We start from the raw sequence: 57,671 nt of genomic DNA, 5'->3' as shown, positions 1-57,671 counted from the left end.
TATATAGAAGAGTACGTTATAAAACTGATGAAAGAACACGGCGCCACTGCTGAACAAAAAGGGTACCAGGGTTACGAGTACTCTACATGCGTCAGTATCAATGATGAAATTTGTCACGGATTCCCGCGTAAACAAAGTTTAAAGCAGGGTGACCTGATTAAAGTGGACATGGTCATCAACTTGAATGGTGCGCTTGCAGATTCATGCTGGAGTTACAGTGTTGGTGAAGCTTCTGACACTGTTCAGAAACTGATGGATGTGACCAAAGAAGCATTGTATAAAGGCATTGAAGCGGCAAAATTAGGCAACCGCATTGGAGATATTGGCCATGCTATCCAGACTTACGTTGAAGCAGAAGGCTTTTCAGTTGTGCGCGAGTTTATCGGTCACGGCATTGGACCGACCCTGCATGAAGCACCAAGTGTCCCGCACTTTGGCGAAGCAGGAAAAGGGACTCGTTTGAAAGAAGGCCTGGTTATAACGATTGAACCCATGGTCAATACAGGCACGTGGCGTTCTAAAATGGATGATAACGGATGGACAGCGCGAACGCAGGATGGCGGGCTCAGCTGTCAGTACGAGCACACCATAGCCATTACAAAACAGGGTCCACAGATTTTGACTAAACAAACAGGTGAATAAACTCCCGAATAAGAGGAGGTGATAATCATGGCTAAAAAAGAATTTCACTATCAAAAAGGTGAGCACGAGGTAGATGTCAGCATTGAATACCGCATGCCGACGAAGCAGGAGTTTCTTGGAATCGCAGGAATCATCAGTATTGTATCCGGCGTTTGTCTTCTCGTAAAAGCCTTTGTACTAAAGGATGATTAATGTGACCACATATACTGTAGGTATTTTGTTATTTGACGATGTAGAAGTCCTGGATTTTGCCGGCCCTTATGAAGTGTTGTCGGTGACCGAAGATGAGAATACTGACAAGCTATTCAATGTCGTGACGATTTCTGAAAAAGGCCAGCTGATTAGAGCGCGAAATGGACTCAAAGTCGAGCCGGATTATCACTTCGATAATCATCCGGAACTGGATATTGTAGTTGTTCCCGGCGGGTATGGAGCGCGTGAAGTCGAAAGTAAGAATCCTGTCGTTGTTGAGTGGGTCAAGCAGCAGAATGACCGTGTTCAAAAGATGACATCTGTCTGTACTGGCTCATTTATATTAGGAGAAGCAGGACTGTTGGACGGAAAGAGTGCTACAACCCATTGGACTGCTCTGGACCGGATGGAGAAGGCTTTTCCAAACGTTACAGTTAAACGAGACGTCAAGTTCGTGGATCAGGGTCACCTTATAACGTCAGCAGGTATTTCTGCTGGAATCGAAATGGCGCTGCATCTAGTGGCCGTCCTTTATGGAAAAGAAACAGCAGCAAACACGGCTAAACATATGGAATATGACTGGCAGACCCAATTTTAAAACAGACTGAGCACGACACCACTCATTAAAACGAGGTGTCGTGTTTTTAGTTTACATATAAAGTGACCTGAAAGAGAGTTGCTGTAGAGTCAAACAAGGTTAACTATTCAGTGTCCAGAATAAACAAAAAGATCAAGGAGGCAGTCGATGGAGCAGTTAAGTCAACAGACCAGAATGTGGGTGGAATTTCAGCTGGATGGCGTTATTTTAAGTGCAACCCCACTAAAAGGAGGCATGTCCTCTCAGATGACGCTTCTTGAAATCGAATTACGCAGCGGGAAAACAGACGTGGTCCTTAGGGAATACACGGACACCGAGTGGCTCGGGCTAGAACCGGATATTGCTTTTCAGGAAGCGAAAAATTTGAATCAGGCTGAACAATTGTCTGTTACAACTCCTGTACTGATAGCCTTCGATCACAAAGGAGAAAGCACCACTTACCCCAGTTTGCTGATGAGTAAGGTTGAAGGGGAAGTCGTACTGAAGCCATTAAATGTCCAGAAATGGACCGAGCAGTTGGCACTCTCTCTAGTGAAAATCCATCAGTTTGAGGGCCCAACTATTACGCACCAGTACTTTCGCTATTTTAATCCTGATCAGTCAGTCACAGCTGAGTGGTCATCCAGGCCAGAAAAATGGAAAAGAGCCTTCACCTATTTAAGTCAAAGGCCGCATCCGGCAGATGAAAACACATTTATCCACCGGGACTATCATCCGACTAATGTTCTGTTCAATAATGAAGAGGTTTCCGCTGTAGTGGACTGGACTAATGCCTGTATAGGGCCAAAGCAGATCGATATTGCGCACTGCCGCTGGAATCTGGCTATGATGTATGGTCAGAAATCAGCTGATTTGTTTTTAGAAGCTTACAAAAAGGCATCACCTGTGCTTGACTATACGCCATACTGGGACTTAGAGGCTTTAGGAAATGTCTTTAGTGAAGACGCCCCCGAAGTCTATGGCGGGTGGAGTGCTTTTGGCCTAAAAGAACTGACCGAGGAGAGTATGATTCAACGCATGGATGATTTTTTATCTCAGGCTCTTAAACAGATTGAAACGACCCAATAAAGAAAACGGACTGGTCCTGGCCAGTCCATTTATTATGTCTAAACAGATAATAGATAATGCTTAGCTATCAGAGAACATCACTGACTGTCGAGATACCTCATTATGTTCTCCAGTGCTGTATCGTTTGCCCCAAGGGATGTCATAGTGTCTTTCATATCAGCACTGGCAGATTTCACCTGTTCATCATTAAGCAAGGCCATTGTTTTATCATAAATCACCTCAGGATCACTTTTTCTCAAATTCAACTGCTCTGCAACCTTCAAATCAGTGAGACGGGAAGCAATGAGCGGTTCATCGTTGACAAAGGGATGGACGAGCATGGGCACGCCACAGCTCAATCCTTCGTTAGCGGAATTCATGCCGCCATGCGTGATAAACACATCGGATTGATTCAAGACATCGATCTGAGGAACTTTTGAATAGAGATAGATATTATCACTAACATGCCTAAAATCATCTTTACTCAACTCATCTCCAACCGATAGGATTAAAGAAGCTTCTTTGCCTGAAAAAGCGTCTATGCAGTTCTGATAGACTTTTTTTGCAAAACGGGGCAGCAAGGATCCCATAGCCAGATAGATGACAGGACGAGACAATTCATCAAATGGAACGGACGGCATATCGTCAGAATAGTTGTCTTCTATTGAAGGCCCGACGAAGATAAAGCGGTCCTGTGAAAATGAGTCTGACTGCGGCTGAAACGCTCTGGCAGTATAGACGATGTTCAGATCCTGAACACCTTCAGCAATTTCATCGAAGAAATCATCCGTGATCATCATGTCCTGCTTCCCTTCATAATACTTTACAAAAAGGGAATACAGAGGATTTTTTGAAGTCATGAATGACAGATGAGGTCCACCAGATTCTCTGATTTTTTCCAGAATCGAATGATTAAAGGCAAAAGTCGAAAACAATCTTACAGTAGGTAGAGCCAGGTCTTTAGACAGCTTGTAGCCGAAGATGAAATACGCTTCGTATATCAGACAGTCGTACTCAGACTCACTACTAACCCGCTTAGCAGTTGAATAGGCCTGTTCGAAGGCTTTCATGTAACGATGCACGTCGGACCAGCTGGAATCGTAATCATCGTAAGGAATCAACTGAGCCCCTGCGCCTTCAACAATTTCCTTGAAAGAAGGATCCAGTACATAATCAACAGAGTGTCCCACATCAACTAAACGCTTGACTAATGGGATAGTAGGGTTGATGTGACCACTATACGGTAAATTGACAAACAGGAATCGATACTGCTTATTAGTCATTGTTTTTAAACTCCTTTAATTAGCTTTTTTATGATAGTTTACAAGCGTACGCTATAACCTAATGGTATCACTATATGAAGAAAGTTTGAAAGATTTACCCCCTAATGGCGCAGCTAAAGGATCTGACAGTATTAGCTATAGCATATAAGGGGTTATTTTGGTAAGCTTGTCGATGGAGAAATGCATGAAACACGTTTAGACCATACAATTAGGAATCAGAGAAGGGATATTGCAATGAATCTCGAACCACTAATAAAACATATTCCAAAGATGGACTGGGTTAATGATATCTCAGGCCGAATAAGAAAAGGTGAAATCTGGCAATATTCGACATTTGTCACCTATTATGTCCTGCTGACTGTTTTTCCTCTGATCGTTGGGATTATCAACTGGCTGCAGCAGCTTAGTCAGGGACTGACTCCACTTGCCTGGTTTGTCATGCGTATTGCGCCACAACCACTCGCCGAGCAGATCATCCAAGACATGATTCAAATATATGAAAGTTCCAACGTAGGCGTTTTGCTGGTCGCAACGATTTCGACCATCTGGACAGTCAGCTGGACTATGGCGTCGACCTTAATGGGACTCAACAGGGCATATGGCGTCAGCAGCAGGAAAAACATCGTTGTCCTGAGAGTTTTAGCATTCTTATTGACGTTCTTATTCGCAGCATGGATCACGTTAGTGGTCGTTATTATTCAAAACATGAGTAATTCAAGTTTGGGTAGATGGACATTATTCGTGCCACTTGCATTCCTGACATTCAGCTTTTTGTACTATATGGTTCCCAATGTCGTTCAGCGGTTCAGAAACGTCCTGCCGGGTGCATTGTTTTCAACGGCTTCACTGCTTATAGCTATTATTGGATACCGATTGTTTATTAATCAGCTGCTGGAAGACTCCACCTTTTTTACAATGACAGGAAGTTTCATGGTGCTGCTGGCACTGCTTCAGAAACTGTCTCTGGCTATATTGGCAGGAGGCGCAATAAATGCTACCATCATGCAAATGAGGGAAGGAAACATTATCCCCAAAGGAGAGAACAGCAAATTTGTCAGATTCCTTAAAAAGATTAAGTTGAACAAATTACTGGAAATTGAAAAGCAGTAGTAAAATGGACTAGTTCTGTTAGCTTTTCAAGGGAAAAATGACATTTAATTGAAAGAGAGGCAACCCTATGGAAAATGAATCGCAGCACTCGACTAGCATAGTCATGTCGATTCTGGAATGGGTCGTGACACTGGCCTATCTGAACTTGTTATGGATAGGCTTCAGTTTAGTCGTAGGCAATAGTGCGAGCTTGCTTGAAAGCTTCATATCGTAAACGAAAATACCAGTTCATACTAAACAGCAGTCCAGTGTATAGACGCCGGGCTGCTGTTTTAATGGACAGTCTTTTATTTATAAAAAACCTATTTGGTGATAGATAGTGTATAATAAACGTTTGAGGTGAAAATCAATTAAACGAACAGTGATCCCTGCTCCAGTAAAAATAAAGGCGAAAGAAAGAGGAACGTCATGACTAAACGCAACTACACGATTGATTTTATAAAGGCATTAGCCATTATATCGGTCGTTTTGATTCACGCATTATCAGATGATGCACTATACATGATACGCGCTCCGTACTATATATGGCAGACCGTTCCGGTATTCATGATCCTGATTGGGTTTAACGCTGCAAACTCATTTAAGCGAAAAGAGTTTGAAACAGTTCAAGAAATCTTCAGTCAGCATTACCTGAAGAAGAAAGTGAAACGGATCCTACTGCCTTTTACTTTTATTTGGCTAATACAAATAATTTTCCAAGTCCTTTTTTTCGATGAGAGGCACCTAAGTGAACTCTTGCTGTCCTACATTCAAGGCGGCTTTGGACCGGGTAGCTACTTTGTTCCATTTATCATACAAGCGACGATCTTGACACCGTTTATTTACGTCGTATTAAAGAAGAACCCGACTAAAGGACTGATTCTCTTATTTGCGGTGAGTCTCTTAATCGATGCAGCATCTTACTGGATCCATACGCCCGAGGAGGTATACCGTGTACTGATGATCCGCCATATCTTTTCAGTTACGTTAGGCGTGTGGTACGCTCTGGTAAAAGACACGTTAAAAATCAGGTGGCTGCTCATTCCGGCAGTCCTCAGCGGTATTTACATCACAGGTGTCTATTACTATGACTGGGAGTTTATCATTGAAGAATACTGGCGCAGTCAGCATGCACCATCCTATTTTTATGCACTGCTTCTGGTTGTTGTATGCATAAACTATTTGAATGTATCGAAACAGTCATGGATAGGAAACTGCCTGGTTACGATAGGGCAAGCCTCATTTCATATCTTTCTGACTCAGATGGTCTACTTCTGGCTGACTGACAGCCTGTTTCCAGAGTGGGACGGGCCCGTTTATCTTCTGATGTCTCTTTCAGCAGCTATTCTATCGGGAATTAGTTTTCATTATCTGGACCGTTATTTGTCAAACAAGAAAGCTTTGACTCACACGAATTAAAGACAAAAAAAGTCCTCTGAGTGTGAACGGCTCTGTCTCTACTTGACAGGGGGGCCGTTCACATATCTTCTCAGAGGACTTTTCTTTATTGATTAAGCTTCGTATCCATTCGGGTTCGACTTCTGCCAGTTCCATGAATCGCGGCACATATCTTCGATGCTGAAGGTGGCTTCCCAGCCTAATGTGTTTTTAGCTTTAGATACATCGGCGAAACTGGTCCCGATATCACCAGGGCGACGGTTCACCAGTTCATATGGAATCTCAACACCGTTGGCTTTTTCAAATGCAGTGACCACATCTAAAACTGAATACCCGACACCCGTTCCCAGGTTGTAGGCTTCCAGACCAGTTGTCTCAAGCACTTTTTCCAGAGCCTTAATGTGCCCTTTAGCCAGGTCGACCACGTGGATATAGTCTCTGACGCCTGTTCCATCCGGCGTATCATAGTCAGAACCGAAAACAGATAAGGCATCGCGTTTGCCGACAGCTACTTGAGTAATATAGGGCATTAAGTTATTTGGAATGTCATTGGGGTCTTCACCAATTCGACCAGACTCATGCGCACCAATCGGATTAAAGTAACGCAGTAAAGCGGCACTCCAAGTTTCGTCTGCAACATACTGATCCTGGATAAACTGTTCGATAAACATTTTAGTCGTGCCATATGGATTAGTAGTAGACAAAGGCATATCTTCAGTAAACGGTGCCTTGTTGTTCATGCCGTAGACAGTTGCGCTGGAACTGAAGACGATTTTCTTCACATTAAATTCGTTCATGAGTTCCATCAGGACAATGGTTCCCTGCAGGTTGTTATGGTAATACTTCAAGGGTTGCGCAACGGATTCGCCGACTGCCTTATACCCCGCAAAATGAATCACTGCTTCTAACTCATGCGCTTCGAAAACCTCTTTCAGCGCGTCTTTATTCGTAATGTTAACTTCATGAAAATCTGGACGCTTACCAGCCAGTTCTTCTATGCGATCGATAACGGTTGGTTTGGAATTGGAGAAATCGTCCACGATCACAACGTCATAGTCTGCTTTCAGTAATTCAATCACTGTATGACTGCCGATATACCCGGCGCCACCTGTTACTAGAATTGCCATTTGATCCGCTCCTTTTTTAATACCTTAGTAGTCGTTTACTAAATTTTACTTATAAGTTTACTCATGTCTATTGTACCATAATCATATTAGGAGTTGCACTGCTTTATTCGATAAGCTGATGGACCATAAACGAAATTGAAACCGCCGAATTGTAGATTCTGAAGTCATAACCTGATGACCATTATTAACCAGATGTACAGCACTTTTTCACTGCTGAAATGGGTTGGCGTTAACCATAGAAATTGAAAGGGACGTATACCACCCGAAACAAAAAAGATTGCCTACTTTGTATAAAGACTGTAATATTAGTCATATCATGCAATATTTGAGAGGAGAATATAATGAATACCAATATGAAAAGAGTGACAGTATTCGGTTTGCTTCTATTAACCGCTATGCTGTTTACGAGTACAATGAGTCCATTAAAAGGGCATGCGGAGGAAGATACATACCTCATAGCCACTGATGTGACCTTTGCCCCTTTTGAGTTTCAAAATGAAGACGGTGACTATGTCGGCATCGATATTGAGTTGCTGGCAGCCATTGCAGAAGATCAAGGATTTGAATATGAATTAGCACCAATGAACTTCAGTGCAGGACTTCAGGCACTGGAAGCGAATCAAGTCGATGGAATGATTGCCGCAATGGGGATTACGCCTGAACGGGAAGAATCTTTTGACTTTTCAAATCCATATTTTGAATCCGGACCAGTCATGGCTGTTCGGGATGATGATGAAGACATTTCGTCTTATGAAGATTTAGATGGAAAAACACTCGCTGTTAAAGTAGGGACGACAGGAGCTGAATTTGCCGCTGAACTGGCTGAGGAATATGATATTGAAATTAGTCAGTTCGAGGATTCAGCGACGATGTATGAAGATGTGCTGGCCGGTCATTCTGACGGCGCTATTGAAGATTACCCCGTTATGGCCTATGCCATTCAGCAGGGATTGGACTTGCGTTTCCCAGAAGAACCTGAATTGGGAGATGAGTATGGATTTGCAGTGAACCTTGGGCAAAACCAGGAACTGCTTGAGATGTTCAATGCGGGTCTGGCTAATGTGCTGGAAGACGGCACGTATGAAGAAATCGTTGAACGATACCTGGGAGACAGTTCTGAAGTCGCACCGCGCGCAGGCTTTTTCGGACTGCTGCAGGCCAACTTTGGACCCTTAATGACTGGGCTTGGACGGACACTTGTACTGACACTCGTTTCATTTGCCATTGCTTTGGTAGCAGGGACCGTTATTGGGCTATTCAGTGCGACACCAAGTAAAGTGTTAAATGTGATTGCCGATATTTACGTAACGATTTTAAGAGGGATACCATTGATTGTGTTGGCTTTCTTCATGTACTTCACGGTTCCACAATTATTTGGCATTCAAATAACGGCGTTCACAGCTGGTATCATTACACTCAGCTTGAACACCACTGCCTATATTGCTGAACAGGTAAGAGGAGGACTGGCAGCTGTTGACAAAGGTCAACTCGAAGCAGCCAGAAGTCTAGGCTTACCGTATGGGGTTTCAATGCAGAAAGTTGTCTTGCCTCAAGCAGTAAAAATTATGATTCCCTCTCTTATTAACCAGTTTGTTATCACATTGAAAGACACCTCCATACTTTCAGTTATTGGAATAGTGGAACTCACTCAGACAGGACGCATCATTATTGCCCGTTCTTACCAGTCAGGTGCTATGTGGATCATCGTTGGACTTATGTATCTGGTCATTATTACGTTACTGACCAAACTGTCTAATATGATTGAAAGGAGATTGATTGCAAATGACTAAATTAAAAACAGAAGCATTAAGAAAGAGTTTTGGAGAATTAGAAGTCTTGAAAGGGCTGGATCTGGAAGTGAAAGAGGGGGAAGTGGTCGTAATTATTGGCCCTTCTGGTTCGGGGAAAAGTACCTTCCTCAGATGCATGAACCTGCTTGAAGAAGTCAGTGATGGTCGCGTCATTGTTGATGACTTCGATTTGACCGATCCTAAACAGGACATCAATAAAATTCGTCAGAATGTCGGAATGGTATTTCAGCAGTTCAATCTGTTTCCGCATTTGAGTGTGATGGACAATATCACGATGGCGCCTAAGCAATTAAAAGACCTGTCAGGAGAAGATGCTCGCACACTAGCCATGCGTCTGCTGGATAGTGTTGGGATGTCTGATAAGGCGGATGCCTATCCAAGTTCGCTCTCTGGCGGACAGAAACAGCGTGTGGCCATTGCCCGTGCTTTAGCTATGGAGCCTGATATCATGCTCTTTGATGAACCAACCAGTGCTCTGGATCCGGAAATGGTCGGAGAAGTACTGGCTGTCATGAAAAAACTTGCTGAAGATGGCATGACAATGGTGGTCGTCACACACGAGATGGGCTTTGCCCGTGAAATGGCTGACCGGGTCATCTTTATGGATGAAGGAAATATCGTTGAAGAAGGCAGACCTGAACAACTCTTCGGTAACCCCCAAAATGAACGGACCCGAGACTTTTTGGATAAAATTTTATAATGGTAAAGAACCCAGTTGCTGGAGCAGCTGGGTTCTTTGTCGAATGTCTAAGTTTTAATGGAATTTGTTTTTAGCGCATTCTCAGGTATTCTGAGAATGTGGGCTGAATCTAAAATGAGTTTAAGGCAAATCTCAAAGCAACAGATTAGCCGAGTTTAATTTAATCTCTGACACCGTCTTAAACTCAAATGGCTAACTCGAACGAGTTTGAGTTAGTCGGCCTCACTAACACAAACTCGTTCAAAAAGAAAAATGGAGTTGAGGGTAGTCACTGCCACTAAGTCACTCTCCAAGCCAATCTGTTTTGAGTTACGCCCTAAATGACAATTAGCCCCATCTTAGTCAGGTTCCTAGCTTGAGTTAACTCTAATAACCATTAAACTCATGATAATTCATTAAACCCATAATGCCATCAAAGTTCTTCTGATTATCGAGCATAGTTGTCCTCAGACAACTATGAACCTGTCAAAATAAAATAACGGACTTGTTGCGGTCCTCCGTAATTTCTAGGCTGACACAATATGACAAGTTATGTACAAGTGAGAGATTCTTTATTAAGAAATAATGAAAAGTGTTTGAAAGCTTAATCTATGTGGTATAATATCTCATGATTGCACGAAGAATATAAAGAAGGAAGGGCGCTTTTTATGTTTGATGTTTCTATAATCATGCCGGTGTATAATGTGAAAGAGCATTTACCCCGCGCAATCGAATCCGCTTTGGCACAGAAAAAAGTCATCGGTGAAATTATATTAGTGAATGACGGGTCAACAGACGGGTCTAAAGACGTTTGCGAAGCATATGCAGAAAAAGAGCCGCTTCTCATTACCGTTATTAATCAGGAAAACCAGGGGTCTGGACCTGCTCGCAATGCCGGACTCAAAGCAGCGAGCGGGAAATTTATTTATTTCGCAGATCCGGACGACTATTTTAACGAGCGCCTGCTGGCAGATAACATAGCCCTGGCAAAAAAACGCGAGACAGATTTGGTCGTCTTTGGCTACACTCAGGAAAAAGCAGGCAACCCGGCTAGTCGTGAAATGAGATTGCCGAACCTGCCTCAAATGGACACGCAAAAAGCTTTCAGAGAACACTTTAGAAATATGTATCATTTTTCACCGTATGCACTCTGGAATAAAATGTACCGTAAAGCGTTTCTCACAAAACACAACATTACTTTTGGGTCGCAGAAGCAGGGTCAGGATGCACTGTTCAATATTGAAGTATACAAGCACCTGGATTCCTTGACGGTCAACCGTAAACCCTACTATCATTATGTAACGCATGAAGGATCAGCCGTCAACCGTTACAGAGCTGACCGTTTCAAACTGGAACTGGCGATTGCTCAGTCCTTTGAGAACTTAATGGAAACATGGGAAGAAGAGGACACCTTCAGTGATCTGATTGCAGAAGAGTATTTCAATGTGGTCTACCTTGAAACAGCAAATTTAGTACATCCGGATTGTCCTTTTACGACAGATGAAAAAATAGACCGATTAACCAGCCTCTGGACAGAAATCGGTCAGACCAAAATCAGTCCGTATAAGAAAGAAGAAAAGAATCCGTTCCGTTTTGCACTACTGTATGAATTAAAGGCAGGTCATTCAAGAAACGCTTTGTTCCTGATGAAAACACGCAATCAGGCCGCGAAGCAGTATACTAAGCCTTTTACAAAAATCAAAACCTTTTTTAATAATTAATCGGCACAGATAGGAGTTAACGCACTATGTATGAACAATTTAAAAGAGGAATCATCTATTCAGCAATGGGTAAATACTCTATTGTATTAGTGCAGCTTTTAGTCACAGCAGTCATCTCACGGATATTGACCCCAGCGGAATACGGCATCGTATCTGCGGTCAATATCTTTTTAGTGTTCTTTCAGCTCCTGGCAGATTTCGGAATTGGGCCCGCCATTATTCAAAATAAACAGCTGACCAGAAAAGAAGTGGACTCGATCTTTTCGTTCAGCCTGTACATAGCAGTTGGACTGTCAATCCTGTTTGTCTTCCTGGGCTATCCCATGAGTCTGTTTTACGGGAACGAAGTATTCATAAGAATCAGCATGATCTTAGCCATCGCGGTTTTCTTCTATGGCATTCTAGTTGTCCCGCAGTCGTTATTATTAAAGGAACAAAATTTCAAGCTGGTTAACTTGACGACGATAGCCGGTGCAATAGTGTCCGGAATCGTCTCGATTATTCTCGCCTTTTTAGGCTTCAGTTATTATGCCATCATTATCGGAAATACGGCAAAAGCCTTCACGATGTTTATGGTCTTTTACCTTAAAACAGACACCAGAATTAAGCTGAAGTTCTCTTGGGCCCCGCTTAGAAAGATATACGCGTTTTCCAGAAACCAGTTCTTATTTAATTTTATCAATTACTTTTCACGAAACCTGGACAATTTACTGATCGGACGGTACCTCTCATCAAGTGCTTTAGCCTACTATGATCAAGCTTACCGGATGTCTCTCTACCCGAATCAAGTCCTGACAAGTGTCGTTACCTCAGTGATCCATCCGATTTTATCCGATTATGTCGACGAAAAAGAACGCATCAAGAGAGTGTACCTGAGAATGTCCAACTTACTTGCGACTCTGGGAATGCCACTGTCTGTCTTTTTGTTCTTCACAGCTGAAGAAATTATCCTGTTCATATTCGGCCTTCAATGGGACGGCAGTATCCTGACGTTCCAAATATTAGCCTTGTCTGTCTGGATCCAGATGATCGTCTCAAGCACGGGTGGTATCTTCCAGTCAGGTAACCGGACAGATTTACTCTTGTTATCCGGTATATTATCGACTATCTTTAATGTATCGGGTATTGTAAGTGGAATCTTAATGGGGCAGATTGAATTTGTCGCGTTGTTCCTCGTTATCGCTTTTGCATTGAACTTCCTGCAGGTCAATTATCTGCTGATGATTAAAATGTTTAATGACAGCTTACTGCCCTTCTTTAAAGTACTGATCAAGCCACTTATTCTTGCGCTGATTCAAGTAGGCGCTTTTCTGCTGTTGCCGGATCTGCCATTCAATCTGTTTATCAATCTGGTCATTAAAGGCCTTGTATTCGTAGTCATGTGGATCGGTGGACTGCTTATCACGGGAGAATTCAAACGCCTGTTGAATGAAGTCAGAACCGCCAAAGATTAACGCTAAACCAATCGAAAGGAGCAAGTCTACTATGTCACATCCATTAGTCTCCATCATTGTGCCGTCTTATAATGTCGAACGGTACATTGAAGAGTGTATCGAGTCATTACTCAATCAGACCTACACGCATACTGAAATCATCGTAATCGATGACGGATCAAAAGACGCGACAGTCTACTTGCTCAAACAATACAAAGATAAAATCAAAGTAATTGCCCACGACAACAATAAAGGACAGGGCGCGAGACGGAATGAAGGCATAAAAGAAGCAAAAGGGAAATACCTTTACTTTGTCGATTCTGATGACTGGATCGAACCGGAGACGATTGAAGAATCAGTTAAGCAACTGGAACAGACAGAGGCGGATCTGGTTCGCTTTAACGGCAGAAGTTTTCACGACGGAAACGCAGGGCCAGAGAATGAAGGGGATTACACATTCAGTCACCAGCTGGAAGACCGAAAAGTGTATCAGCAGGAAGAAGCGCTGCAGAAAAACCGAAAGACATTCAGTGCGTCGCCATGCCTGTACTTAGTGAAAAAAGAATTGATTGTCACTCACAACCTTTATTTTCTAGAAGGTGTGCTTCACGAAGATGAGTATTTCACCACGCGTCTTTTTACTGTACTGGAAACAATGACCTATCTTAACAAGGCATTTTACCATAGACGGTACCGAGCGGCTTCTACCATGACAGAGAACACGCGGATCCATAAAGTAAAATCCTTCGATTCTTACCTAGAGGTGTTTAAGGGACTGGAAGACGTGTACAGAAGTCCAGAGCTTACTGAAAATCAAAAAGTGTTTGTTAAGCGTCAGCTTTTATCCATATACCATGGGTTAATGAAGGCTCAGACGTATAACCTGAATAATAAGAAAATTGATCCTTCAGGAATGATTACCTTTAAAGATAAACTGTTTCTAACAGCTGCCAGGCTAAAGCAATTACTGAACTAAAAGTGACAGTCAGTCTCATTAATAAAATCTTTAGACAGCTTAAAGACTTACTATAGAAAGTGAGGGCCCTTTATTGCCGAAACTAATTACCACAAAATTGTACGATTTAGCACCTGGATTCTGGACGGTTACATTGTTCTCTTTGATCTCTATTGCTTTTTTAGTCAGTGACTGGATCATCTTTTACTCTTCATTCGGTGATTTTGTGCTGGCATTAACCGCTTTTCTATTTTTAATATTAGGGCAGGTGACTCTATCAAAGAAACAGATGATTGCTGGATCTATTCCCTTATTTTTTCTGGGATTGAATTATATCTTAAATGTTAATTTTAATGATTACTGGTTCGACACTACAAGGGCTTTTTTATCAGCACTCAAAATCGGTCTATATTTAAGTGTCCTGTTGATGGTGTACAGTTTTGTTAAAAGAAAGAATTTATATAAACAGTTTTTAAAAACCAGTAATGTATTTGCAGTAGCATCTATTATTATTGGTATAGTTATAACACTGCTCATCTATTTAAATAGAGATGATATATACTTAGTCCTTTGGACATTTACCCGCACGGACACAACTAGTTATTTATTTAATGAGAATGAGAATATCGTTCGAATGCGGAGCTTGTTTTCTGAACCGGCTCATTTAGGTTATTATCTTAATACTGTATTTTTTGCAAATGTCTTTTCAGGATTTAAAAAAAATAAATGGGTTTTAGCTATACTTATTTTCGGCATACTGTTTACTCTGAGTTACAGTATGATCATTATATTATGTGCCACTGGATCGACCTATCTGATTACCCGTTTGATAAAAAAAGATATTAAATGGCAACAGTGGTATTGGATTGTCATACTTCCCTTTATTGTAGGAGTTGGTTTCTTCTGGGACTTTATTCAAGTGACGATTATCCAGCGGACATTAGACATCGTAACAGGAGCAGATGGTTCGGCTTACAGTAGGATCGTTCAAAGTTGGATTTATCTGGAAAATGAACGGATCATATTTGGAAATGGAGTGGCTCATTCGCCTCCTATCACCAATATTTACGCCTACCTGCTGACTGATTTTGGTTTGGTTGGATTGATTCCATATGTGCTCTTCACACTTTATTTACTTATCTCTAATGTATCTATATTTATGTTATTTTTTTTAATGAACAGTGCCAAGGGAGGCTATTTAAATCCCGCTTTCTGGCTGTTTTTACTTTATATGTTCGTATTCTGCATTAGAAAAAAAGGAAATCAGAATGTTGGCTAGACAGTCCGTACACTTAATTAGAGTGGAGTGATAATTGGGGTTTAAATTCAAATTGTTTATGACAAATGAAGAAACACCACAATTGAACAGTCAATGTATGGTAATATGATGCCTGATTGTTTGATCATTAGCTGTATAATAATTATTCTCAGGATGGAGCCTTAATGACATGGACAAGAAAAAAATTGCTATAGTATTTGGTACACGACCGGAAGCCATTAAAATGGCACCTGTTATTCTTGAATTGAATAAACAGTCAAAAGAATACACCACACTAGTCATTGTTTCTGCCCAGCACCGCGAAATGCTGGATCAGGTTCTGGATGTATTTTCAATTAGACCAGACTTTGATATGGATATAATGAAAAAAAATCAGACTTTGTCGGATATCACGTCAGATATTCTAAAAGGGATTGAATCAATATTCTTGGATGAAAAACCGGATATGGTGCTGGTGCATGGGGACACGACAACCAGTTTTGCAGCTGCTCTAGCTGCTTACTACCATCAGATACCAATAGGGCACGTGGAAGCAGGATTGAGGACATACGATAAATATTTTCCATTCCCTGAAGAAGCGAACAGACAGCTGATCGATACGCTGACCGATTTGTTTTTTGTCCCAACTGAAATGACCAAAGCAAACTTACTTAATGAAGGAAAAGATGAACACAAAATAAGTGTCACGGGTAATACGGTGATTGATGCGATACACTATACAAAAGAATCTAATACTCGTCATTCTTCGCTTGACCTCATGAACGACTCTCCTGATCAAAAGTGGATACTTCTCACCATGCACCGTAGGGAAAACCATGGACAACCTATGCAGCACGTATTTGAAGCGATAAATGCCATTACTGAGAAGCACAAGAATGTATCTGTACTAATGCCAGTTCATTTAAGCCCAATCGTCCAGGCAATGGCGAACGAGTTACTTGGAGACCGCGATCGAATCCACTTGGTAGAACCCCTTGAGGTTGACGTATTTCATCAGGTTATCAGTAAGGCCTATATGGTGCTGACTGATTCCGGGGGGCTTCAGGAAGAAGCACCGGCGCTGGATGTACCTGTTCTGGTCCTTCGTGACAAAACGGAACGTCCTGAAGGGCTTGAAGCTGGCACCCTTAAAGTGATTGGGACTGAAAAAGATAATGTAATTTATGCCGTAAACGAGCTTTTGGTTGATACAGAATTATATCTTAAAATGTCCAAAGCAGTAAATCCATATGGAGACGGCTTAGCCAGTAGTCGTATAATTAAAGAGATAACAAAATACTTTGAAGAGTAGCGCTAGGAGGAATTAATAGATGCAAAGTGGTCCAATTAGTCAATTGTACAGTGCACGATCAAAGATGCAGTCAATTGTATCATATGCTTTATTAATTCTGTTAAGCCTTGCGTTTGTGTTGAGTGACTGGATTTACAAACAGATTACATTTGCTGAATACATTTTACTATTTATACTTATCTTACTGATTCTGACAGTAAATTTTAAACTAAAAAGGGAACAGCTAGTCGTCATAACAGGCTTAGTAGGCTTTTTGGCTGCGCACGTGATGCTTCAATATGCTTTTAATGATGCATTTGTCATTAGAACAGCCGTGATGGGCATACTTAAACTTCTTTTTTATTCCGTTATGGTAACGGTTGTGATTAATTACTTGAGAGAACACAAGCTGACACGTTCATTTTTGATAATCAATAATGTTTTAGCTGTACTGGTTATTTTGATTGGTGTTTACATTACGTTTGAACTTTACCGCGAAACTAGAGTACCTCAGGAGATATTTTGGCGCTTTACCCGCAGAGATATTTACAGCTATTATTTCGAATCGAATCCTGCCATTATCAGAACTAGAAGTATATTTTCAGAACCGGCACATTTAGGCTTTTATCTCAATACATTGATTGCCGTCAATTTATTTTCTAAAGTAAAGTCAAAAGGACTGTTCCTATTTTCGGTGGTGCTGTCTCTAGGAATCTTAAGCACCTTTTCTTATAGCATGATTGGTATATTGATCGTTATAGTATTGATTAAAATCGCCTTATTGTTTTACACCAAAAGTTTTAAATGGTCCAACTGGTTACTTCTTATTCCACTCTCACTAGTTCTATTTTCCATTTTCTACTGGGATATTATTGAGACTACACTAATACAGCGAACTGTTTCCGTATTTACAGGACAGGATACATCTGCTCGTATGAGACTATTTGATAGCTGGCAGTATGTTGACCGCAGCACGATTTTACTGGGTAATGGACTCGGGCAGACACCAGTAGTAACGAATGTTTATGCTTACGCTGTATCTGATTTTGGCATAGCGGGACTCCTTGTTTTAAGTGGATTCACAATATGGATCCTTCGAGAAAACTGGGCATTGGGACTTATTTTCATTCTGCTGAATAGTGCTAAGGGCGGATATTTATCATCAGGGTACTGGCTTATGATTTTACTGATTGTATTATATACTGTGGATGAAAGAGTTTGAACGAGTGATATAACCAAAAACAGTTTTTATTAAAAAAAGAAGGGAGGAACAGCATGGGAATTTATTTTGCCATACTGCTGATCGTTTTGTCCTTGGCACTAACTGAACTGATACTGGACAAAAGATGGATCGGATGGCTGACCGGCGCTACTTTGGCCATATTTGCCGGATTAAGGTACTATATGGGATATGATTTTGTATCCTATGGTGTCTACTATAATAGAGCAGATTCCCTCAGGGTTCTGTTTGATGGATCAGTCCGTTTGGAATCCGGGTTTCTATTTTTTAGCTCGCTATTCTCTACTCTTGGACTGAACTACTATACATTCGTCTTGTTCTTTGCGATTCTCACACTAGCATCACTAACGTATTTCCTCTATAAATATGTCCCGTATCCATCCATGGTTCTGGCTTATTATTATGGTCGATTCTTTATGGCGAGAGATATGGGACAAGTAAGAGGATCACTTGCTGCAATTATTCTACTGTTTACCATCCCGTATATCATAAATAAACAGCCGGTTAAATTCTTGCTGATTGTATTTCTGGCATCATTATTTCATGTTACAGCCTACGCATTCATTGCGGGTTACATTTTTAATTTGATAATAAAAAAGGTGACCGTGAAAAATGCAGTGGGCTACTTATTACTGGCGACATTTGCAGGCTACCTGATGCAGAATCCTGCATTGTACTTGTGGGCAGTTCCTTCTGGATACGGTTCGTATTTTACCAATCCGTACTATATTAGTGGACCATGGATCAGGTATCCTATCTTATGGATGCAAATACTGCTCATTTTTGGAATGATTATATTTTTCAAGCAACTCAAGATAGATGAAGATAAATGGGTTAAGGTCATGATGAAGTTGTATTTACTTTCACCAATATTTTTACTGGCATTTGGAACTCTTGAAACAGTAGGGGGAAGAATCAGTACGCTTTTTGCTACTATGGAAATACTACTTGTCCCTTACTTTTTTATGTCCTTAACTAAATACAAAGTATTAAATATAATGTGTTACATCGGCTTTTCAGTCGTTGTCTTTCTGCTGATATTTGTTATCTCCGGTATGTACCGAAGATATACACCGTATCAGACAGTCTTTTAATATCCTTTTTATACACTAACAGGTGTGGTACACTTTTTAAGATTTAAAATAAGAATGGGGGACTTACCTTGCATAAATCAGGTGGGTTTGATCGAACAAAAAAAATTATCAGCGGACTAATCGATATTGGCATTTATCATTATGCTATTTATCTGTCTTTTTGGTTAAGGTATGACGGTATGATCCCGTTCTTTAACTACTATGCATATGAAGAGGCACGCATATATATCATGCTTGCATTTACATTATTTAATATATTATTTGGTATGTACATCCTGTACAATAAATCCAGAATCGACTTTGTTTATCTGACCGTACTGGTTCAGTTTATAATGACCCTGGCGATTATGGTCTTTACGTTTTACGGAAGATGGTTCACTTTTCCAAGATCAGTTTTAGGGATTAGTTTTATAATAAGTACGATCCTGTTGCTGATCTGGCGCTTTATCGTATTCAAAATCTACGAAAAAGTTGACGGGACCAAGAAAGTTATGGTTGTCGGAAGCGTTGAAGCCTGCAAAAAGGCTATTTACAACTTTGGAAACGCCAAAAACAAGCGACACACGATTACGATTGCTGTAACAGATAATTTTTATGAAAATGTTAAGAACAATATGAATCAAGTCGACATCGTGTACTTATCAGAAAACCTGAAAGACAAGATAAAAATATATGATTTGATGATCAGGGAAGATAAAAAAATATTTCTGCAGACCAGTTTTGAGAACATGGTCATGGTCAATCCAAATATCATGAATATAGAAGATGAGAGCTTGATTGAAGTGTCCAACTTCCGTATTTCTCCGGAAAATGATTTGATTAAAAGGCTGATCGATTTTGTAGTTGCTCTGCTCATGATAATTGTAACGTCACCTATCATGATTGTGACCGCGGTGTTAGTGAAAGCCACCTCTAAAGGGCCTGTTTTTTATAAACAAATAAGAATTACGAAAAATCAGAAAGAATTTGGAATACTCAAATTCAGAACAATGGGAGCAACTGCTGAAAAAGACTCTGGGCCGGTGCTGGCTACTTCCAACGATACAAGGGTTACACCAATTGGAAAGCACTTAAGGTCGCTGCGAATTGATGAATTGCCGCAGCTGTTTAATGTGCTGCTTGGGGATATGTCACTAGTTGGACCAAGACCGGAACGTCCATTTTTCGTGGACCAGTTCAAAGAACTGAATCCGTATTACTATTTAAGGCATAATGTCAGAGCAGGTATTACAGGGTATGCGCAAGTTTACGGTAAATATGCTACTGATTTTAACAGCAAGTTAAATTTTGATTTGTTGTACATTAAAAAATACTCTTTAGTTTTAGACATTAAAATCATGGTTCAGACAATCAAAATCTTATTTGATAAAGTGTCTTCTAAAGGCGTGGAAGATGAAGAAATGGATATTAAACTGAAACCTATTCCCGATACAATAACTATTTTGGAGTAATAGAAAGGATACTGCAGCTTATGATACGCCCCTTTTTTAGTATCGTTATGCCAGCTTACAATTGCGAAAATACAGTAAGGAAAACGATCACCAGTTTAAAAAAGCAGGAATGGACTGATTTTGAATGCATTATAGTCAATGATGGGTCCACTGATAATTCACAAACGGTCATTGACTCCGCCATTGCACATGATTCCCGCTTTACTCAGCTCACTAAGAAAAATGAGGGGCCGGGAAGTGCACGAAATATGGGTATTGATTCTGCCAAAGGGCATTATTTATATTTGATGGACTCCGATGATGCATTGCCTGAAATGACGTTGAAGAAATACGCTATGACCCTGGAAAAACAGGACCCGGATCTTATTGTGTCTTCCTACAGACTTGATGTCATGGATGGGGCTGATTTTGTAGACGAGCGGATTGTCAAAGTGAAAGATGAATGGCTGGGGACTCATGAGTTGTTTTTAGCCAAACTGCATGAATTAATGGAAAAACAATTGATGTATGTTATTTGGAATAAAGTATACAAACTGGATATCGTAAAAGCCAATAATATCAGATTTCCTCATTACAGCAGTTGTGAAGACCGGCTGTTCAATCTGCAGTATTACAGTCATGTCAATACATGTCAGATATCTTCAGATGTCTTGTACAACTATACATTTGATGGAAGAAACAGTTTAACAAACAAATTTTTACCAAATAAATTCGAAACATTCGAAGAGTTTTATAGAGAGTTAGTAAAGTTGACGGATAAAAATTTGCCAGTTTCCAGTGCTTTATTTTTAAAAGGGACGATGTCCTGTATTATTCCATTCCACAGTAAGGATTGTCCCTATTCTTTTAAAGAAAAACGAAGAAAAATAAAAGAAATTCTCAATCACCCTTCTGTGAAAAAAGCGAGTAAATATAGCGCGACTAACTCGCCTATGCGAAAAATAATGGCTGGCCTATTTAGATCTAAGTCAGTCAGTCTAAATGGCGCGGCATCATATGTCATGTTTTATGTCAGTCACCTGTCGCCGAAGCTGATCGAAAAACTTAAAGGAAATTTCTAGAAAAGGAGATTATATTGTGAGTGAACCATTAAGAGTATTACATTTCCAAGGAAGAATGGGAAAAGGCGGAGCAGAAACGTTCATGATGAACACCTATCGAAATATCGATCGCAGTAAAATTCAGTTTGACTTTCTGATTTATCATGATTTCAAAGATGTTACCCCATATAATAAAGAGATTGAACGGTTAGGTGGTAGAATCTTTTCAGTTCCAAACCCGAAAAAGCACCCGTTGGGTTATATTAAAGCAGTAAAGAAACTGCTGCATGATCATCATTTTGACATCGTTCATAATGAAGTCTTCTTTGGTGGAGGCCTTAATTTAAGACTTGCCTATAATTCAGGGATAGCTAAACGAATTGCACACAGCCATGCCACTACTGATGGGAACGATTCAATTGTGTTTAAAACCGCCCGTAAATTTTTGGATAAATGGTTATTTAAATATGCAACTGATTTTCTAGCCTGTTCAACGGAAGCAGGTGTAGGCTTATTTGGAGAACATCAGCCTTTTATTTTTGTGCCTAACGGAATCGATCTCCAGCTGTATCAGGCTTTCCCTGAGAGCAAAAATGAGAGCAGACGGAAATTGGGTATCTCTGAAGAACACTTTGTTATAGGAAACATAGGACGATTTGAAAAACAGAAAAACCATAGTTTTTTAATCGATATTTTCAATGAGATCATTCAGATCAAACCTGAGAGCACTCTCTTGCTGATAGGAGAAGGGTCTCTTGAAGAAGAGATAAAAGAAAAAGTTAATCGTTTAAATTTAACGGAAGCCGTTTGTTTTATGGGTGTCAGAGATGATATTCCGCGAATACTGAATGCGATGGATGTCTTGGTGATGCCGTCTTTATACGAAGGATTGCCTATTTCAGCTGTAGAAGCGCAGGCAGCTGGTTTGAAATTAGTCTTATCAAAAGAGGTTTCAAGAGAGACAGTACTATCAGAGAACGTCATATTTGAGTCACTTCAAACTAGTCCTCGCGACTGGGCTCAGTCAATTATAAATGAGCCTTTAGGAAACAACCCGTTACCGGAGATGAAACAATATGGCAAACAATACACTGCTGATTTGATGCAATCTATTTATTTAGGTGAGGAGATCGCTAATTGAAAAATATTCCAACGAAAGATGAAGTAATAGGTTATATAAAAAACGGTCGAAAAACTATAGTCATCACTGTAGGCGTTTTTGTACTTCTCTTTATGGTGCTAATTGCATATAGTATTTATTCAACTTTTACTGAGACAAGAGAAGAAGAGGAAGAGTTTTTGTCTCAAGAAGAAATTGTAGAGATACTCGAAAGAGAACCGGAAGAAGTCAGCACCGCTGACATTAGAAACATTGAAGAGGCACTGGAAGAGGAACGATATGCATTTGGTGTTTTGATTGAGAGAGAAGATCAGACATTTTATAATTATCCCAACTTAATAACAGAATTTTTAATCAGCGAGGAAGTTGTTTCTTATATAGAGGCTAGGGTTGGAAGGGAATTATTACCTTCGGCTGAGCTGGCTGTAGAAGTTTCAGAAGATTCTAGTACACGCATACTGGAAGTCGTGGTAGGGACAGCTGATGTTGAGGACAACAGGGTAATAGCACAGGCTTATTATGACGCTATACAGGAAGAAGGACTTATTGTCGCATTAGATGATAAGGTTATCTATATGATGGATGATGAGCCGTTCCTGGTTGAAACAGAAACATGGATGGATCTAGCTCTTGCTCAGATCCAGTACATTAGTCCTATTAGGGCAGTGATAGGCTTTGTTGTTACAGTAATTATTGGATTTATAACGGGCGTTATAATTGTATTGTTTAAAACCATGCTCAGTAAAGAAATACCATTTATGTATGAACTGGAAGAGAACGATTCCGATACTATTTTGTATTTTAATCAGTTAAGAGGTATCAGCACCGAAGAAAAACAAGTTAAATTAGCTCATTCTATAAGCAGGTTCCCACAAAAGAAAAAAATAGTTTTATCACAGTTTGAGTTGGATACAGTCTCTAATCTATTGACTGAAGAGAAAAAAGAGCATCAAAGTGGAAATGAAATTTTATTCTTTAGGGACTTCGCAGAATGCCCTTCAGACGTTCAGTTTGATGAAGTTATAATATTAATAGAACAGAATAAATCCACCAAAGACTGGTATAAAAATCAGCGTATACAGTTGAGTAGGACCACTGCTCCTGTAACCATTCTTAATTATTAGAAATATGTTAACTTAATGATGTACTCAAAAGGCTAGCTTAAGCTAGCTTTTTTTAGTACATGATTAATCCGTTTTGTTTCTAATTGTTACAGAACTTTGAAATTTAAGAATGAAATAATCAATTTTTATTAGAATTCAGCATAGATTCATGTATATTTATGATATACTTTTTCTGTTATCAAAATTTAATGATTGTAAAATCAAGGAGGAAATAATGATTAAAAAGAAATGGTTTAGTGTTGTATCGACAGGTATACTTGCTTTCTCCTCAGGAGCGCCTTCAGTTTTAGCAGGAGCACCTTTTGTACTTGATCTGATTCAAGACGAAAACAAGATGGAATTTAACTTAGACAGTAGTGTGTCATTAGCAGAAGTGGTGGAGGTCACCGATGAGAATGTACAAGCATTTTTAGCAGATATATACATAAGTAAGGACGCAGATGGAAATTTAGTGTTGGTTGGTGGTAGTAATACATATGCCTTGAATATTTCAATCAATGAAGAATCAGTCAGTATAGACGAAAACGAAGAGTTTAACGTCGTCCTAACGTTAAACCAGGAAATTCAGGGTGAAAAGCTCTCAATTGAAATTTTATCTGCTGGTGAAGTAGTAGAAGAAATTTCTATCCCAGTTGAAGAGTTAGTATTACTAGCAGATCTTTCTGATACATATAATGAAGATGTCTCTTCATTAGAAAAAGAGGAAATTCCTGAAGAAGTTTTAGAAGAAACAACTGACTCAGAAGAAAGTGTTGAAGAAGCTGATTTAATAGAAGAAATCGAAGAAGTAGAAGAACTTGAAACAGTCCTTGAGGAATCAGAAGAAACAGTATCAGAAGAAGTCGAATATGAAGAAGAGACGATTACAGAAGACGTCGTTGAAGAAAGTGCAGAAACTGATACTGAAAAAGAATCAGTTAAAGAAAACGAAGAGGAAGAAGCAGAAGTCGAGTCAGAAGAAGGATCTGAAAGTGAAGAAGAGCCTGTAGCGTTTGAACGGTCTTCTGAAGTAGAATCTTTACTGCACGGGGAAGAAGAAGTAGCCCCTACTTTCCAGACATTTAACTTTATGACTTTTTCATCTACTACTCGTACGCACAGTGATGGTTTGTATACCGTCAGAGCTGGTGACACATTTGGAGCAATTGCTACTTCTTTCAATTTAAGTCAAGCACAATTGAGAGAGTGGAATGGTCATGTGTCAAACATTAATTCTTTATCAGTAGGAACTCAGTTAGCAGTCACACGCCGTGGAGTAGAGAGATCGCTGTCGGCAGCTGATCAAAGTAGATTATATAAAGGTGGAGCAACTCCCGTCTTTACAACTAATCAAGGATTCATAGATGAAATTGCACCGCGAGCAATTGCGATTGCAAATCAGGATGGAGAAGAAGGGTTATATGCTTCACTAATGATTGCTCAGGCAGCTCATGAAAGTGCCTACGGAAGAAGTTCATTGGCTTCACCCCCTTATCATAATTTAAGTGGAATAAAAGGCACCCATAACGGCAACTCTACTTTAATGTGGACTTGGGAAGTCTACAACGGCGTAAGAGTTGATGTATTAGCTGGATTCAGACATTATCCTTCTTATGATGCCTCATTGCAGGATTACGCTAATCTGCTAAGAAGAGGATTGTCTTGGGACAGACGTTACTATGCTGGTACATGGAGATCCACTACTACATCTGTTTTTGATGTTTTGGATAGAGGTGGATTAAGAGGATATGCAACTGATCCGAATTATTTCGCTGCAATCAGACGTATTATCAATCAGTTTAATCTGACACAATACGATAATATTCAAGTAGAAGATTTAACTCCTAAATTAGTAGAAAACATTTCAAACTCCAGAACAGTAAATTACTCAGGAATATTACGTACAGGTTATTCAATCGATACTATGCCTTGGGGAATGAACGGTTTCCAGCGTTTGGGAAGAACCGAAGTTCATGCTGATCAATTGGTTAATGTCGTTAGAGAAGCTCAAAACGGAGCATACCTGCTGATTGAACTGAATGGTGAATTATTAGGCTGGGTAGACCATAGAGCCGTGAATACTAATGCCAGAAGAATTTCAAATGGTATTGATATCAGCTACGATGTTATCGTTCAAAATGGGGGTTATTCACTTGATTCTCAACCATGGGGAACTAACGGATTTGTTCGTTTAAGCAATACGACTCAGTATCGCGGTCAAGAGGCTAGAGTTGTTCAGGAAACAAAAAATGGAAATTACGTGTTACTTCAACAAAATGGTCAGTTAATCGGATGGGCAGATCATCGTTCAGTTCGAAGAGCAATCGAAGTTCAAAACGTTTCAAACAGTTTTCCGGTTGATTATACAGCGACTATAGCGCGCAGCGGCTATTCAATGGATTCACTTCCATGGGGTACAGCTGGATTCCAGCGTGTCGACCGCACGAACAACCGTGTTGGTACACGCGTACAGGTTACTCATGAAACAGGTTCTTATGCATTAGTAACGGTTAATGGGACACGACTTGGCTGGGTGGACAAAGCAGCTTTAGACGGTGTTCCTGTCAGACAGAATTACTCTGCAGCAAGCACTGTCAATTATACAGCTACATTGAGAAGTGGGTATACTCTGGATACATTACCATGGGGAGTAGCCGGTCACAGAAGAATTTCACGTACACAGTTCTATTCAGGACAGACAGTACGTGTAACTAGCCAGACAGGTTCATACGCATTGATACAAATCAATGGCAGAAACTTTGGATGGGTAGATAGAAGAGCGATCATCAGATAATTAGGTTAATAGATGGAAAGAGGACAAGACAATCAGTCGTGTCCTCTTTTTTTGGCATTAAGTGAGAAGAAGTCATTAATAACAGTTAGTAATGATTAGCCAGTATGTTACTATTAAAAGAGATAAGCAGGACAAATAATCAGTTATTAAGAGTAAATTCTATTACGATTTATACTAGGAAGAGGGTTTCGATGACACACCAGTTCACAAATGATACATTAAGACAACTACAAGAGACACAACTGGAGATCCTGATCGAGTTTGATCGTATCTGCAGGAAGCATGATATTCCCTATCAGCTGTTTGCGGGGACGTTGTTAGGCTCCATTAGACATGAAGGGTTTATACCATGGGACGATGATATCGATCTGGCCATATTAAGGAAAGATTATGAACGCTTTAAAGAGGTAGTTCCACAGGAACTGAATGAGCGTTATTTTCTGCAGACGTATGAAACCGACCCTGAGTACTATAAGCAGTCCGGTCGACTCCGGAAGAACAATACAGTCATGCTCCAGGAACTGTATGAGCCGTTCAATATGCACCACGGCATACCGATCAGTATCATGCCACTGGATAACATAGAGCCGGATACAATCAAAGGAGAGCTGCACCGCAAGGTCTATCAGATGCTGTACAACAACTTGTGGCGTTTGAATAATGCCCGTGCAATTGAAAACTGTCAAAGAGAGCAGAATAAAAAGAAAAAAGTTGTCCGTTACGGATTATATGTCGTCTCTAAAATCATTCCTAAATATGTGACCGACAGACTTCATGAGAAAGTGGCTACTCTCTTAAATCACAAAGAGACACCCTATGTTTCTCATTTAACCAACGGGGCAACAAAGAAACGGTTTCATGCGTATAAAATAAAGAGAGAAGCATTTTATGACACTATTCCAGGTCCGTTTGAAGGCCATAGTTTCCCGATACCACGCAGCTATGATAAAGTGCTGACCCAATTGTATGGAGACTACCTTTCTTTACCGCCAGAAGAAGAGAGAGAATCCCATCACGGTGTCATCAAAATTGCTTTTGACAACGACTAAAATACGGACGCCAGTCAAGCGCGAAGAATAAGGGGAGCTTTAAAATGAACAGACAAGCGTTAGTGTCCATTATTATGCCTGTTTACAACGCTGAAGAAACAATCGAAACAAGTATCAACAGTGTGTTGAATCAGACTTATAAAGCCATAGAGCTGATCGTGATTAATGACGGATCAACTGATAAAACTGATAGACTGTGTGAAAGGTATGCAGATGATCCTAGAGTGAAGTATTTCGTGCAGGAGAATGCCGGACCTTCTACTGCCAGGAACCTGGGTCTGAGAGAGATGACAGGATCGTTTGTCACCTTTATTGACTCGGATGATACGTTTAAGACTAATGCCGTTGAGTTGATGCATGAAGCTATAAAAGACGCTGATTTAGTGATTGCAGGGTATGAAAATGTAAAACGGGCTCATGATCTGCACAGCACGAATCAGGTGACACCGGGCTTGTTAGCGGGAAAGTATTCGAAAGATGCTTTTTTAGATCAGTATAGTGAACTGTTTGATTCGCAACTGGTCCATTACCTCTGGCATAAGCTGTACCGTTCAGAGAAAGTGGAAGGTCTGGCATTTGATGATTCAGTGAAAATTGGAGAAGACCTGCTGTTTAATCTGGCCTATTTAAAGCAGATCGACAAACTAACGCTGATAGATAAACCCGTAATCGAGCATGTGAAAGATAATGAACAGTCCCTGACTAAAACGTATCAACCGGATTTGTTTGAGTACCGTAAACTGACTTACCTGAAGTCAAAAGCGTTCTTAATCGATCATGACAAGTGGACGCATACGAACGAAGAAACGTTAAACCATTACTTCTCAAAAAAATTCTTTACTGTTTTAAAAAATTATTTCGCTTCAGAAGCCCCTTTGACCAGAAGAGAAAAGCGGATGTTAAGCGCGCGACTTATCAATGACACACTCGTTCAGGAGCTCACCCCCTGGTTCAGACGATACAGCCGAACATCGAACGTTCTGGGTTACCTTATAATGAAGAGAAAAGTTAGAGCGTTTACGGATTCTGCCAAAGTTTATTTCTGGCTGGTATCCATAATCGAGCGGTAACAAGTAATATCATCGGCACTATTAAAGAATTTTAACAAAAGAAAAGTTGACCTTTTTAGTATTTGCTAATAGAATAAGATAGGTTTGAAAATGAATTGAAAACGAGGAGTCATTATAATGACAGAAACTACAGCTATTTCAGACGAGACTTTAGAACAATTAAAAATAACACTTTTAGAAATCATGAGCGATTTTGATGCCTTCTGTAAAACACATCAGTTAAGCTACTTTCTGATCGGAGGTACATTACTGGGTGCAGTTAGGCATAAAGGATTCATTCCATGGGACGATGACCTGGATGTGGTCATGCCCCGAGACGATTACCAACGCTTCATTAAGTTGTTTCATGAAGAAGCACAGACTAAATATGTCATTCAGTCGATCGAGACAGACGAGAACTATTGGCTTCCATTTGCTAAGCTGCGTAAAAATTTAACCTTGTATGATGATCTGCCGACTCGTTATGTTGAGAGTCACCGGGGGATATTTATCGATATATTCCCGTTGGATCATGCACAGGAACCTGATCATAAAGGGCAAGGACGTAAAGTTAAGCTGGCAAAACTGTTGAGAAAAATTGCGGATTTCAAGACAACGGCACTGTTCTCAAAAGACACCGGAAGTAAAGGCAAGTATCTGGTCAAAAACACCGTAGCGACTTTATTTAAACCATTTTCGACTCATCAGATCCTGATGTGGCAGAAACGAATCATTACATCTCTGGGGAATGCTGAATCTGATTATTACATTAATGTAGGGAGTCAGTATAACTTCAAGAAACAAACCATGCCTAAAGATGTCTATCATCCACCTAAGCAATTAGAATTTGAAGGCCGTTCCTTTGATGTGCCCGGAGAGTACGAAGTCGTCCTAAAGCGCATATTCAGTGAAAACTATATGGAGTTGCCACCGGAAGACAAGCGCCAGACACATGCACCAGCCCGAATCATTTTTGATACAACTATTTAAAAATAAATCAATAGCCTATTGTCCGTTCACAAAAAGAGAAAAGTTGATAAATTAACTGTTGAACCTTTATACTTATACTATCTACGCTAGATATTTCTGAGGAGTGAAGACGAATGAACGAACTAAAGGCATTTAATGAAAAATTTAAAATCAGTGACTATACTCTTTTTGAGACAGATTTCTGGATCTGGTCCCTTCGCCCAGTTCAGGGAACAGTAGGGGCAGGCGTCCTTTCTTTAAAAAGAGAATGCCCAGTACTCTCTGAGGTAACTGAGGAAGAGTTTGCTGATATGAAACAGGCAGTAAACGTGATCGAAGAGACACTAAAGAAGACGTTTAATCATGATATCATGAATTATTTAATGCTGATGATGGTGGATAAACAAGTCCACTATCATGTCTTTCCGAGATATGAGCAATCAGTAGAGTTGAATGGCAGAACTTATAAGGATCAGAATTGGCCGAAACCACCTGAATTAGCAGGAGAGAAGCTGAGTGATGATGAAATGAATACAATAGCTGACGAAATAAAGAAAAACCTAGGAGCGTCTTAAATGAAAAAGTATAAAATAGGGTACACAACAGGTGTCTATGATATGTTTCATATCGGACATTTAAATATTTTGAAAAATGCAAAATCGCAATGTGACTACCTGATCGTCGGGGTGACGACAGATGAACTGGTTTCATACAAAAACAAACAGGCCATTATTCCACATGATGAGCGCATGGCAATCGTTGAAGCGATTCGTTATGTCGACAAAGTCGTGGCTCAGGAAGATATGGACAAAATGGCTGCATGGGAAGCGCACAAATTTGACGTCATGTTTGTGGGTAGTGACTGGCAGGGAACTGAAAAATGGAACAAATTCGAAAAAGAATTTGCAGAAGTTGGAACAGATATTGTCTACTTCCCTTATACTAAAGGCACTTCTTCCACGAAACTCAGAGGTGTGCTGGAAGAAATTTTAACAGGATCGAACAAATAAACTAATGAATCAAAAACTTATTAGTGTGATTGTTCCCGTTTATAATGCAGAACAATTTATCAGTGAAACCATTAGAAGTATTATAAATCAGACATATACTCATTTGGAACTTATTCTAGTAAACGACGGATCCAGTGATAAAAGTGAGTCGATCATCAAAGAGTGGAGCATGAAAGACGATCGGATCAAATCTGTAAATCAGCACAATCAAGGCCCTTCAGTCACACGAAACACAGCATTGGACCACTCGACTGGCGACTATGTGTTATTTGTGGACGCTGATGATGAAATTAAAAGCAATACACTTGAACAACTAATCAAAAGAATGTTTGAAACAGATCTTCTGATTTTCGGTTACGAGAATCATTTTGACCGTGAAGGTGAAAAGAACAATTTGATTCTTCCTCACAAAGAAGCTCAGTATTCGCTGGAGTCGTTCTTACCTGAATTTGGCCGTTTATTTAAAGATAACCTTATCCATTATGTATGGAATAAATGTTATACAAAAGAAGTCATAGAAGACATTCGGTTTGATGAGGGGATAAAAGTAGGAGAAGATTTACTATTCAACCTTGAAATAATGGCTAAAGCGAGAACTGTTTCAGTTAGTAAAGAGGTTCTTTATATCCATAACTGGTATAATAGTGAATCAATAACAACTAAATACCACGAACAATTATTTGACTATAGAAAATTACAGTTTGAAAAAGTACGGGACTTCTTGATGAACTATCACGTCTATTCTGAAGCAAACAGAAAGATAATTGAGAAACAGTTTTTTAAAAAGTACTTAGCTTGTTTAGTCAGCCTGGAATCCAAAGAAGCGGATTTAACGGGAAAAGAGAAGAAAAGACGAATCAGCCAGATAGCAAGGGTTTCAAAGGAGCACCAGTTGTTAACATACACTGAGCGGACTTACTGGGAAAAACTAGTCGTCTTTTTGATGAAACACCAGTTTGTAACCTTACTGATGTTCACGATCAAAGGGTTAAAAATAATGCAGGATAAAAGAAGACAACACTAAATGAGATACTAGCCTTAGTACGTCATGAGACTAGTATCTTTTGCAAGTATGAAAAGAGATGAGGGTAACGTATGAAAATAGGTATTGCGACAATAGTTGATTATAAAAATTATGGAAATAGGCTTCAGAATTACGCACTTCAGGAAGTGCTGAAATCATTGGGTGCTGAGGTTGAAACAATCGTGAATCAGCCCTATCGTCCTGAAGACAACCGTTCCGCTCTAGTCAGGTACATGGAGCGAATGAAAGAACTGGGAATCAAAGGCAATGTCAGTCGAGTCTCTGAAAAACTGAAAGGTGATCCTAAAGAGAAACTGCTTAATGAAAAAAAACGTCAGTTTAAAGAGTTTTCAGATAAGTATATTAATGAAACTGATTATACAGTTGATCCTCTGGCTATACCCAATACACTAAGAGACCAGTATGACTTTTTTGTGACTGGAAGTGATCAAGTCTGGAACCCGACTTATAGAAAAGGATCTCCTTTTGATTTCCTGGCATTTGCTCCTGTAAACAAGCGCGTAGCTTATGCGCCCAGTTTTGGTGTAGCGACAATACCGGATGAGTTTAAGGAAAATTATACTAAGTGGCTAAGCGAATGTGCGTCTCTATCAGTCCGTGAAGATGCAGGAGCTCAAATCATTGAATCTTTGACAGGCAGACAAGCGCCAGTGTTAGTCGATCCAACATTATTATTGTCGAAAAATGACTGGTTAACATTTGCAAAGCCAGCTAAAGTCAAACCACAGAACAAGTATCTGCTGACTTATTATCTAGGGAAACTGGCTAACGATAAGCAGGAACTGATTCAAGAAGTAGCAAAAGAACATGATCTTCAAATCGTCAACCTGGCGGATTACGATGATGCTGACTTCTACACACTTACACCAGACGAGTTTGTAGATATGATCAATAGTGCTGCGGTATTCTTCACCGATTCATTCCATGGAGCCGTCTTCTCGATTTTGCTTGAAAAACCATTTGTTGTTTTCGAGCGTGTGAGTAAAGTTCCGTCTATGAATTCCAGAATTGATACCTTGCTAAACAAGTTTGAGTTAATTGACAGAAAATTTGAAGCAATCAATAAAGATAATCTTTTTGACATTGATTATTCACACATATCTCCTATACTAGAAAAAGAACGAAATAAAAGCTTGAGTTATTTAAACCAAGCATTCCAATAAAGAGGAAGCGAATCAATGCCTAAGAACATCAATCAGTTAAAAGCTGGAACAGCTCTATCATATATTTCAATGGTCCTCGGATACGTTATTTCTTTGATTTATACACCAATCATGTTGAGATTGCTGGGTCAAAGTGAATACGGACTATATAACCTGGTCTCTTCAGTAGTTGCCTACCTTGGACTGCTCAATTTTGGTATGGGGAGTGCCTACATACGTTTTTACTTACGGTATAAAGTAAATGAAGAGAAAGAGAATATTGCAAAGTTAAATGGGATGTTCCTGATGATTTTCAGTGCCGTAGCAGTGATTGCTGTACTCGGAGGATCATTCTTAGTCTTTAATGCTGAGTTGGTATTCGGAACGCAGCTGACAGCAGATGAGCTGGACACGGCTCAAATCCTCATGGGAATCATGGTGATCAATACAGCCATCTCATTCCCAAATATCGTATTCAAGTCCTTTATAACAGCAAATGAGCGATTTATATTCCAGAAATTGTTAGACGTATTAAGAATAGTAGCGAATCCTTTCTTAGTGATTCCTCTATTGTTAATGGGCTTCGGCTCTGTGGGACTGGCAATAGGCTCAACAATTATTCTGATTACGATGGAAGTAGCGAATATCATTTTCTGTTTCAGAAATTTGAACATGCACTTTTCATTTAAGAATTACGATTTTGTCGTTCTAAAAGAAGTCATCATTTTTTCGTCTTATCTATTTTTGAGTATGGTCGTCAATCAGATCAATCTAAATGTAGACAAATTTATACTGGGTCGCATTCACGGGACAGTTGTTGTAGCCGTATATGGACTGGCTACTCAACTGGAACAGTATTATATGAGTCTATCAACGGCCATTTCAGGCGTGTTTATCCCAAGAGTCAACAAAATTGTATCAACGTCTAATGATAACAATATATTAACGAAACTGTTCGTCAGAATCGGGCGTATTCAGTTCATTTTGCTGTCAATGATAGCGTCTGGTTTGATTTTCTTTGGCTCACCCTTTATTCAAATGTGGGCAGGGGAAGACTATGCCGGTGCTTATCCGGTTGTGCTTTTATTGATACTGTCTTCTACAATTGCCTTGATTCAAAATATTGGGATTGAAATCCAGCAGGCAAAAAATATGCATCAATTCAGATCAGTCACCTATTTCATCATTGCTATTGTTAATGTACTCATTACGATACCTCTAGCTACAAGATATGAGGCAACAGGTGCAGCGTTCGGGACAGCTTTATCATTTATTTTAGGTAATGGACTGTTAATGAATTGGTATTATCATAAAAAAGTCGGACTTGATATTATCCTGTTCTGGAAAGAAATTGCGTCTTTTATACCAGCACTGATCGCTCCTACAATTGTAGGGGTTATAGCTATGAATTTAGTGGATCTCCACAATCTAGTCTTCTTTTTATTATTCGGACTTCTTTATGTTAGTGTGTTTATCTTCAGCATATGGAAATTAGGTATGAACAATTATGAAAGAGACTTGATTGGTGTACCCGTACTGAGACTGTTAAGACGAATTGGATTTATATCATAGGCAAGGAAAGGAATAAGGTGGGTAGTGTGGACGATAGTCTAAAATTTAAAGAGACCGTACTGAAGTATGATTACAGTTACGGAACCGGGATCAGTGCGTATGCTGATGACCGTATTTCGATTCAATGGAACGAATATGGCGAGTACAAACCTGTTTTTATGAATGAAGCGGGAACTGAAACAGCTGGAAGTGACATTCCACTGTCGCTGATAGACCCTATGATGGATGAAAGCCTAAATGAAACAGAAGTCGGAAAGGAATTGTTCGGTCAGTTGCCTGATGTAAAGTTCCATACCAGACTGGGCTATTATAAGGACCTGTATGCCGGTTATGTCGAAGAAGGCAACTACCGTGCTCAGGCAAGCTCTGGGGGCCTTGGGACGTGGATACTGAAAGAACTGTTTGAGAAGGATCTGATCGATGGCGTGATTCACGTCAAGGAGAACAATGATCCTAACAATCCGGCCCTTTTTCACTATGACATCTCACGGTCAATCGAAGAAATAAACCAGGGAGCAAAGACCAAGTATTATCCCGTCGAAATGTCTCAAGTTCTACAGAAAATTAAAGAAACGCCTGGTCGCTACGCTATTATAGGTTTACCAGCTTATATCTTTTCAGTGCGTCTACTGGCCAGACAGGATCCAGTCATCAATGAACGCATTAAATACGCTATTGGGCTGATTTGTGGACACCTTAAGAGTGCCCGATTTGCTGATTCAATTGGCTGGCAGTTAGGATTTAAGCCCGGAGATATTAAAAAAATAGACTTTAGAAAAAAATTAGATCATCGCCCGGCCCATCGCTATGGCGTTCAAGTAACAGGGGTCATTAATGGAGAAACTAAAACTATTATCAAACCAATGAAAGAAATTGTGGGGGATAATTGGGGTCAGGGATTCTTTAAAGTAAAAGCGTCAGACTATACGGATGATGTTATGAACGAAACAGCCGATATGACAATTGGAGACGCATGGTTGCCTGAATACACTGGTGAAAGTAAAGGGACCAACGTTCTGCTAGTGAGGCACCCTGAAATAGCTCAAATCATTAAGGATGGAATAGCAGACCAAAAATTGAGGCTGGATGAGATAGACAGCACTAAAATGATCGCTTCTCAGGCCAGTCACTTCAGACATACTCAAGATGAACTGGGTTACCGCCTATGGATGAGAGATAAAGACAGTGACTGGCGTCCGAAAAAAAGAATAGAAGCGTCGAATAAACTGCCTTATATCAGAAAGAAAATACAAGACCAGAGAGAAAAACTGGCCAAAGAGAGTCATATTCATTTCAAAAAAGCTGTTGATAAAGACGATTTAACTTACTTTACGGATCAAATGGCTCCTTTGGTGAAAAAGTACGAGCAGTATTATTCTTATGCTTATTACATGAATCAAGGTATTGGTACGTTAGCAAAAAAAATTGCCAGAAAAATCAAGTCCTAATAATTGCGAACAAAGTGAAGTTTTTTATACAATTATTCTGAGGCTATTTTACAAAGAATGGATGATAAAATGAAACTTCATGGTATTAAACTGGAAGTGATAAATAATCAATCAACGTTGAGCGTTCAAATTGACAGCGAATCGATTGAAGAATCAGTCCTCTGGTTTTCAGTAGAAAAACAATATGAACAGCATATCTCGGCTGATCGGTATGATCCCTTTCTGGTGGGACTCGTATACTCTGCTATGAAATTCGGTGAAGATATTGTTATAGAAGGAACCGTATCTAAAAAACTTCTTCACAATTTAAATCAGTACGTTATTCCTTTGATTCAATCCTATTCTCCAGATACTAAAAAGATAACAATCACAGCTACTCAGGTTTCATCTGAGAACTTCGATGGTTCTGGAGTAGGCACTGGTTTCTCCGGTGGAATAGATTCGTTTCATACCGTCTATCGCCATTATGAATTGGAGAAAGATCCTGAGTTTAAGATCAACAGTTTTCTCTTTTTAAATGTCGGGGCTCACGGATATGATGGTGATGAGATCACTCGAACAAAATTTAACAACCGATATGACTACCTCAGGCAATACCCAGATGAAGTCGGGGTTGAGTTTATAGCTGTTGATTCTAATTTACCTCAGTTTCTTAAATGGGGTCATCAGAAAATACACTCAATAAGTGGAGCTGCCGGAATATTATTTCTTCAGAAGTATTACAGGCGTTACTACTATGCTTCAGCCGGTTTAAGATACGCGGAAGCTATTAAATACGCAGACTCGTATAGAGATATAGATATTGGCGCCTACAGTGACCCGATCATTTTGCCGCTACTTTCAACAGAATCTACTGAGCTTGTGTCAGATGGCATGTCGCACGACCGTGTGGAAAAGACAATTGATATATTAAACTACGAACCGGTTTATAGGTATTTAAACGTCTGTGTGAGTGGAGATGATACGCATGAGAACTGTTCCATCTGCAGTAAGTGCAGCCGGACACTCATGACGTTGAATTCGCTAGGTAAATTAGATGACGTGAAAATTCTCTTCGATATTGAAAAATATAAGACTGAAGTCGAACATACTTATATGAGTCGGCAAGTTCATAATCAGGATGATGATCCATTCGCTAAAAGTAATGTTGAGCTCGCTGAAGCAAACGGTATTTCTCTTCCAAGTAAAGCAGAGGCTGCACTAGTAACTACTTTATATAAGAGTAAGAAAAAAGCAGTTAAATCGATGGATGAAGACACTAAAATTAAATTGAAAAATCTATTGAATAAAAATTAATAATGAGAGCCAAAATTCTGATAGTATACAGAGTTTTGGCTTTTTTATGTTCATAATAATGGAAAAGTATCTAATTGATTAAGAAATGTTTTAAATAACTTGTTAATAGACTAGCTTTTAATTTGTTATAATATAAAGTCCCTCACTATTTCATTAAATCCTATGTTATACTATTTACTGTATTAGGATAGAAAAAGGAGGATATTATGTTTAAAAAGAAAGTATATAGTACAATTTTGACTGGAGTTCTTGCCTTTACGACTAGTGTTCCATCAGTTATGGCTAATATTCCCGCTGTTATTGAAGGAATGAACGAACCGGAATCTGAGGTTGAGGGTAATCTGTTCCTTCCATTTTCTGACTTATTAGAGATAGACAGTACAGACGAACAAGAATTATTTTCCCATATTTTTGTCTCCATTTCTGAAGATAGTCAGGTGGTTTTTACTCATGAACTTAATGACCCTTTAATAGAAATTTCGATTGGAGAACATGTTCATTATTTAAGTAAAGACAGTGAAGAAATTAGATTGTCTCTCTCAGAAGGATTAGAAGACGAAACAGTCATCCAGATACTCGTACATAGATTAGAAGAAACCGATCATAATTATAGTGAACAATTATTTGAATGGAACGTTGAGGAGTTTATTGCTCTAATACAAGATTATGACAGTGAAGAATTGACCGAAGAGCCAACGGAAGAACCCGTAGATGATTCAATAGAAAGTTCCATAGAAATAGAAGAAGACAATGAAAATCAGAGCGAAGATTCAGAAGACACTGATGACGACACTACCATTGAAGAGAATATATCCGCCCTAGACCCTGAAGAAGAGTTGGAAGATGAAACAGAAGTCGAAGAGTTAGAGCAAGATGATAAAGTGAAAGAAATCGAAATCGAAAAAGAAACTGGATTAGAAGAAGAAGGAGAGCAGACAACTGAAGGAATTCAAGATTCCTCTTCTCTTAACATGAGAGCGGCAGAGATGTTTAATTCTTCAGTGTCTCCAGAGCGAATATCTAACGGTGTGAATGTAAACTACACTACAATTGTAGGGGCCTCAGGTTTTTCAATTGATTCATTACCTTGGGGAACGTCTGGTTATCAACGAGTGGGAACAACGACTCAATGGGTTAATCAGGAAGTGCGGATTACTCAAGAAACGCGTAACGGAGAATATGTTTTAATTGAAAGAAGCAACGAGTTGATTGGGTGGGTCGATCGTAGAGCTTTACGGATGGCACAGATAGGACATGTTAACCATTCTAAAGTTATTTCATTAAGAGTGAGAGTTAGTAGTGGAGGGTATTCCGTAGACACATTGCCTTGGGGAACTCCTGGCTATCAGAGAATGACTAGAACTAGTGACTTTATAAATGAAGAAGTTACAGCCGTTAGACAAACAAATAATGGGGAGTATGTGTTGCTTGAAGACAGCAATGGAAGCCTAATTGGCTGGGTCGACCACCGTGCAATCTCTCCAGCTGCTCAAAAAATAACGAATGGAACAGATGTCAACTATACTACAATTGTTGGAATAGGTGGATTTACTGTGGATTCCTTACCATGGGGAACTTCCGGATATCAACGTATAGATAATACACGAGCCTATGAAAACCAGCAAGTAAAAGTGGTTCAGGAAACGCGCAACGGAGAATATGTTTTAATTGAACAAGAAGACAAACTAATTGGGTGGGTGGACCGGAGGGCACTGCGCTTAGCTCAGACTGGTAATCCGAGACAGTCTACAACTGTACAATTTGAAGCAACCCTCAATCGAGGCGGATATACAATTGATTCATTGCCATGGGGCACACAAGGGTACCAACGGATTGATAATACTAGTCATTACCTTGGCGAAAAGATAAGAGTAGTACGTCAGACACATAATGGAAATTACCTTTTAGCTGAGAGGAACGGCAGTCTACTTGGCTGGATTGATCACCGTGCAGTAGAAGTGACGTATCAGGTAGGCATGGTAAACAACAGTTTTCCCGTAGATTATTATTCTACCGTCTCCAGAGGAGGCTATTCCCTTGATACCTTGCCATGGGGAGTAGAAGGGTATCAGCGCATTCAGTGGTCTCAAAATATTACGGGTGAAACTGTAAAAGTGACCCAAAAGTATGGAAGCTATGTGTTGATTGAAAAAGGTGGAACGCCTTTAGGATGGATAGACAAATCCGCCTTAAATGGCACACCTCAAAGAAAGACATACAATGAAGGATCAGTAGTCAGTTATTCTGCCCGTTTAAAATCAGGATACACCATTGATACACTTCCCTGGGGGGTCAGTGGACATGAACGTCTATCCCGAACCCAGTTTTATGAAAATCAGGAAGTAACAGTACGAAGACAAACAGGAAGCTACGCTTTGATCCAGATCGGCAGTAGAGTATTTGGATGGGTAGATAGAAAAGCATTACAGTTACCTGTTGTCTATATCGATCCCGGACATGGAGGGAGTGATCCGGGAGCTACCAATGGAAATACGACTGAAGCAGAACGCAATTTAGTGAGTGCTCTCATATTGAGAGACATATTAAAAGCGCGAAATTATGAAGTCATTATGTCTAGGACAGGTAATCAGTTTCTATCATTAGCGGATCGAGCTAAAGATGCTAATGCATTGAATCCCGATATTTTCCTCAGTATTCATCACAATGCGATGGGTGGTGCAGCAGCCGGTACAGCTCGTGGAATCGAAACATTCATTTATCACAGAGTAGCAAGTGGTTATGGACAAGAAACAAATCGTAATAATTTCAGGACAGAAGATCCACGTATTGCTGAGAGTTTAAGATTAGCAGACGCAATACATCCTCAGCTAATAAACCGTACAGGTATGTATAACAGAGGGTTGAAAGGAAATAATTTTCATGTATTGAGAGAGACTGATATGCCTGCTGTATTAGTGGAACTAGGATTTATTGATAATGCTTCTGATTTAGCTCTAATCCGTTCGCGACAGTTTCAAGAACGTGCAGCTGTGGCAATGGCTGATGGAATAGACCGATACTTTAAGAGATAAAGAATGAAAAAGCCAGAGTAACTAAAACTCTGGCTTTTTTAGTAGGAGAAGTTAAGAAAAACAGTCACAATCATTTCAAAAACGAACGATTGTAATATCAAAAATAACTGGTACAATAATAAAGATAGTTTCAGTACATTTAAAGAAAGAAGGTTTCAAATGGAAGATCGTTCACGTACAAAAAGACGAAGTCATAAAAGAAAAAAGAAATCAGTAGGTAGAATAGTTTTCTTCATATTCTCAATTATATTTATGTTTCTTACCACAATAGGTAGTTATTTTGTGTGGCAAGCATATAGAGATGTAAGGACTACTACGGACGAAATGTATGAAGAAGTGGAAGCACAGGAACAGCACAGTAGTCGTCAGGATAGACCAGTAGTCGTTGATGATGGTGAAGATCCTTTTTCTGTATTGATTATGGGAGTCGATACAGGAGAATATGGACGAATCGAAACTGGGCGGACGGATACGATGATGGTTCTGACAGTAAACCCTAATACTAATCAGACAAGCATTGTGAGTATTCCAAGAGATACGTATACCGAAATAATCGGTAGGGGCGAGAAAGATAAAATCAATCATGCCTATGCATTTGGTGGCACAGCAATGGCTGTGAATACCGTGCAGAATTTATTTGACATTCCAATCGACTATTACGTTTCTGTCAATATGGAAAGTATGCAACAGATAGTAGATGCAGTTGGGGGTATTACCGTTGTTCCGCCGATCACTTTTTCGCAAGCCGGTTACCAGTTCAATGAAGGCCAGCCTGTCAGTATGGGGGGAGCTCAGGCACTAGAATATTCTAGGATGCGTTATAACGATCCAGATGGCGACTATGGTAGACAGCATAGACAAAGACAAGTCATCGAAGGCACGATGTCAAGCATTGCCTCATTCGATTCTTTAAGAAATTACAGAAGTATTCTCGAATCATTAAGTACCAATATGAAAACAAATATGTCTTTCGATGATATGTTTGATATGTTTAACAATTACAGAGGATCTGTGAGCAATGTGGAACAACTTCAACTGTCAGGACACGGACAGATGCAAAACGGTGTCTACTATGAGATGATTCCTGATGAAGAGTTGACACGTGTACGTGAACATTTAAATGGTGAGTTAGAGTTAAATTAATAAATGAAAATATAAGCAAATTAAATATAAATTATAAATAGCCTGTTGTGATATTACTCACTACAGGTTATTATATTATAAGCACCTATTTTGGAAGGATGAATAGTATGAATATTACTGTAGTCGGCATGGGCTATGTAGGATTGTCAAATGCTGTATTGTTAGCTCAGAATAATAATGTAAAAGCCTTGGAAGTCATTCAAGAAAAAGTAGAGATGATCAATAATAAACAGTCTCCAATAGTTGATGTTGAATTATCAAACTATCTAAAAACTAAACAGTTAAACTTAGTTGCACTAACTGATAAAAATGAGGCTTACTTACATAATCCAGAATATGTAGTTATCGCTACACCAACTAACTACGATGACAAAACAAATTACTTTGATACGACTTTAGTTGAATCAGTCATTGAAGATGTACTGAAGTATGCACCAGACGCTACGATGATCATTAAGTCGACAATTCCAGTTGGGTATACGCTGGAACTGCGTAAAAAATACAACACGGAGAACATCATCTTCTCTCCAGAATTCTTAAGAGAAGGCAATGCGCTTTATGACAATCTGCATCCTAGTCGTATCATCATAGGTGAAAAGTCAGAGCGTGCTCAAACCTTTGCTGACTTACTGGTCGAAGGGGCAATTAAGGAAAACATTGATGTTTTGTTGATGAAATCAACAGAAGCTGAAGCTGTTAAATTATTTGCTAACACGTATCTAGCACTTAGAGTTGCTTACTTCAACGAACTAGACACTTATGCTGAAGTACATGGATTAGATACACAGTCCATTATAGACGGCGTGTCACTAGATCCTCGTATTGGCGACCACTACAATAACCCGTCGTTTGGATATGGGGGCTACTGCCTGCCGAAAGATACGAAACAGCTGCTAGCTAACTATGATCAAGTGCCGAATAATTTGATTGCTGCAATCGTAGATGCGAACCGTACGCGTAAGGATTTTATTTCCGATCAGGTCATTGCTAAAAATCCTAAAAAAGTCGGGATTTACCGCTTAGTCATGAAATCAGGCTCAGATAATTTCCGTCAGAGTGCGATACAGGGCATTATGAAGCGGATCAAAGCCAAAGGTATCGAAGTCGTCGTTTATGAGCCGGTTCTTGAAGAAGAGACGTTCTACAGATCTAAAGTCAATAATGACTTGGAGTCATTTAAAAATGAAGTAGATGTTATCATTGCTAACCGTATTACTGAAGACATAGAAGATGTAAAAGAAAAAGTATACACGAGAGATTTGTACAATAATAATTAAAGGTATTGCACTAGTCGATCAGGGTTATTTACCCAAAGTAATGATCGACTAGCTTTTTGTAAAAAATAGTAAGAAGATAAGGCAAACGAGTGGTTAATATTTAGTGATAATCGATAATAACCTTGTTCATCTTGATTGTTTTAGTTATAATGGACACTTAAGTTTACATACACAAATGGTAGGAGTGGCAAGAAATATGAAACTATTAGTAACTGGAGCAGCCGGATTCGTAGGCTTTCATTTATCTAAAGCGTTGCTGGGAAAAAACATTGAAATTGTTGGACTGGATAACGTTAACGATTATTACGATACGAAGTTAAAAGAAGACAGATTAGCAATTCTTAAAAAAAATGATCAATTTACTTTCTATAAAATAGATGTCAGTGATAAGCAGAAAATAACTGACTTATTTGAATTCGAAGCACCCACTCATGTCGTTCATTTAGCTGCGCAAGCAGGTGTGAGGTATTCAATTGAAAACCCGCATGCTTATGTCGAGTCTAATCTGGTTGGATTTATGAATATTCTGGAGGCTTGTAGACATTATCCAGTTGAGCATTTACTTTATGCGTCATCCAGTTCAGTTTATGGCGGCAATAAAATCGCGCCATTTTCGACTAACCATAATGTTGATCACCCCGTTTCACTCTATGCTGCGACTAAGAAGTCAAATGAACTGATGGCACATACTTATAGTCATCTTTATGGCATTCCAACTACTGGTCTGCGCTTCTTTACTGTATACGGTCCTTATGGACGACCAGACATGGCCTACTTCTCATTCACTAAAGATATTCTTGAAGGGAAATCAATTAAAGTCTTTAATCATGGCGAAATGGAACGTGATTTCACTTATGTTGATGACATTGTGGAAGGCATTATGAAACTAGTCGATAAGAAACCTGAACCAAATCCAGACTGGGACGAAAGCCAAGGGGATATCAGCGAAAGCACAGCCCCTTACAAAATTTATAATATTGGCAACAACAGTCCAGTTAAACTGATGCGATTTATTAATGCATTAGAGTCAGCATTGGGTATTGAAGCCGTTAAAGAATATATGGATATGCAGCCTGGGGACGTTAAACGCACCTATGCAGACATGACCGATTTAGAAAAGGATATCAACTTTAAACCCACAACAAGTATCGAAGAAGGACTTGGTAAATTCGTTGAGTGGTATAAACAGTATTATAGCGCAGGCTAACGGCTTCTATAAATTATAAATAAAGTATAGCGGAAGCTACTAGCCGTTTACAATAAAGGAAAAATAAAAATTTTCTTTATTGACCGTTTACACTGATGTATTAAGCTGTACAATTTACTTACTAAAAATGTGACAACTTTTTTTAAATTTATGACATTTTTTTGGTTCAATCATGTAAACTTATACAAAGTTGTTATTTTATATGATACTATAAATGACAAAGATGAGATTAATTTATTTTAATTTATTATTGTGTGATATAACTAGGAGGACAAAATGGAAGACGAAATTAGCTTAAAAGAACTATTTGAGATAGTGAAGAAGAGACTAGCACTTATTATCAATCTAACTCTTGCAGGGTTACTGGTAGTTGGATTATATACATTCTTTATAGCAACACCTGAATATAGTTCTAATACTCAATTATTAGTAAACAGAACGCAAGAAACAGATGCCATTCAACGCTCAGACATTGATACGAATATTCAACTGATTAATACATACAAAGACATCATAACAGGACCCGTTATTTTGGATGAAGTGAGAGAAGACTTGAATTTAGAAATGAGTCACGGCGCTTTAAGAGGTCAAATCACAATCGCTAATGAAGCCAATTCACAGGTTTTCTCTATTACTGTTAATGATTCTAACCCACATACCGCTGCTTCAATTGCTAATACAACGGCGACTGTTTTTCAAGAGAACTTAGATGAAATAATGAGTGTAGATAACGTAACGGTCATTTCACCGGCAGAAGCTACCACTAATCCTATTTCTCCGAACCATACATTGAATCTTGCGATTGGGCTTGTGTTAGGCGGGATGATCGGTGTTGGACTAGCCTTCTTGCTTGAATTCCTGGACAATACTGTGAAAGATGACAAATTTATCGTCGAAGAACTAGGGTGGACGAGTTTAGGCCGTATTTCAGAAATGAACACAGAAGAATTGAAATCTGACGGACGTCAAGCCTTGCCAGAGCGTACTAATGAATCCAGAGCTGTTCGCTCAAGAGTATAGGAGGAGTAATCAATCATGTTTAATAAAAAGAAAAGAGTAGAATCAGCTGAGCGTCCTGGTTTAGTTGTACTGAACAAACCATCTTCAGTGGTGTCAGAACAGTTTAGAACAGTTAAAACAAATATTCAGTTTTCCATGGTAGATGAGACGTTGAGAACCATAGTGGTTACATCAGCTGGACCAGCATCTGGGAAATCCACCATTGCGGCTAATTTAGCTGCGACATTTGCCTCAAATGAGAAAAAAGTGTTATTAGTCGATGCAGATTTACGCAAACCGACTGTGCACAAAACATTTAAAGTAAGAAATAATGATGGATTGACAACACTACTGACTGATCGAAATGCCAGCTTGGAAGAGGTTATTTACCGAACACATTCAGATGGGTTATATGTCTTAACCAGTGGTGCGATTCCACCGAACCCTGCAGAACTTCTGGCTTCCAAACGAATGGAAGAGATCAAACAGGAAATGCTGGACTATTTCGACATGGTTATTTTTGACACACCACCCCTTCTAGCGGTAACAGACGCACAAGTTATGGCTTCAAAATCTGAAGGAGTTATCTTCGTTATACCAAAAGGCCTAGCCAATAAAGAAGAAGTTATCAAAGCGAAAGACTTGCTTGAAAAAGTTCAGGCAAATGTCTTAGGCGCTATTTTAAACAGAGTCGATAAATCAGACGATAGCTATTATTATTATTACGGAGAATAAATTATAGGGAGTGACTAATATGTATGATTTACATTGCCATATACTACCCGGAGTGGACGATGGAGCTCAGACATTGGATGATTCCATTGAAATGGCAGAAGCAGCCGTTTCCGAAGGTATCACACATATATTAGCCACTCCCCATCACCATAAACGTCAGTGGATTAATGAAAAAAATGATGTTATTCAACGTGTCAAAGACCTTCAAGTAGAATTGGATAAAAGGGAGATTGACTTAACTATTTTTCCAGGTCAAGAGGTCAGTATATACGGTGAACTTGAAAGAGACATTCATGATAACAAAATTTTATTTACGGATGACACACGTACCTATATTTTAGTAGAGTTCCCGACAGCCTCTATTCCGACTTATGCAGAACGCCTTTTTTATGATTTGCAGTCTCACGGGAAAACGCCAATCATTGTTCATCCTGAACGTAATCACTCGATACTAGAGCACCCTAATCGACTGAAGAACTTTATTGATAAAGGCGCTTTGGCTCAACTGACTGCGGCTAGTTATACTGGTGGTTTCGGAAAGAAAATCGAAAAATTAAGCAAACAATTGATTGAAGCGAACCTCGTACACTTCATAGCGTCCGATGCTCATAATGTTACTAACCGTGGGTTCTACATGAAAGATGCCTATGACTTACTGGCTAAAGACTATGGAAGAAGTAAACGAAGTTTGTTCAATCAAACGACTAAAGATTTATTAAATGGAGATCCAGTAATAGCACCTGATACACAGAGTGTCAAACAGACATTTATCTCGAAATGGTTTAAATAAAATAAGGAGTGACTTTGATGAACAGACATATGAAAAGAATAACTTTAGGAGTATTTGATCTGACAATCATTACTTTAACGGGTCTGTTCTCTTATCTCTTTTTAAATCCCTATCTTCAATTACCTTTGCGTGAAATAATAGTATCTCAAGTAATTATTGTACTAGTATATGGAAGTTTAGGTTTCTACTTTAGATTATTTGATAAAATAAACCGCTACACCAGCATACGTGAAACGATCGTACATGGTCTGATTGTAACGGCAGCTTACTTTACAAGTGACTTATTCAACACTTTATTTACTCCCTTGAGCCAGCGCTTTACATTCTTATGGTACATACTAGCTGCTGTTATCATTCCTGGCAGTCGAGTAGCGTGGCGGATTATTATTGAGCACAAAGTGAAAAGAAACCAGCTTGGAGAAGCAGCTAATAAGCCAGTATTGAGAACATTGATTGTAGGCGCTGGAGCGGGTGGGAGCTTGTTCATAAAAAATTTAAAACATGATCCGGCTATCCAAATAGCGGGTATTGTAGATGATGACAAAAACAAACAAAAAACAACCGTGTTTGGAATCCCTGTTTTAGGTAATACCTACGATATCAAAAACATAACAGAAACATTTGAGATAGATCAAATCACCATTGCCATACCTTCATTACCCTCGCATGTATTAAATAGAATAGTTGAATCCTGTTCTGAATTAGACATCAAACTCAACCAGATGCCATCTGTTGAAGATATTGTAATGGGCACCTATGATGTAAATGAATTCAAGGAAATCGATGTGACTGATCTACTTGGTCGTGAAGAAGTCAAACTCGATATGAAAAAAATTGCCAGTCAGTTATCAGGACAGACTGTTCTAGTATCTGGAGCAGGTGGTTCGATTGGATCAGAAATCTGTCGTCAAATCATCCGTTTTTCACCCAAACGCATCCTGCTTTTAGGACACGGTGAAAACTCGATCTATTTGATTCACAGAGAACTGAAACCTATCGCCGACAAAAACAAAGTCGATCTGATCCCTGTCATTGCGGACATTCAGAACCGTGACCGCATCTTTGATGTGATGGCACAGTATAAACCTGACCGTGTTTACCATGCCGCAGCGCATAAGCACGTGCCACTGATGGAATACAATCCGACTGAAGCAGTCAAGAACAATGTCTACGGTACAAAGAACATGGCAGAAGGCGCTAAAGCAGCCGGTGTCCAGAGTTTTGTGATGGTCTCAACTGATAAAGCAGTCAATCCACCAAACGTCATGGGCGCAACCAAACGGATAGCTGAAATGATCGTCACTGGATTGAATGAAGAAGGACAAACCAATTTCGTGGCCGTCCGTTTCGGTAACGTACTGGGCAGTCGAGGCAGTGTGATCCCTGTCTTTAAGGAACAGATCAAAAAAGGCGGACCGATCACGATCACGGACTTCAGAATGACCCGTTACTTCATGACGATCCCAGAAGCCAGCCGTTTAGTACTTCAGGCAGGATCACTTGCAAAAGGTGGAGAAATTTTTGTGTTGGACATGGGTGAACCCGTCCGAATCGTTGATCTTGCAAAACAAATGATCCAGCTCAGTGGGTCTAAGAGCAAAGACATAAAAATTGTTGAATCAGGGATCCGTCCAGGTGAAAAGCTATTTGAAGAACTCTTAAGCACTGAAGAGAGTACTAAAGAACAAGTGTATGAGAAGATTTTTGTTGGTAAAGTGAATAATGAGCCACTCAACGATGTTCTTTTCTTTGTAAAAGAATTAGAACAACTCGAAGATGGTAAACTAAAAGAACAGCTCGTTGACTTTGCGAACGGTAAATTAAAACTGACAACTGAACAATCAAATGAGGAATCATCACTGGCATATGCTTAAAGTAGAGGCTTCGACCCTATAATTTAGTTGAAGCTTTTACATAAATAGGAGGTTTAAAATGAGTTATTTAAAAGTTAAAAGATTGATTGATATCATCCTTTCAACAGGAGCATTAGTCATATTATCACCACTTTTATTGATCCTCGTCCTGGCAATCAAACTTGATTCAAAAGGTCCCGTATTATTCAAACAAAAGAGAGTCGGCATGAACAAAGCACACTTCTACATATTGAAGTTTAGAACGATGCGTATCGATACACCAAATGATACACCAACGCATTTACTTGAAAATCCGGATCAGTGGATCACAAGAGTAGGGAAGTTCTTAAGAAAAACGTCTCTAGATGAGTTGCCTCAAATCATTAATATCTTTAAAGGTGAAATGAGCATCATAGGTCCACGACCAGCGCTATGGAACCAGTATGATTTAATTGCGGAAAGAGACGAGTACAATGCGAATGATATCCCTGTAGGACTAACTGGTTGGGCTCAGATTAATGGTAGAGACGAACTACCAATAAAGGTAAAGGCTAGTCTTGACGGTGAATATGTTAAGAAAATAGGTTTTATAATGGACATAAGATGTTTCTTCGGAACTATTTTTAGTGTTCTGAAAAGTGATGGTGTAATAGAAGGCAGAACAGCTGATGAATCTTAGACTTAAGGAGACTGTTTAAAGATGAAAAAAGTATTAATAACAGGAAAAAAAAGTTATATAGGAACTTCAGTAGAGAACTGGATTATGAAAGAACCGGATAACTATCATGTCGATACAATCGATATGAGAGATGGCTTATGGAAAGAAATGGATTTTTCTAAGTATGATGTTGTGTTTCATGTTGCTGGGATAGCACATATAAAAGAGACTAGTAAGAATCAAGGTCTCTATTATAAAGTGAATAGAGATTTGGCATACGAAACTGCAAAAAAGGCAAAAGAAAATGGAGTAAATCAGTTTATCTTTCTAAGTTCAATGAGTGTTTATGGAATCGATAGTGGGTATATTACTAAATTCACTCCGCTAAGACCTAAAAATGCTTATGGTAAGTCTAAAGTTGAAGCTGAAAAGTTAATTAATTAACTTGCGGATGATTCATTTAATGTATCTATTATAAGACCTCCGATGGTATACGGGAAAGGGTGTAAAGGGAATTATACTAAACTATCAAGTTTAGCTGTTAAGACTCCACTGTTTCCAAAATACAATAATAAACGTAGTATGATATATATTGATAATCTATCTGAATTCATAAAGCAGGTAATTAACAATAAAAGTACTGGTTTATTCTTTCCACAAAATTCTGAATATGTGAATACTAGTGAAATGGTTAAAAAAATCGCTGAATTTCGAGGAAAAAAATTAATATTGACAAAATTATTTAACCCAGTATTAAAGTTATTGAAGGTAGGTATAGTGAATAAAATTTTCGGTGACTTGGTTTATAATCAGAATTTATCTGGTTTTGAAAGTAATTATATAGTGGTGAGTTTTGATGATTCAATCAAAAATACTGAAATGGAGAAATAAGCGCTATGGAAAAAAATAAAGAAATTTTAAATGAGGGCTTAGTGTCTATAGTAATGCCTGCTTATAATTGTGCAGATTTTATTAGTATTACATTGGATTCAGTGTTGGAACAAACATACAAAAATTGGGAAGTAATTGTTATTGATGATAATTCTAGTGACAACACTGATGAGATAGTTAAAAAGTATACAAAAAAAGATAAAAGAATTAAATTACATAAACAGGAGAAAAACTTTGGGGCTGCAGTCGCAAGGAATACTGCTGTCGAACTTGCAAGAGGAAAGTACATAGCTTTTCTGGATAGTGATGATGTATGGTTTCCAGATAAATTAACTAAGCAGATATCATTTATGAAAGAAAACAATTATCTGTTTACCTGCACTAGTTATACCAAAATTGATGAAAATGGTATGTACTTAAATAGAACAATTGGTGTTAGAAAACAAAGTACCTATGTGGATATATTAAAGAAAAATCCAGGGAATTCAACAGTGATTTATAATGCAGAGGTTATCGGTAAAGTCAATATTCCTAATATACGAAAGCGAAATGATTATGTGATGTGGTTAAGCGTAGTCAAGAATGCTGGGATGCTCTATGGTATGGAAGAATCTCTTGCAAGTCATAGAATAAGAAGTGGATCGCTTTCTAAAAAGAAGTCAAATCTTGTTAAATATCATTGGAAAGTGTATAGAGAAATTGAAAATTTATCTGTACTAAAGTCTACTTATTTAATTATTTATTGGGTTGTCGTAACTGTTTTTAAGTTGAGGTGAAGTGCTATTCTAAAAAAATGATGATTTGAGGGAAGCTTAATGAATAGGTTGGAAAGAACAATATATGATCTAGTAAAAAAAAATACTAAGATAAAAAATGCTTTTAGAGATAGCTATCAATTTATATTAGCAGTAATACCACAAAAAAGAATTGTTAGTAATTATAATATAATCGAGCGAGAAGGATACTTTTTTGGATTTCACGACAAAATACCATGGTCACATGACAATAAGATGTTATTATCTCACAAGTTCAATATTCCAAATAGGGAGCCAACTAAAGGAGAACAGCTAGAAATTGGATATTTTCATGGAAAGGATTTTAAAGAATTCAAGTCTTTAGGAAAAACAGAATCTTGGAATTGGCAACAAGGATCAATGCTTCAGTGGATGAATAATGAAAATAGAATTATTTTCAATGACTGGGACGGCGAAAATAATATTGCTAGGATTATAGATCTAGAAGGAAAAGAAGTATTAAATTTAGACAGATCAATAAGTGCTGTCGACAATAATGGAGTAGTTGCAACCTCATATAGTTTTGAACGTCTAAATATAGGAATGTATGGATATGGTTATGCAAATGAAAATGATCAGTATAAATTAGACAAAGCACCAAAAAAATCAGGAATGAGCATAATAGAGCTGAAAACAGGAAACAGAAAAGAAATATTCTCAGTTTATGATATATCAGAGTATGATCCTAATGAAACAATGATAGATGCTTATCATTTTTTCACACATTGCTTGTTTTCACCTACAGGTAATCGTTTCTTATTCTTGCATAGGTGGTATCAAGAAGGTAAACAATTACATTCAAGAATGATTTCTTGTGACATTAATGGGGATAATATACATGTTTTTCCTACTGGAGATATGGTATCTCATATTACGTGGAAATCTAATAATGAGGTTTTTGCATATTGTAATACCGAAAAGCATGGTGATGGATACCATATATTCAAAGATAAGAGCGATGAATATACTAAAGTTGGTTCTGGTAATTTCACTTCAGATGGTCACCCGCAGTATTGTTACGAGTCAGGTCTTATAGTAACTGATAGTTATCCAAATAGATTTAGAATTCAGGAATTAAATATATTTCATATAGAAAAAAACCATAAAAAAATTATAGCTAAGTTATGGTCTCCACGTGGGTTTAAAGATACAGTACGGTGTGATTTACATCCTAGATGGGATAGAAGTGGAAAAATGCTCTGTTTCGACTCCGCTCATACAGGTAAAAGATCTCTTTGTACTGTTAAACTATAAAAATTTATATTAGATAGTTGGGACTTTATGAACTTTGATATTTTCACAATTCTATACTTGCTAGGTTTTGTTTTTTCGATAATATTTACCACAAATTTTAACTATAGGTATATTTTAGAAAAAGTAATAATGTATTTTTTCGCATCAGTTTTATTTGTCTTAAGTGCATTTAGAGCTTTAGACATCGGTTATGATAATGTTTTGCATATTGAGTATTTTGAGAGTATAAGTAATGGAACGTTAAGTATAGTTGACTTTCAGGAACCAGGATATGCAACTTTAAGCTATTTTATAACTCTGATCGAAGGAGAGTACACTCTTTTTTTGACTGTATACTCTCTAATCAGTATTATATTAGTCACAAAGGTATTACAAACCTATTCAATATACCCTTTTTTAGGTTTGTATATTTACTACTCTCTATATTTCTTTCATCAAAATATGTCTAGATTAAGAATGTCCATGTCAGTATTAATATTACTTTATTCTATAAACTATTTAGATAAAAAGAAAACGAAAAAATTTATTTTTATAGTTATAGTAGCTGCAAGTTTCCATGCGAGCGCTTTGATTTTTTTGATTCTACTTCCATTGCAAAATATTACATTGAATAGGAAAAAACTTTTAATATATTTCTCAGTAAGCATAGTACTAGGTCTTTTAATTGTAGGCCCCTTTTACAGAGAAGTTATTGGTGGATTAAACTATAATATTTTCTCAGAACAATTTGGGTTAAATCGAATTGTGAATCATGCTAATAGAAGACATGCGATGCGAGAAGGAGGATGGTTAGGCTTCTTGTATTATTTTATGCAAGCGGGCTTAATGGTATTATTTTATGAAAGAATTAAACAACTAGGATCAAAGACGAGTTTAATATATTTAATAAATTTCGTCGGTATATCTTTATATTTTATTTTCTTTGATGTACCAGTATTAGGTAGGCTATCAATAGGGTTCAGGTTAGTTGAAATTATAATTGCATCATATTATATTCAGTCTATAGACAATAAATATATTAAAATCTTATTCACATCTCTTTACTTACTAGTGGTTTTAGTATTTGGTTTTTTAGGATTTTATAATTATTATGATTCGTTTGTCCCATTTAAATTTTTTTTTAGTTAGTAATTACAACTTATAATTTTTGTAAAATCGAAAAGGAGCTAAACAATGAGTAAATTTCTCAATATAGTAATTAACTATGCTAATGAAGAAGAAGTGCTAAACTATGCAACTCAACTATCTAAGCAAAGTATATCTAAAGATATAGTATTAGTAGTTGTTAATAATAAAATCAGTGAAGGTATCAAAGTAGATTTCCAAAAAGAATTAGAAGATTTAAACATAACCACACATTTGTTTGATCCTAAAAGTAACTTAGGATATCTAAATGGGGCATTCTTTGGCTATAGAAAATACATAAATTCAGCTAGTAATAGACCTCAGTGGATAGTTATTAGTAATACAGATATTATAATTAACGAAAAAGACTTCTTTAAAAAATTTCTGGAGTCTGAATATTCTGAGGATATCTGGTGTATAGCACCTTCTGTATATAATTTAAAAAATGAAACATATGATAACCCAAAATATATCGATAGAATTCCTGCTAATAAAATGAAAAAGAGTATTTATATACATGACAAACCTATCTTATCTTCATTGTATTTAACTTTGGGAAAATATAAAGCTAAAAAGAATAAAAGAATAAAAAAAGAGAGCCAGTACGCTTACGCAGTTCAGGGATGTTTCTTTGCATTAAATATAGAATTTATGGAAATAATTAAAAATCAAGAATATAAAGGTTTCTTATTTGGGGAAGAGAACTTCATAGCAGAACTAATTACAAAACAGAATAAAAAGTCTTATTGTAATAATGAAATTGAGATTATCCATAATGAAAAGACTAGTACGGGGGGCCTTAATTATCAGAAAAGAGCACAATTTTACTTTTCATCGCATAAGTTTATATACGAGGAGTTTTATAAAGATTAAATTTTTTATGCATCTTATAAATCGCAAATATACAATAATTATTTAAGTGTTAAATTAAAAAAATTAGAAAATGTGTGTTATAACAATAATATTTAAAAGGCTATATTTTTAGCTGGAAATTCTCAAACTATAAAGATGAATTGAGGGTACCTTAATGTTTGCTAATAAAAATGTTGATATAGAAAAAATAAATAATGATTTTTTAAAAGTTAAATTAGTAAATAAAAAAGATTTCTGGAAAAAAAATATCAAAAGAAAAGCTATTTACTCATTTTATAGATTTGGGATTTTAAAAAAGCATGTCAAAAGATTTAACAAATACGATATCAAAGAAATTGATACATCCTCGAATTATTTTTCTGAAGATAGAATAGTAATATATACAGTTATTTTTGGAAACTATGATAATATTGTAGAGCCAGATTATGTTCCTGATAATTGTGATTACTTCATTATTACAGATAATAACATTTCACAAAATTCTAAATGGAAAAAATTTAATGTGGAACTTGACACTTACTCACTTATTGATAAATCTAATATTGAGAAAAATCGATATTTCAAAATGAAGCCTCACGAATTATTCTCTGACTATAAATATTCAATTTATGTAGATGGTAATATTAAAATATCAACTGACTTTACAGAGTTTATACATAACATGAACAGTTATGGACTGAAATTGCACAATCACTATAGACAGAGCTGTGTTTATAAAGAAATCAACAATTGTATAAAAATAAAAAAAGATAATGAAGCGAATTTACTAAGACACATGAATCATCTTAAGGCATCTGGTATGCCGCAAAATTACGGAATGCTCGAGGCGCCTGTAATTGTTAGAGAACATAACAATCCAGATTGTGTACGGATAATGGAGGAATGGTGGAAAGAATTTAGCAAATATTCCAAAAGAGATCAAATTTCTCTTCCTTTCATTTTATGGAAAAATAAGATAAAAATAAGTGAAGTCGCAATTTTAGGAAAAGATATTTACTCAAATTATGCTTTTAGAAAAGTTAAACATAGATAGTATCAGAAACGAATGGAAAGGTAAATTAATGAATTTAAAAATCACTATAATTATTCCAGTGTTTAACAAAGAAATGTTTATTGAAAATTCAATTATGAGTGTTTTATCTCAAGATTATGAGAATTTTGAAGTAATTGTTATTGATGATTCTAGTGAAGACGATAGCTACAATATTCTAAAGAATTTACAAATCAGAGAAAAAAACAATAAACTTTTACTTTTAAAGAATAATATCAATAAAGGTGTTTCATATAGTAGAAATAGAGGGATTAGTGTCGCTACTGGTGATTATATAATTTTTCTAGATGCAGATGATGAAATATCTTCTTCTCAATTTTTTAATAATATTGCCAGAGTTGTTTCTAAGTATAATGCTAAATACATACTTACTACCCGCAACTATTACGATAAATTTAATAGACCAAGCTTGAACTCAATATCAAAATATTTATTCGAATTAGAGAAAGATACTTATATTGTTAAAGATAAACAAAGTACCCTTATCAATGGAGGTTTTCCATTAGGTGGGAGTGCATCTGCAGTTTTTTCAATAGATCTTTTGTCGGATTTACGTTTTCAAATTGATGTAGAAAAATTTGAAGATTGGTTATTCTTCACTCCTCTTTTTTTTAAAACAGACGTTTTCTATCTTAGTAATGAAATGATATATATTAACTATGATGAAAAATCGTTAAGTCGTAGAAAAATAAACATAGGCAATATTGCTGTACCCGAATATTATACTTACCTGGACGGAAATAAAAGTTATAATAAAATTCGGAAAACATTTTTTTGGATGTGGTTAAACTCAATAATAAGCAAGGATTTAACTAGAATAGATAATTTGAGATTACTTATAAAATTTCGAAAGGGAATTTTTGAAAATTTATTTTTTTCTAAAGTTTTTTTAAAAAGTTTAGTTGCTATTATAATTAAACTAATTAGCTAAATTATTCTCTGAGTACAAGTTTTAATTTTTATGGAGTATTCAAGCATAAAAGTCAGTTTATCTATTTAGTTATAAATAGCATTTTTAAAAGGGGTTTAATTAAAAATCATAGGTGGAGTTAAATTATACTTAAAAATTTAATTACGGCTATTTATATTTTTCGACAGTTCATTTATTTAAAGATTGATTTAAAATTTAATGATTTGTGCTAAATAGCAATAGATATTTTATACAGGGAGTATAAATAATGAGAATGACTTTAAATAAGATCACTAAAAGACCTTTTATCAAAAATATATTAATAATGACAACTGGAGCAGTTGCTGCTCAACTAGTAAGTTTTTTATTACAACCAGTTATTACACGTATTTATGGACCAGAAGGTTATGGTTTGCTAGGAGTATTCATGGCTATTGTAGGTCTTCTTGCACCTATATCAACATTAACTTATCCAATAGCAATAGTACTACCGAGTAATGATAATGAAGCAAGAGGCATAGTCCATCTATCACTATTAATATCAACAATAATAACAATCTTTACTGGGTTGATTCTAATATTTTTCAATAAAATTATCATTGAAATGTTTAGTTTAGAACAGATAGCGCCTTTTTTGTATTTAGTACCTATTTTTGTTTTATTAGCCGGCGTATTACAAGTTACAGAACAATGGCTTATTCGCAAAAAAAAATTTTTGATTTCAGCAAAAGTGAAATTTTATCATGCCCTAATACTAAATGGTAGTAAAGTTATGATTGGGTTATATCAACCAGTCGCAGCAGTCCTAATTATTATAAGTGTATTCGGAAATGGACTCAAAGCAATCTTGATGATAAGGTTCTCAAAAATCAACTTTCACTACAAAATTAATTACAAAGATAATGTATTCCATGATTTCAGCAAATTAAAAAAAGTCGGTCTAAAGTATAATGATTTTCCTCTATATAGAGCTCCGCAGGTTTTTTTATATTCTATATCTCAAAGTTTACCAATATTAATCTTGACTAGTTTTTTTGGACCTGCCTCAGCTGGTTTTTATTCTATCGGTAAAACAGTGTTAGTAGTTCCAACCTCACTATTAGGGAAGTCAGTAAGTGATGTATTTTATCCGCGTATTTCAGACGCTGCAAAGAATGGAGAAAATATTACAAAGTTGATAAAAAAAGCTATTGTAGGTCTATCTGTAGTAGGATGTATTCCTTTTGGTCTAGTAATAGTCTTTGGTCCGCAATTATTCGGTTTCGTTTTTGGAGCCGAATGGATAGTAGCAGGAGAATACGCAAGGTGGATGGCTTTGGGAGTGTTTTTTGAATTTATTAACAAACCTTGTGTAAATTCCTTACCGGTACTGGCAGCTCAAAGATTTCATTTAATCTATACAGCATTGGAATTAATTCTGAGAGTAGGTTTATTACTGTTGGGATACTATTGGTACTCAAGTGATGTAATAGCAGTAGCTTTCTACAGTGTTTCCGGTGCTATACTTAATATAATCTTAATGATTAGTACACTCTACCTGAGTAAGAGGTTTGAATCAGTTAATATAAAGACAGGTAAGAGCAGATAAGATTTCTCGCGACAACTAAATTTATCTTAGATGAGTATTAGTTTCATAATATTAGAGATTAGGATTAATTAAAGAGCAAATAAGTTATCTAGGGTGTGACTGCTAAACTGTATTAGGTTCTTTCCAATGTTAGTTGACTGAATGGAATCTCTCCAACAATAAGACTTTATTTCTTAAAAGAGCGAAGGAACAACGACCATACATGATGCGCTTGATCACTTTCAGTTTATTGATCGATCCTTCAACCAGGCCGTTGCTGTATGGGGATTGAATAGCCATGAGGACCGCGTCTAAATCCTGTTTTGTTCCGTCCACAAAACTATGCAATTCTTTGTAGGGCGACTGCTCCGCTTGAACAAGCCAGTCTCCCATTCCTTTACCGTCATGCGTTTAAAGCATTTTTTTAAATGTCTGTATACTGTCGTATAGCTCTTTGAAAAATGGATACTGCTCAAACAGGCATTGTGATTCTTCCGGTGTTAATTTCTCGAATGCGTATTCTGGCTGATATAACAGCTGAAGGACATAGCTCCTTTGGATGGTAT

52 protein-coding genes (1 of these 52 running past the window's edge) are annotated in these 57,671 nt (G+C 37.9%); 49 read left to right on the top strand and 3 right to left on the bottom strand.

Going from position 1 to position 57,671, the window contains the following annotated elements:
* The 4 genes from map to CLV38_RS05950 form a co-directional block, all read left to right on the top strand.
* A protein-coding gene (gene map / locus CLV38_RS05960; RefSeq protein ID WP_106192805.1) for a type I methionyl aminopeptidase crosses the window boundary here: on the top strand, nt 1–642 show its 3' portion. It extends 114 nt beyond the left edge of the window; the window shows 642 of its 756 coding nt (coding positions 115–756); its start codon lies off the left edge, out of view; the stop codon is at nt 640–642.
* A 27-nt stretch (nt 643–669) separates the two neighbouring features.
* Entirely contained in the window at nt 670–834 is a 165-nt protein-coding gene (locus CLV38_RS13730; RefSeq protein WP_170068832.1) for a hypothetical protein, read from the top strand.
* A gap of 1 nt (nt 835) precedes the next feature.
* On the top strand, nt 836–1,432 hold the full coding sequence (locus CLV38_RS05955) for a DJ-1/PfpI family protein (protein ID WP_211295428.1): 597 nt from the start codon (nt 836–838) through the stop codon (nt 1,430–1,432).
* A 147-nt stretch (nt 1,433–1,579) separates the two neighbouring features.
* Nucleotides 1,580–2,500, top strand: coding sequence for a phosphotransferase family protein (locus CLV38_RS05950; protein ID WP_106192801.1), 921 nt, complete (start codon nt 1,580–1,582; stop codon nt 2,498–2,500).
* 77 nt (nt 2,501–2,577) lie between these two features.
* Here CLV38_RS05950 and CLV38_RS05945 read toward each other — a convergent pair whose 3' ends face one another.
* Nucleotides 2,578–3,762: a nucleotide disphospho-sugar-binding domain-containing protein gene (locus CLV38_RS05945; RefSeq protein WP_106192798.1), complete on the bottom strand. Its 1,185-nt coding sequence runs from the start codon at nt 3,760–3,762 to the stop codon at nt 2,578–2,580.
* A 234-nt stretch (nt 3,763–3,996) separates the two neighbouring features.
* Between CLV38_RS05945 and CLV38_RS05940 the strand changes: the two genes are divergently transcribed.
* The 3 genes from CLV38_RS05940 to CLV38_RS05935 all read left to right on the top strand — a co-directional run bounded on the left by CLV38_RS05940 (nt 3,997) and on the right by CLV38_RS05935 (nt 6,270).
* Nucleotides 3,997–4,872 (top strand): YihY/virulence factor BrkB family protein, encoded by an 876-nt coding sequence (locus CLV38_RS05940; protein WP_170068831.1) that lies wholly within the window; start codon nt 3,997–3,999, stop codon nt 4,870–4,872.
* A 67-nt stretch (nt 4,873–4,939) separates the two neighbouring features.
* A complete protein-coding gene (locus tag CLV38_RS13725; RefSeq protein ID WP_170068830.1) occupies nt 4,940–5,086 on the top strand; it encodes a hypothetical protein in 147 nt (48 codons plus the stop codon).
* Between the two features lie 194 nt (nt 5,087–5,280).
* Entirely contained in the window at nt 5,281–6,270 is a 990-nt protein-coding gene (locus CLV38_RS05935; RefSeq protein ID WP_106192792.1) for an acyltransferase family protein, read from the top strand.
* Between the two features lie 92 nt (nt 6,271–6,362).
* Here the strand turns inward: CLV38_RS05935 and galE are convergent, their stop codons facing one another.
* Nucleotides 6,363–7,376 (bottom strand): UDP-glucose 4-epimerase GalE, encoded by a 1,014-nt coding sequence (gene galE / locus CLV38_RS05930; protein ID WP_106192790.1) that lies wholly within the window; start codon nt 7,374–7,376, stop codon nt 6,363–6,365.
* A gap of 341 nt (nt 7,377–7,717) precedes the next feature.
* Here galE and CLV38_RS05925 point away from each other — a divergent pair, with 341 nt between their 5' ends.
* The 42 genes from CLV38_RS05925 (at nt 7,718) to CLV38_RS05725 (ending at nt 57,126) form a co-directional block, all read left to right on the top strand.
* On the top strand, nt 7,718–9,166 hold the full coding sequence (locus CLV38_RS05925) for an amino acid ABC transporter substrate-binding protein/permease (RefSeq protein WP_106192787.1): 1,449 nt from the start codon (nt 7,718–7,720) through the stop codon (nt 9,164–9,166).
* Nucleotides 9,159–9,887, top strand: a complete 729-nt coding sequence (locus CLV38_RS05920; protein WP_106192785.1) for an amino acid ABC transporter ATP-binding protein — start codon at nt 9,159–9,161, stop codon at nt 9,885–9,887. Before CLV38_RS05925 ends, CLV38_RS05920 begins: the two co-directional genes overlap by 8 nt.
* A gap of 647 nt (nt 9,888–10,534) precedes the next feature.
* Nucleotides 10,535–11,587 (top strand): glycosyltransferase family 2 protein, encoded by a 1,053-nt coding sequence (locus tag CLV38_RS05915; protein WP_106192783.1) that lies wholly within the window; start codon nt 10,535–10,537, stop codon nt 11,585–11,587.
* 26 nt (nt 11,588–11,613) lie between these two features.
* Entirely contained in the window at nt 11,614–13,041 is a 1,428-nt protein-coding gene (locus CLV38_RS05910; RefSeq protein WP_106192781.1) for a lipopolysaccharide biosynthesis protein, read from the top strand.
* Between the two features lie 31 nt (nt 13,042–13,072).
* Nucleotides 13,073–13,996: a glycosyltransferase family 2 protein gene (locus tag CLV38_RS05905; RefSeq protein WP_170068829.1), complete on the top strand. Its 924-nt coding sequence runs from the start codon at nt 13,073–13,075 to the stop codon at nt 13,994–13,996.
* 73 nt (nt 13,997–14,069) lie between these two features.
* Complete coding sequence (locus CLV38_RS05900; RefSeq protein ID WP_106192776.1) at nt 14,070–15,254, top strand: hypothetical protein; 1,185 nt, start codon at nt 14,070–14,072, stop codon at nt 15,252–15,254.
* A 169-nt stretch (nt 15,255–15,423) separates the two neighbouring features.
* Nucleotides 15,424–16,545 carry a non-hydrolyzing UDP-N-acetylglucosamine 2-epimerase gene (gene wecB / locus CLV38_RS05895; protein WP_106192774.1) on the top strand — a complete coding sequence of 374 codons (1,122 nt, stop codon included), beginning with the start codon at nt 15,424–15,426 and terminating at the stop codon, nt 16,543–16,545.
* Nucleotides 16,546–16,564: 19 nt separating this feature from the next.
* Nucleotides 16,565–17,746, top strand: coding sequence for a hypothetical protein (locus CLV38_RS05890; protein WP_106192771.1), 1,182 nt, complete (start codon nt 16,565–16,567; stop codon nt 17,744–17,746).
* Nucleotides 17,747–17,799: 53 nt separating this feature from the next.
* Nucleotides 17,800–18,858: an EpsG family protein gene (locus CLV38_RS05885; protein ID WP_106192769.1), complete on the top strand. Its 1,059-nt coding sequence runs from the start codon at nt 17,800–17,802 to the stop codon at nt 18,856–18,858.
* Between the two features lie 68 nt (nt 18,859–18,926).
* Nucleotides 18,927–20,309, top strand: coding sequence for a sugar transferase (locus CLV38_RS05880; RefSeq protein WP_106192767.1), 1,383 nt, complete (start codon nt 18,927–18,929; stop codon nt 20,307–20,309).
* A gap of 20 nt (nt 20,310–20,329) precedes the next feature.
* A complete protein-coding gene (locus CLV38_RS05875; RefSeq protein WP_106192764.1) occupies nt 20,330–21,370 on the top strand; it encodes a glycosyltransferase family 2 protein in 1,041 nt (346 codons plus the stop codon).
* A gap of 16 nt (nt 21,371–21,386) precedes the next feature.
* Complete coding sequence (locus CLV38_RS05870) at nt 21,387–22,490, top strand: glycosyltransferase family 1 protein (RefSeq protein WP_245920553.1); 1,104 nt, start codon at nt 21,387–21,389, stop codon at nt 22,488–22,490.
* Complete coding sequence (locus tag CLV38_RS05865) at nt 22,487–23,593, top strand: hypothetical protein (protein ID WP_106192761.1); 1,107 nt, start codon at nt 22,487–22,489, stop codon at nt 23,591–23,593. The genes CLV38_RS05870 and CLV38_RS05865 overlap by 4 nt, the downstream gene beginning before the upstream one ends.
* Before the next feature lie 214 nt (nt 23,594–23,807).
* Nucleotides 23,808–26,366 carry a GW dipeptide domain-containing protein gene (locus CLV38_RS05860; RefSeq protein WP_170068828.1) on the top strand — a complete coding sequence of 853 codons (2,559 nt, stop codon included), beginning with the start codon at nt 23,808–23,810 and terminating at the stop codon, nt 26,364–26,366.
* Nucleotides 26,367–26,557: 191 nt separating this feature from the next.
* Entirely contained in the window at nt 26,558–27,415 is an 858-nt protein-coding gene (locus tag CLV38_RS05855) for a LicD family protein (RefSeq protein WP_170068827.1), read from the top strand.
* A 44-nt stretch (nt 27,416–27,459) separates the two neighbouring features.
* A complete protein-coding gene (locus CLV38_RS05850; protein ID WP_106192753.1) occupies nt 27,460–28,485 on the top strand; it encodes a glycosyltransferase family 2 protein in 1,026 nt (341 codons plus the stop codon).
* Nucleotides 28,486–28,602: 117 nt separating this feature from the next.
* Entirely contained in the window at nt 28,603–29,454 is an 852-nt protein-coding gene (locus CLV38_RS05845) for a LicD family protein (protein ID WP_106192751.1), read from the top strand.
* 113 nt (nt 29,455–29,567) lie between these two features.
* The gene (locus CLV38_RS05840; RefSeq protein ID WP_106192749.1) at nt 29,568–30,008 is read left to right on the top strand and encodes an HIT family protein; all 441 of its coding nucleotides are present in this window, start codon (nt 29,568–29,570) and stop codon (nt 30,006–30,008) included.
* The gene (locus CLV38_RS05835; protein ID WP_106192746.1) at nt 30,009–30,443 is read left to right on the top strand and encodes an FAD synthase family protein; all 435 of its coding nucleotides are present in this window, start codon (nt 30,009–30,011) and stop codon (nt 30,441–30,443) included.
* Between the two features lie 4 nt (nt 30,444–30,447).
* Nucleotides 30,448–31,467: a glycosyltransferase family 2 protein gene (locus CLV38_RS05830; protein WP_106192744.1), complete on the top strand. Its 1,020-nt coding sequence runs from the start codon at nt 30,448–30,450 to the stop codon at nt 31,465–31,467.
* Nucleotides 31,468–31,538: 71 nt separating this feature from the next.
* Complete coding sequence (locus CLV38_RS05825; RefSeq protein ID WP_106192741.1) at nt 31,539–32,651, top strand: polysaccharide pyruvyl transferase family protein; 1,113 nt, start codon at nt 31,539–31,541, stop codon at nt 32,649–32,651.
* Nucleotides 32,652–32,666: 15 nt separating this feature from the next.
* A complete protein-coding gene (locus CLV38_RS05820; protein ID WP_106192738.1) occupies nt 32,667–34,202 on the top strand; it encodes an oligosaccharide flippase family protein in 1,536 nt (511 codons plus the stop codon).
* A 26-nt stretch (nt 34,203–34,228) separates the two neighbouring features.
* On the top strand, nt 34,229–35,650 hold the full coding sequence (locus CLV38_RS05815) for a Coenzyme F420 hydrogenase/dehydrogenase, beta subunit C-terminal domain (protein WP_106192736.1): 1,422 nt from the start codon (nt 34,229–34,231) through the stop codon (nt 35,648–35,650).
* A 69-nt stretch (nt 35,651–35,719) separates the two neighbouring features.
* A complete protein-coding gene (locus CLV38_RS05810; protein WP_106192733.1) occupies nt 35,720–36,946 on the top strand; it encodes a hypothetical protein in 1,227 nt (408 codons plus the stop codon).
* Between the two features lie 206 nt (nt 36,947–37,152).
* Complete coding sequence (locus tag CLV38_RS05805; protein WP_106192731.1) at nt 37,153–39,978, top strand: GW dipeptide domain-containing protein; 2,826 nt, start codon at nt 37,153–37,155, stop codon at nt 39,976–39,978.
* 282 nt (nt 39,979–40,260) lie between these two features.
* A complete protein-coding gene (locus tag CLV38_RS05800) occupies nt 40,261–41,121 on the top strand; it encodes an LCP family glycopolymer transferase (protein ID WP_245920552.1) in 861 nt (286 codons plus the stop codon).
* A 107-nt stretch (nt 41,122–41,228) separates the two neighbouring features.
* Nucleotides 41,229–42,398 (top strand): nucleotide sugar dehydrogenase, encoded by a 1,170-nt coding sequence (locus tag CLV38_RS05795; protein WP_106192724.1) that lies wholly within the window; start codon nt 41,229–41,231, stop codon nt 42,396–42,398.
* 196 nt (nt 42,399–42,594) lie between these two features.
* Nucleotides 42,595–43,605 carry an NAD-dependent epimerase gene (locus CLV38_RS05790; protein WP_106192721.1) on the top strand — a complete coding sequence of 337 codons (1,011 nt, stop codon included), beginning with the start codon at nt 42,595–42,597 and terminating at the stop codon, nt 43,603–43,605.
* A 276-nt stretch (nt 43,606–43,881) separates the two neighbouring features.
* Nucleotides 43,882–44,625, top strand: a complete 744-nt coding sequence (locus CLV38_RS05785; protein ID WP_106192718.1) for a YveK family protein — start codon at nt 43,882–43,884, stop codon at nt 44,623–44,625.
* 15 nt (nt 44,626–44,640) lie between these two features.
* Nucleotides 44,641–45,339, top strand: coding sequence for a CpsD/CapB family tyrosine-protein kinase (locus tag CLV38_RS05780; protein ID WP_106192716.1), 699 nt, complete (start codon nt 44,641–44,643; stop codon nt 45,337–45,339).
* Between the two features lie 19 nt (nt 45,340–45,358).
* On the top strand, nt 45,359–46,129 hold the full coding sequence (locus CLV38_RS05775) for a tyrosine-protein phosphatase (protein ID WP_106192713.1): 771 nt from the start codon (nt 45,359–45,361) through the stop codon (nt 46,127–46,129).
* Nucleotides 46,130–46,146: 17 nt separating this feature from the next.
* Complete coding sequence (locus CLV38_RS05770; protein WP_106192711.1) at nt 46,147–48,003, top strand: polysaccharide biosynthesis protein; 1,857 nt, start codon at nt 46,147–46,149, stop codon at nt 48,001–48,003.
* Between the two features lie 58 nt (nt 48,004–48,061).
* Nucleotides 48,062–48,661 (top strand): sugar transferase, encoded by a 600-nt coding sequence (locus CLV38_RS05765; protein ID WP_106192708.1) that lies wholly within the window; start codon nt 48,062–48,064, stop codon nt 48,659–48,661.
* A gap of 21 nt (nt 48,662–48,682) precedes the next feature.
* On the top strand, nt 48,683–49,084 hold the full coding sequence (locus CLV38_RS14145; protein WP_342751967.1) for an NAD-dependent epimerase/dehydratase family protein: 402 nt from the start codon (nt 48,683–48,685) through the stop codon (nt 49,082–49,084).
* A gap of 42 nt (nt 49,085–49,126) precedes the next feature.
* A complete protein-coding gene (locus CLV38_RS14140) occupies nt 49,127–49,531 on the top strand; it encodes a Rossmann-fold NAD(P)-binding domain-containing protein (RefSeq protein ID WP_342751966.1) in 405 nt (134 codons plus the stop codon).
* A 5-nt stretch (nt 49,532–49,536) separates the two neighbouring features.
* Nucleotides 49,537–50,307 (top strand): glycosyltransferase family 2 protein, encoded by a 771-nt coding sequence (locus tag CLV38_RS05755; RefSeq protein ID WP_106192706.1) that lies wholly within the window; start codon nt 49,537–49,539, stop codon nt 50,305–50,307.
* 39 nt (nt 50,308–50,346) lie between these two features.
* Nucleotides 50,347–51,579: a hypothetical protein gene (locus tag CLV38_RS05750; RefSeq protein ID WP_106192703.1), complete on the top strand. Its 1,233-nt coding sequence runs from the start codon at nt 50,347–50,349 to the stop codon at nt 51,577–51,579.
* Between the two features lie 27 nt (nt 51,580–51,606).
* Nucleotides 51,607–52,707 carry an EpsG family protein gene (locus CLV38_RS05745; RefSeq protein WP_106192701.1) on the top strand — a complete coding sequence of 367 codons (1,101 nt, stop codon included), beginning with the start codon at nt 51,607–51,609 and terminating at the stop codon, nt 52,705–52,707.
* A 45-nt stretch (nt 52,708–52,752) separates the two neighbouring features.
* On the top strand, nt 52,753–53,577 hold the full coding sequence (locus tag CLV38_RS05740) for a hypothetical protein (protein ID WP_106192698.1): 825 nt from the start codon (nt 52,753–52,755) through the stop codon (nt 53,575–53,577).
* A gap of 154 nt (nt 53,578–53,731) precedes the next feature.
* The gene (locus tag CLV38_RS05735; protein WP_106192696.1) at nt 53,732–54,610 is read left to right on the top strand and encodes a glycosyltransferase domain-containing protein; all 879 of its coding nucleotides are present in this window, start codon (nt 53,732–53,734) and stop codon (nt 54,608–54,610) included.
* 28 nt (nt 54,611–54,638) lie between these two features.
* Nucleotides 54,639–55,559: a glycosyltransferase family 2 protein gene (locus CLV38_RS05730; protein ID WP_170068826.1), complete on the top strand. Its 921-nt coding sequence runs from the start codon at nt 54,639–54,641 to the stop codon at nt 55,557–55,559.
* A gap of 247 nt (nt 55,560–55,806) precedes the next feature.
* Nucleotides 55,807–57,126 (top strand): lipopolysaccharide biosynthesis protein, encoded by a 1,320-nt coding sequence (locus CLV38_RS05725; RefSeq protein ID WP_106192691.1) that lies wholly within the window; start codon nt 55,807–55,809, stop codon nt 57,124–57,126.
* 129 nt (nt 57,127–57,255) lie between these two features.
* On the opposite strand, the gene CLV38_RS05720 is transcribed toward CLV38_RS05725, so the two are convergent.
* The gene (locus CLV38_RS05720) at nt 57,256–57,498 is read right to left on the bottom strand and encodes a transposase (RefSeq protein ID WP_245920551.1); all 243 of its coding nucleotides are present in this window, start codon (nt 57,496–57,498) and stop codon (nt 57,256–57,258) included.
* Between the last annotated feature and the right edge of the window lie 173 nt (nt 57,499–57,671).

It is taken from the genome of Alkalibacterium olivapovliticus (assembly GCF_003003275.1).
Lineage (GTDB): Bacteria > Bacillota > Bacilli > Lactobacillales > Carnobacteriaceae_A > Alkalibacterium > Alkalibacterium olivapovliticum.
This window is presented reverse-complemented; position numbering and strand designations above follow the sequence as displayed.

Excerpts from the sequence above, each read along its gene's own strand:
- wecB (WP_106192774.1), top strand. The coding sequence starts at position 15,424 with ATGGACAAGAAAAAAATTGCTATAGTATTTGGTACACGACCGGAAGCC.
- CLV38_RS05825 (WP_106192741.1), top strand. The coding sequence starts at position 31,539 with ATGAAAATAGGTATTGCGACAATAGTTGATTATAAAAATTATGGAAAT.
- CLV38_RS05830 (WP_106192744.1), top strand. The coding sequence starts at position 30,448 with ATGAATCAAAAACTTATTAGTGTGATTGTTCCCGTTTATAATGCAGAA.
- CLV38_RS05765 (WP_106192708.1), top strand. The coding sequence starts at position 48,062 with ATGAGTTATTTAAAAGTTAAAAGATTGATTGATATCATCCTTTCAACA.
- CLV38_RS05805 (WP_106192731.1), top strand. The coding sequence starts at position 37,153 with ATGTTTAAAAAGAAAGTATATAGTACAATTTTGACTGGAGTTCTTGCC.
- CLV38_RS05920 (WP_106192785.1), top strand. The coding sequence starts at position 9,159 with ATGACTAAATTAAAAACAGAAGCATTAAGAAAGAGTTTTGGAGAATTA.
- CLV38_RS05780 (WP_106192716.1), top strand. The coding sequence starts at position 44,641 with ATGTTTAATAAAAAGAAAAGAGTAGAATCAGCTGAGCGTCCTGGTTTA.
- CLV38_RS05790 (WP_106192721.1), top strand. The coding sequence starts at position 42,595 with ATGAAACTATTAGTAACTGGAGCAGCCGGATTCGTAGGCTTTCATTTA.
- CLV38_RS05945 (WP_106192798.1), bottom strand. The coding sequence starts at position 3,762 with ATGACTAATAAGCAGTATCGATTCCTGTTTGTCAATTTACCGTATAGT.
- CLV38_RS05775 (WP_106192713.1), top strand. The coding sequence starts at position 45,359 with ATGTATGATTTACATTGCCATATACTACCCGGAGTGGACGATGGAGCT.
- CLV38_RS05875 (WP_106192764.1), top strand. The coding sequence starts at position 20,330 with ATGATACGCCCCTTTTTTAGTATCGTTATGCCAGCTTACAATTGCGAA.
- CLV38_RS05730 (WP_170068826.1), top strand. The coding sequence starts at position 54,639 with ATGAATTTAAAAATCACTATAATTATTCCAGTGTTTAACAAAGAAATG.
- CLV38_RS05915 (WP_106192783.1), top strand. The coding sequence starts at position 10,535 with ATGTTTGATGTTTCTATAATCATGCCGGTGTATAATGTGAAAGAGCAT.
- CLV38_RS05770 (WP_106192711.1), top strand. The coding sequence starts at position 46,147 with ATGAACAGACATATGAAAAGAATAACTTTAGGAGTATTTGATCTGACA.
- CLV38_RS14140 (WP_342751966.1), top strand. The coding sequence starts at position 49,127 with ATGGTATACGGGAAAGGGTGTAAAGGGAATTATACTAAACTATCAAGT.
- CLV38_RS05750 (WP_106192703.1), top strand. The coding sequence starts at position 50,347 with ATGAATAGGTTGGAAAGAACAATATATGATCTAGTAAAAAAAAATACT.
- CLV38_RS05840 (WP_106192749.1), top strand. The coding sequence starts at position 29,568 with ATGAACGAACTAAAGGCATTTAATGAAAAATTTAAAATCAGTGACTAT.
- CLV38_RS05905 (WP_170068829.1), top strand. The coding sequence starts at position 13,073 with ATGTCACATCCATTAGTCTCCATCATTGTGCCGTCTTATAATGTCGAA.
- CLV38_RS05785 (WP_106192718.1), top strand. The coding sequence starts at position 43,882 with ATGGAAGACGAAATTAGCTTAAAAGAACTATTTGAGATAGTGAAGAAG.
- CLV38_RS13730 (WP_170068832.1), top strand. The coding sequence starts at position 670 with ATGGCTAAAAAAGAATTTCACTATCAAAAAGGTGAGCACGAGGTAGAT.
- CLV38_RS05940 (WP_170068831.1), top strand. The coding sequence starts at position 3,997 with ATGAATCTCGAACCACTAATAAAACATATTCCAAAGATGGACTGGGTT.
- CLV38_RS05735 (WP_106192696.1), top strand. The coding sequence starts at position 53,732 with ATGTTTGCTAATAAAAATGTTGATATAGAAAAAATAAATAATGATTTT.
- CLV38_RS05845 (WP_106192751.1), top strand. The coding sequence starts at position 28,603 with ATGACAGAAACTACAGCTATTTCAGACGAGACTTTAGAACAATTAAAA.
- CLV38_RS13725 (WP_170068830.1), top strand. The coding sequence starts at position 4,940 with ATGGAAAATGAATCGCAGCACTCGACTAGCATAGTCATGTCGATTCTG.
- CLV38_RS05835 (WP_106192746.1), top strand. The coding sequence starts at position 30,009 with ATGAAAAAGTATAAAATAGGGTACACAACAGGTGTCTATGATATGTTT.
- CLV38_RS05745 (WP_106192701.1), top strand. The coding sequence starts at position 51,607 with ATGAACTTTGATATTTTCACAATTCTATACTTGCTAGGTTTTGTTTTT.
- CLV38_RS05740 (WP_106192698.1), top strand. The coding sequence starts at position 52,753 with ATGAGTAAATTTCTCAATATAGTAATTAACTATGCTAATGAAGAAGAA.
- CLV38_RS05890 (WP_106192771.1), top strand. The coding sequence starts at position 16,565 with ATGCAAAGTGGTCCAATTAGTCAATTGTACAGTGCACGATCAAAGATG.
- CLV38_RS05925 (WP_106192787.1), top strand. The coding sequence starts at position 7,718 with ATGAATACCAATATGAAAAGAGTGACAGTATTCGGTTTGCTTCTATTA.
- CLV38_RS05725 (WP_106192691.1), top strand. The coding sequence starts at position 55,807 with ATGAGAATGACTTTAAATAAGATCACTAAAAGACCTTTTATCAAAAAT.
- CLV38_RS05910 (WP_106192781.1), top strand. The coding sequence starts at position 11,614 with ATGTATGAACAATTTAAAAGAGGAATCATCTATTCAGCAATGGGTAAA.
- CLV38_RS05720 (WP_245920551.1), bottom strand. The coding sequence starts at position 57,498 with ATGGGAGACTGGCTTGTTCAAGCGGAGCAGTCGCCCTACAAAGAATTG.
- CLV38_RS05755 (WP_106192706.1), top strand. The coding sequence starts at position 49,537 with ATGGAAAAAAATAAAGAAATTTTAAATGAGGGCTTAGTGTCTATAGTA.
- CLV38_RS05950 (WP_106192801.1), top strand. The coding sequence starts at position 1,580 with ATGGAGCAGTTAAGTCAACAGACCAGAATGTGGGTGGAATTTCAGCTG.
- galE (WP_106192790.1), bottom strand. The coding sequence starts at position 7,376 with ATGGCAATTCTAGTAACAGGTGGCGCCGGGTATATCGGCAGTCATACA.
- CLV38_RS05820 (WP_106192738.1), top strand. The coding sequence starts at position 32,667 with ATGCCTAAGAACATCAATCAGTTAAAAGCTGGAACAGCTCTATCATAT.
- CLV38_RS05850 (WP_106192753.1), top strand. The coding sequence starts at position 27,460 with ATGAACAGACAAGCGTTAGTGTCCATTATTATGCCTGTTTACAACGCT.
- CLV38_RS05855 (WP_170068827.1), top strand. The coding sequence starts at position 26,558 with ATGACACACCAGTTCACAAATGATACATTAAGACAACTACAAGAGACA.
- CLV38_RS05860 (WP_170068828.1), top strand. The coding sequence starts at position 23,808 with ATGATTAAAAAGAAATGGTTTAGTGTTGTATCGACAGGTATACTTGCT.
- CLV38_RS05810 (WP_106192733.1), top strand. The coding sequence starts at position 35,720 with ATGAAACTTCATGGTATTAAACTGGAAGTGATAAATAATCAATCAACG.
- CLV38_RS05795 (WP_106192724.1), top strand. The coding sequence starts at position 41,229 with ATGAATATTACTGTAGTCGGCATGGGCTATGTAGGATTGTCAAATGCT.
- CLV38_RS05885 (WP_106192769.1), top strand. The coding sequence starts at position 17,800 with ATGGGAATTTATTTTGCCATACTGCTGATCGTTTTGTCCTTGGCACTA.
- CLV38_RS05935 (WP_106192792.1), top strand. The coding sequence starts at position 5,281 with ATGACTAAACGCAACTACACGATTGATTTTATAAAGGCATTAGCCATT.
- CLV38_RS14145 (WP_342751967.1), top strand. The coding sequence starts at position 48,683 with ATGAAAAAAGTATTAATAACAGGAAAAAAAAGTTATATAGGAACTTCA.